Source organism: Nitrincola tibetensis (genome assembly GCF_003284585.1).
GTDB classification, from domain to species: domain Bacteria; phylum Pseudomonadota; class Gammaproteobacteria; order Pseudomonadales; family Balneatricaceae; genus Nitrincola; species Nitrincola tibetensis.
Genome location: NZ_QKRX01000008.1, coordinates 115,343 through 172,751 on the forward strand (window position 1 = coordinate 115,343; position 57,409 = coordinate 172,751).

Annotated in this window: 56 protein-coding genes (2 of these 56 cut by a window edge); 24 read left to right on the forward strand and 32 right to left on the reverse strand. The window is 45.6% G+C overall.

Annotated features, from left to right (window positions below):
• The 3 genes from DN062_RS11830 to fdhA all read left to right on the forward strand — a co-directional run.
• Positions 1 to 713: the final stretch of a hypothetical protein gene (locus tag DN062_RS11830; protein WP_205126719.1), read on the forward strand. 1,501 nt of this gene lie to the left of the window's left edge; 713 of the gene's 2,214 nt are visible here — the last part of the coding sequence; its start codon lies beyond the left edge, outside the window; the stop codon is at positions 711 to 713.
• Positions 714 to 942: 229 nt separating this feature from the next.
• A complete protein-coding gene (locus tag DN062_RS11835) occupies positions 943 to 2,898 on the forward strand; it encodes a methyl-accepting chemotaxis protein (RefSeq protein ID WP_112159531.1) in 1,956 nt (651 codons plus the stop codon).
• Positions 2,899 to 3,229: 331 nt separating this feature from the next.
• Positions 3,230 to 4,429, forward strand: a complete 1,200-nt coding sequence (gene fdhA / locus DN062_RS11840) for a formaldehyde dehydrogenase, glutathione-independent (RefSeq protein WP_112159532.1) — start codon at positions 3,230 to 3,232, stop codon at positions 4,427 to 4,429.
• Positions 4,430 to 4,494: 65 nt separating this feature from the next.
• Here fdhA and DN062_RS11845 read toward each other — a convergent pair whose 3' ends face one another.
• The 3 genes from DN062_RS11845 to DN062_RS11855 all read right to left on the reverse strand — a co-directional run bounded on the left by DN062_RS11845 (position 4,495) and on the right by DN062_RS11855 (position 7,240).
• Positions 4,495 to 5,667 carry a vWA domain-containing protein gene (locus tag DN062_RS11845; protein ID WP_112159533.1) on the reverse strand — a complete coding sequence of 391 codons (1,173 nt, stop codon included), beginning with the start codon at positions 5,665 to 5,667 and terminating at the stop codon, positions 4,495 to 4,497.
• A gap of 15 nt (positions 5,668 to 5,682) precedes the next feature.
• On the reverse strand, positions 5,683 to 6,528 hold the full coding sequence (locus tag DN062_RS11850) for an AAA family ATPase (RefSeq protein WP_112159600.1): 846 nt from the start codon (positions 6,526 to 6,528) through the stop codon (positions 5,683 to 5,685).
• A gap of 91 nt (positions 6,529 to 6,619) precedes the next feature.
• Entirely contained in the window at positions 6,620 to 7,240 is a 621-nt protein-coding gene (locus tag DN062_RS11855; RefSeq protein ID WP_112159534.1) for a LysE family translocator, read from the reverse strand.
• Between the two features lie 73 nt (positions 7,241 to 7,313).
• Here DN062_RS11855 and DN062_RS11860 point away from each other — a divergent pair, with 73 nt between their 5' ends.
• From DN062_RS11860 to DN062_RS11875, 4 genes are all read left to right on the forward strand, one after another.
• Entirely contained in the window at positions 7,314 to 8,663 is a 1,350-nt protein-coding gene (locus DN062_RS11860) for an MFS transporter (protein ID WP_112159535.1), read from the forward strand.
• A 13-nt stretch (positions 8,664 to 8,676) separates the two neighbouring features.
• Positions 8,677 to 9,060 (forward strand): SMU1112c/YaeR family gloxylase I-like metalloprotein, encoded by a 384-nt coding sequence (gene gloA2, locus DN062_RS11865; RefSeq protein ID WP_112159536.1) that lies wholly within the window; start codon positions 8,677 to 8,679, stop codon positions 9,058 to 9,060.
• A 160-nt stretch (positions 9,061 to 9,220) separates the two neighbouring features.
• Positions 9,221 to 11,242 carry a methyl-accepting chemotaxis protein gene (locus tag DN062_RS19085; RefSeq protein ID WP_112159537.1) on the forward strand — a complete coding sequence of 674 codons (2,022 nt, stop codon included), beginning with the start codon at positions 9,221 to 9,223 and terminating at the stop codon, positions 11,240 to 11,242.
• A 76-nt stretch (positions 11,243 to 11,318) separates the two neighbouring features.
• Entirely contained in the window at positions 11,319 to 11,660 is a 342-nt protein-coding gene (locus tag DN062_RS11875) for a zinc ribbon domain-containing protein YjdM (RefSeq protein WP_112159538.1), read from the forward strand.
• A gap of 13 nt (positions 11,661 to 11,673) precedes the next feature.
• On the opposite strand, the gene DN062_RS11880 is transcribed toward DN062_RS11875, so the two are convergent.
• Positions 11,674 to 12,219 carry a YaeQ family protein gene (locus tag DN062_RS11880; protein ID WP_112159539.1) on the reverse strand — a complete coding sequence of 182 codons (546 nt, stop codon included), beginning with the start codon at positions 12,217 to 12,219 and terminating at the stop codon, positions 11,674 to 11,676.
• A 133-nt stretch (positions 12,220 to 12,352) separates the two neighbouring features.
• Between DN062_RS11880 and DN062_RS11885 the strand changes: the two genes are divergently transcribed.
• On the forward strand, positions 12,353 to 12,883 hold the full coding sequence (locus DN062_RS11885; protein WP_112159540.1) for a GNAT family N-acetyltransferase: 531 nt from the start codon (positions 12,353 to 12,355) through the stop codon (positions 12,881 to 12,883).
• A 29-nt stretch (positions 12,884 to 12,912) separates the two neighbouring features.
• Here the strand turns inward: DN062_RS11885 and DN062_RS11890 are convergent, their stop codons facing one another.
• A complete protein-coding gene (locus DN062_RS11890) occupies positions 12,913 to 13,848 on the reverse strand; it encodes a 2-hydroxyacid dehydrogenase (RefSeq protein ID WP_112159541.1) in 936 nt (311 codons plus the stop codon).
• Positions 13,849 to 14,018: 170 nt separating this feature from the next.
• On the opposite strand from DN062_RS11890, the gene DN062_RS11895 reads away from it, so the two are divergent.
• The 5 genes from DN062_RS11895 to mqo all read left to right on the forward strand — a co-directional run bounded on the left by DN062_RS11895 (position 14,019) and on the right by mqo (position 19,660).
• Positions 14,019 to 15,281 (forward strand): DEAD/DEAH box helicase, encoded by a 1,263-nt coding sequence (locus DN062_RS11895; protein ID WP_112159542.1) that lies wholly within the window; start codon positions 14,019 to 14,021, stop codon positions 15,279 to 15,281.
• A gap of 66 nt (positions 15,282 to 15,347) precedes the next feature.
• On the forward strand, positions 15,348 to 15,968 hold the full coding sequence (locus DN062_RS11900; RefSeq protein ID WP_112159543.1) for a LysE family translocator: 621 nt from the start codon (positions 15,348 to 15,350) through the stop codon (positions 15,966 to 15,968).
• 9 nt (positions 15,969 to 15,977) lie between these two features.
• Positions 15,978 to 16,499: a DNA-deoxyinosine glycosylase gene (locus DN062_RS11905; RefSeq protein WP_112159544.1), complete on the forward strand. Its 522-nt coding sequence runs from the start codon at positions 15,978 to 15,980 to the stop codon at positions 16,497 to 16,499.
• Between the two features lie 81 nt (positions 16,500 to 16,580).
• On the forward strand, positions 16,581 to 17,849 hold the full coding sequence (locus DN062_RS11910) for a hypothetical protein (RefSeq protein WP_112159545.1): 1,269 nt from the start codon (positions 16,581 to 16,583) through the stop codon (positions 17,847 to 17,849).
• Positions 17,850 to 18,169: 320 nt separating this feature from the next.
• The gene (gene mqo / locus DN062_RS11915) at positions 18,170 to 19,660 is read left to right on the forward strand and encodes a malate dehydrogenase (quinone) (protein WP_112159546.1); all 1,491 of its coding nucleotides are present in this window, start codon (positions 18,170 to 18,172) and stop codon (positions 19,658 to 19,660) included.
• A gap of 48 nt (positions 19,661 to 19,708) precedes the next feature.
• Here mqo and DN062_RS11920 read toward each other — a convergent pair whose 3' ends face one another.
• The gene (locus DN062_RS11920; protein ID WP_112159547.1) at positions 19,709 to 19,906 is read right to left on the reverse strand and encodes a cation transporter; all 198 of its coding nucleotides are present in this window, start codon (positions 19,904 to 19,906) and stop codon (positions 19,709 to 19,711) included.
• 93 nt (positions 19,907 to 19,999) lie between these two features.
• Between DN062_RS11920 and mtgA the strand changes: the two genes are divergently transcribed.
• The gene (gene mtgA / locus DN062_RS11925; RefSeq protein WP_112159548.1) at positions 20,000 to 20,698 is read left to right on the forward strand and encodes a monofunctional biosynthetic peptidoglycan transglycosylase; all 699 of its coding nucleotides are present in this window, start codon (positions 20,000 to 20,002) and stop codon (positions 20,696 to 20,698) included.
• Positions 20,699 to 20,708: 10 nt separating this feature from the next.
• Here the strand turns inward: mtgA and DN062_RS11930 are convergent, their stop codons facing one another.
• From DN062_RS11930 to arsC, 4 genes are read right to left on the reverse strand one after another with little or no spacing between them, the layout of a single operon-like run.
• Positions 20,709 to 21,689 carry a nucleoid-associated protein gene (locus DN062_RS11930; protein ID WP_112159549.1) on the reverse strand — a complete coding sequence of 327 codons (981 nt, stop codon included), beginning with the start codon at positions 21,687 to 21,689 and terminating at the stop codon, positions 20,709 to 20,711.
• A gap of 42 nt (positions 21,690 to 21,731) precedes the next feature.
• The gene (locus DN062_RS11935) at positions 21,732 to 22,100 is read right to left on the reverse strand and encodes a DUF2069 domain-containing protein (protein WP_112159550.1); all 369 of its coding nucleotides are present in this window, start codon (positions 22,098 to 22,100) and stop codon (positions 21,732 to 21,734) included.
• Positions 22,097 to 22,699, reverse strand: a complete 603-nt coding sequence (gene wrbA, locus DN062_RS11940) for an NAD(P)H:quinone oxidoreductase (RefSeq protein WP_112159551.1) — start codon at positions 22,697 to 22,699, stop codon at positions 22,097 to 22,099. Before wrbA ends, DN062_RS11935 begins: the two co-directional genes overlap by 4 nt.
• Positions 22,696 to 23,049, reverse strand: coding sequence for an arsenate reductase (glutaredoxin) (arsC, locus tag DN062_RS11945; protein WP_112159552.1), 354 nt, complete (start codon positions 23,047 to 23,049; stop codon positions 22,696 to 22,698). Before arsC ends, wrbA begins: the two co-directional genes overlap by 4 nt.
• 82 nt (positions 23,050 to 23,131) lie before the next feature.
• Between arsC and DN062_RS11950 the strand changes: the two genes are divergently transcribed.
• Positions 23,132 to 24,349: a YihY family inner membrane protein gene (locus DN062_RS11950; protein WP_338039977.1), complete on the forward strand. Its 1,218-nt coding sequence runs from the start codon at positions 23,132 to 23,134 to the stop codon at positions 24,347 to 24,349.
• Here DN062_RS11950 and DN062_RS11955 read toward each other — a convergent pair.
• Together DN062_RS11955 and DN062_RS11960 are read right to left on the reverse strand one after the other, a co-directional pair.
• On the reverse strand, positions 24,339 to 27,113 hold the full coding sequence (locus tag DN062_RS11955; RefSeq protein WP_112159554.1) for an EAL domain-containing protein: 2,775 nt from the start codon (positions 27,111 to 27,113) through the stop codon (positions 24,339 to 24,341). The genes DN062_RS11950 and DN062_RS11955 overlap by 11 nt on opposite strands.
• A gap of 10 nt (positions 27,114 to 27,123) precedes the next feature.
• The gene (locus tag DN062_RS11960; RefSeq protein WP_162301297.1) at positions 27,124 to 27,600 is read right to left on the reverse strand and encodes a prepilin-type N-terminal cleavage/methylation domain-containing protein; all 477 of its coding nucleotides are present in this window, start codon (positions 27,598 to 27,600) and stop codon (positions 27,124 to 27,126) included.
• Positions 27,601 to 27,861: 261 nt separating this feature from the next.
• On the opposite strand from DN062_RS11960, the gene DN062_RS11965 reads away from it, so the two are divergent.
• From DN062_RS11965 to DN062_RS11975, 3 genes are all read left to right on the forward strand, one after another.
• A complete protein-coding gene (locus DN062_RS11965) occupies positions 27,862 to 29,280 on the forward strand; it encodes a solute carrier family 23 protein (RefSeq protein WP_112159556.1) in 1,419 nt (472 codons plus the stop codon).
• A gap of 70 nt (positions 29,281 to 29,350) precedes the next feature.
• Positions 29,351 to 29,974 carry a transglycosylase SLT domain-containing protein gene (locus DN062_RS11970; RefSeq protein WP_112159557.1) on the forward strand — a complete coding sequence of 208 codons (624 nt, stop codon included), beginning with the start codon at positions 29,351 to 29,353 and terminating at the stop codon, positions 29,972 to 29,974.
• 71 nt (positions 29,975 to 30,045) lie between these two features.
• Complete coding sequence (locus tag DN062_RS11975) at positions 30,046 to 30,957, forward strand: universal stress protein (RefSeq protein ID WP_112159558.1); 912 nt, start codon at positions 30,046 to 30,048, stop codon at positions 30,955 to 30,957.
• Between the two features lie 53 nt (positions 30,958 to 31,010).
• Here the strand turns inward: DN062_RS11975 and xthA are convergent, their stop codons facing one another.
• On the reverse strand, positions 31,011 to 31,826 hold the full coding sequence (gene xthA, locus DN062_RS11980) for an exodeoxyribonuclease III (RefSeq protein WP_112159559.1): 816 nt from the start codon (positions 31,824 to 31,826) through the stop codon (positions 31,011 to 31,013).
• Positions 31,827 to 32,011: 185 nt separating this feature from the next.
• Here xthA and gorA point away from each other — a divergent pair, with 185 nt between their 5' ends.
• Entirely contained in the window at positions 32,012 to 33,379 is a 1,368-nt protein-coding gene (gene gorA, locus DN062_RS11985) for a glutathione-disulfide reductase (protein ID WP_112159560.1), read from the forward strand.
• 61 nt (positions 33,380 to 33,440) lie between these two features.
• Here gorA and DN062_RS11990 read toward each other — a convergent pair whose 3' ends face one another.
• Positions 33,441 to 34,607 carry a cation diffusion facilitator family transporter gene (locus DN062_RS11990; protein ID WP_112159561.1) on the reverse strand — a complete coding sequence of 389 codons (1,167 nt, stop codon included), beginning with the start codon at positions 34,605 to 34,607 and terminating at the stop codon, positions 33,441 to 33,443.
• A gap of 483 nt (positions 34,608 to 35,090) precedes the next feature.
• Between DN062_RS11990 and DN062_RS11995 the strand changes: the two genes are divergently transcribed.
• On the forward strand, positions 35,091 to 35,963 hold the full coding sequence (locus DN062_RS11995) for a bile acid:sodium symporter family protein (RefSeq protein WP_162301298.1): 873 nt from the start codon (positions 35,091 to 35,093) through the stop codon (positions 35,961 to 35,963).
• On the opposite strand, the gene queE is transcribed toward DN062_RS11995, so the two are convergent.
• The 14 genes from queE to ccoN form a co-directional block, all read right to left on the reverse strand.
• A complete protein-coding gene (gene queE / locus DN062_RS12000; RefSeq protein ID WP_112159563.1) occupies positions 35,960 to 36,589 on the reverse strand; it encodes a 7-carboxy-7-deazaguanine synthase in 630 nt (209 codons plus the stop codon). The two genes, DN062_RS11995 and queE, sit on opposite strands and share 4 nt — an antisense overlap.
• 12 nt (positions 36,590 to 36,601) lie before the next feature.
• On the reverse strand, positions 36,602 to 37,516 hold the full coding sequence (locus DN062_RS12005) for a recombination-associated protein RdgC (protein WP_112159564.1): 915 nt from the start codon (positions 37,514 to 37,516) through the stop codon (positions 36,602 to 36,604).
• A gap of 4 nt (positions 37,517 to 37,520) precedes the next feature.
• Positions 37,521 to 38,063, reverse strand: coding sequence for an adenine phosphoribosyltransferase (locus tag DN062_RS12010; protein WP_112159565.1), 543 nt, complete (start codon positions 38,061 to 38,063; stop codon positions 37,521 to 37,523).
• 31 nt (positions 38,064 to 38,094) lie between these two features.
• On the reverse strand, positions 38,095 to 38,865 hold the full coding sequence (fnr, locus tag DN062_RS12015; RefSeq protein WP_112159566.1) for a fumarate/nitrate reduction transcriptional regulator Fnr: 771 nt from the start codon (positions 38,863 to 38,865) through the stop codon (positions 38,095 to 38,097).
• A 127-nt stretch (positions 38,866 to 38,992) separates the two neighbouring features.
• Complete coding sequence (gene hemN, locus DN062_RS12020; protein WP_112159567.1) at positions 38,993 to 40,384, reverse strand: oxygen-independent coproporphyrinogen III oxidase; 1,392 nt, start codon at positions 40,382 to 40,384, stop codon at positions 38,993 to 38,995.
• 72 nt (positions 40,385 to 40,456) lie between these two features.
• On the reverse strand, positions 40,457 to 41,131 hold the full coding sequence (locus tag DN062_RS12025; RefSeq protein WP_112159568.1) for a sulfite exporter TauE/SafE family protein: 675 nt from the start codon (positions 41,129 to 41,131) through the stop codon (positions 40,457 to 40,459).
• The gene (gene ccoS / locus DN062_RS12030) at positions 41,124 to 41,345 is read right to left on the reverse strand and encodes a cbb3-type cytochrome oxidase assembly protein CcoS (RefSeq protein WP_112159569.1); all 222 of its coding nucleotides are present in this window, start codon (positions 41,343 to 41,345) and stop codon (positions 41,124 to 41,126) included. Before ccoS ends, DN062_RS12025 begins: the two co-directional genes overlap by 8 nt.
• Positions 41,345 to 43,876, reverse strand: a complete 2,532-nt coding sequence (locus DN062_RS12035; protein ID WP_112159570.1) for a heavy metal translocating P-type ATPase — start codon at positions 43,874 to 43,876, stop codon at positions 41,345 to 41,347. The genes ccoS and DN062_RS12035 overlap by 1 nt, the downstream gene beginning before the upstream one ends.
• Before the next feature lie 13 nt (positions 43,877 to 43,889).
• Positions 43,890 to 44,405: a FixH family protein gene (locus DN062_RS12040; protein WP_112159571.1), complete on the reverse strand. Its 516-nt coding sequence runs from the start codon at positions 44,403 to 44,405 to the stop codon at positions 43,890 to 43,892.
• A 72-nt stretch (positions 44,406 to 44,477) separates the two neighbouring features.
• Positions 44,478 to 45,899: a cytochrome c oxidase accessory protein CcoG gene (gene ccoG / locus DN062_RS12045; RefSeq protein ID WP_112159572.1), complete on the reverse strand. Its 1,422-nt coding sequence runs from the start codon at positions 45,897 to 45,899 to the stop codon at positions 44,478 to 44,480.
• Between the two features lie 165 nt (positions 45,900 to 46,064).
• Entirely contained in the window at positions 46,065 to 46,955 is an 891-nt protein-coding gene (gene ccoP, locus DN062_RS12050) for a cytochrome-c oxidase, cbb3-type subunit III (RefSeq protein WP_112159573.1), read from the reverse strand.
• Complete coding sequence (locus DN062_RS12055) at positions 46,952 to 47,149, reverse strand: cbb3-type cytochrome oxidase subunit 3 (RefSeq protein ID WP_193483892.1); 198 nt, start codon at positions 47,147 to 47,149, stop codon at positions 46,952 to 46,954. Before DN062_RS12055 ends, ccoP begins: the two co-directional genes overlap by 4 nt.
• Before the next feature lie 6 nt (positions 47,150 to 47,155).
• Entirely contained in the window at positions 47,156 to 47,773 is a 618-nt protein-coding gene (ccoO, locus tag DN062_RS12060) for a cytochrome-c oxidase, cbb3-type subunit II (protein WP_476703532.1), read from the reverse strand.
• Positions 47,774 to 47,795: 22 nt separating this feature from the next.
• Entirely contained in the window at positions 47,796 to 49,232 is a 1,437-nt protein-coding gene (ccoN, locus tag DN062_RS12065; RefSeq protein WP_112159574.1) for a cytochrome-c oxidase, cbb3-type subunit I, read from the reverse strand.
• A gap of 438 nt (positions 49,233 to 49,670) precedes the next feature.
• On the opposite strand from ccoN, the gene rlmM reads away from it, so the two are divergent.
• The 3 genes from rlmM (at position 49,671) to DN062_RS12080 (ending at position 51,695) form a co-directional block, all read left to right on the forward strand.
• Positions 49,671 to 50,741: a 23S rRNA (cytidine(2498)-2'-O)-methyltransferase RlmM gene (rlmM, locus tag DN062_RS12070; protein ID WP_205126721.1), complete on the forward strand. Its 1,071-nt coding sequence runs from the start codon at positions 49,671 to 49,673 to the stop codon at positions 50,739 to 50,741.
• 134 nt (positions 50,742 to 50,875) lie between these two features.
• The gene (gene tusA, locus DN062_RS12075) at positions 50,876 to 51,118 is read left to right on the forward strand and encodes a sulfurtransferase TusA (RefSeq protein ID WP_112159575.1); all 243 of its coding nucleotides are present in this window, start codon (positions 50,876 to 50,878) and stop codon (positions 51,116 to 51,118) included.
• Positions 51,087 to 51,695, forward strand: coding sequence for a ProQ/FINO family protein (locus tag DN062_RS12080; RefSeq protein ID WP_239995780.1), 609 nt, complete (start codon positions 51,087 to 51,089; stop codon positions 51,693 to 51,695). Before tusA ends, DN062_RS12080 begins: the two co-directional genes overlap by 32 nt.
• On the opposite strand, the gene DN062_RS12085 is transcribed toward DN062_RS12080, so the two are convergent.
• From DN062_RS12085 to DN062_RS12095, 3 genes are all read right to left on the reverse strand, one after another.
• Positions 51,670 to 52,758 carry a DUF3080 family protein gene (locus tag DN062_RS12085; RefSeq protein WP_112159576.1) on the reverse strand — a complete coding sequence of 363 codons (1,089 nt, stop codon included), beginning with the start codon at positions 52,756 to 52,758 and terminating at the stop codon, positions 51,670 to 51,672. The two genes, DN062_RS12080 and DN062_RS12085, sit on opposite strands and share 26 nt — an antisense overlap.
• Complete coding sequence (locus DN062_RS12090; protein ID WP_112159577.1) at positions 52,739 to 54,112, reverse strand: MATE family efflux transporter; 1,374 nt, start codon at positions 54,110 to 54,112, stop codon at positions 52,739 to 52,741. Before DN062_RS12090 ends, DN062_RS12085 begins: the two co-directional genes overlap by 20 nt.
• A gap of 92 nt (positions 54,113 to 54,204) precedes the next feature.
• Entirely contained in the window at positions 54,205 to 55,941 is a 1,737-nt protein-coding gene (locus tag DN062_RS12095) for a PHA/PHB synthase family protein (protein WP_112159578.1), read from the reverse strand.
• A 181-nt stretch (positions 55,942 to 56,122) separates the two neighbouring features.
• On the opposite strand from DN062_RS12095, the gene DN062_RS12100 reads away from it, so the two are divergent.
• Entirely contained in the window at positions 56,123 to 56,374 is a 252-nt protein-coding gene (locus tag DN062_RS12100; protein ID WP_112159579.1) for a glutaredoxin family protein, read from the forward strand.
• Positions 56,375 to 56,415: 41 nt separating this feature from the next.
• Here DN062_RS12100 and DN062_RS12105 read toward each other — a convergent pair whose 3' ends face one another.
• A protein-coding gene (locus DN062_RS12105; RefSeq protein WP_112159580.1) for a transglycosylase SLT domain-containing protein crosses the window boundary here: on the reverse strand, positions 56,416 to 57,409 show its 3' portion. Its footprint extends 950 nt past the window's final position; 994 of the gene's 1,944 nt are visible here — the last part of the coding sequence; its start codon lies beyond the right edge, outside the window — the gene reads right to left on this strand; it ends in the stop codon at positions 56,416 to 56,418.

Below are 57,409 nucleotides of genomic sequence, written 5' to 3' on the forward strand. Positions count from 1 at the left end.
ATGGTTATGACTGGCACGCATCGGTGGTTAAGGTTATTGAAAATCCTATCAGTGTTCGGCAGGCCTTTTGGTCCCCTTACAAGCGTATCGCGAGGATGATGGGTGAACAAATACAAAAATTTGCCGCAGCTAAAGATAAAGCCGTAGAGGACAAATCATCTGCCAGTTTAGCCGAAGGCGTTAAGCCAGCTGTATCGGCACAGGCATTTGATATTGCAAAGTTTGCGGGTATCTTTGCCGCAATAGGTCTGGCCTTTGGAGCATTGGGTACTGCCTTGGCAGCTATCGTGTCCTCTTTAATACAACTCCCATTGTGGAAAGTCCCTTTGGTTTTCGTCGTTATTCTGCTGTTAATATCAGGTCCATCCATGTTGTTGGCTTCTTTAAAATTACGCAAGCGTAACCTTGGTCCCTTGTTGGATGCAAATGGCTGGGCGGTCAACACTCGCGCTAGAATTAACATACCCTTTGGTGGTTCTCTCACTGGAGTTGCGAGCTTGCCTAAAGGAGCCAAACGCACTCATTATGACCCGTTCGCTGATCAAAAATCACCTTGGCGTACTTGGCTTTTATTGGTCTTGTTATTTGTTTTCGTTGGAGTTGCAGGCTACTCTATGGGATGGTTTGATCCCTATTTTGCACCTCAAGCAACTGAGGTCAGTGGTGTTGAGAGTGTGCCCGCTGATGCGGTGGTGAATGAAGTTTCTGAGTAGTGTAAATACTAATATTGCTTCTGCATGATTTTGAAAGCTTGGCTTCTGGCCAAGCTTTTTTATTCAGTTTAGCTGGCCAATAATCGTTAAAGGGTAATCGGTTGTAGAGAATGATGGAATAAATGCAATACGTCGTAAATTATTGACTTAATGGCGTTTATAGCCATTCATTTTTCAGAAACCCTTCTATACTGCCATTGGTAACAATACTAGGGTAAGGATTTAGCCAGTGAAAATACGAACAAAATTGATTCTGGCATTTATTGCTTTAGCAGTGTTGCCTATCGTCATTATCTCCGCAGTCGTGGTCACCCATCTTCGGCAGCAAGCGGAAGAATCTTTTCAAGCAAGTACAACCCGAGAAATCCGTCAAATAGACAACGCGATGCAGGTCTATTTTGATGCAATTGATAAAAGTGTTCATTTTCTTGCCAGTCATCCACTGATGATTCAGGTTGATTCGGGTATCAGCAATTATTTAACAAGCCCTGAGGTGGTGATGACCCCGGATAAGGCCGGAGGAATTGAACAGCAGGTTTTTGAGCTTTTCGACCACTTTGCGGCTACTCATTCGGGCTTAGCCTATGTGTACATGGGTACGGCGGAGGGAGCTTATATTCAGTGGCCTCTCGGAAGTGTGTCCGAACGGTATGATCCACGTCAGCGTCCATGGTTTCAGGCCGCGATGGCGCAGCCCAATACACCTGTTAGAACATCTGCTTATTACTGGGAGCCTGACGATGCTGTGATTGTTAGTACCGTTATGAGCACAGTCAATAAGCTTGGTCGGCAGGGCGGAGCCATCGGTCTGGATGTATCACTAGGTCAGCTGACAGAAATGGTTCGTGAAATCAAACTGGGTGAAACGGGTTATCTCATGCTCCTCGAAGCCAGTGGTAATATTTTGGTCGATGCAGCCAATCCGGAACACAACTTCAAGAATATTAAGGATCTTTCAGCAGACTATCGGTTATTGTCCGATGCGGCTGAAGGCGGAAAACCTATTCGTTTGTCGGGCACTGATTATATGTTGGCAGTCTATGAGTCTCCCGGTCTTGGCTGGCGCTACATCGGCTTGATTGAGTATGACGAAGTGATGCGTCCGGCAAATCGAATGATAGGACTCTTGTCATTGGTCGTGCTGGTGATGGTGTTGCTTTTCTCTTTGATTGGTAAGTTGACGGCAGATGTCATTGTCAGACCAATCCGAGCGGTGTCTGCGAGTCTCAAAGAAATAGCTCAGGGCGAGGGTGATCTAACTCGAGAGTTGTCGGTCAAGGGTAAGGATGAATTGTCTGAGTTGTCCAACTGGTTTAACCACTTTCTGAAGACTATCCGAAAGTTAGTGTCTGAAATTACGCAAAGTGCGGAGGGTTTGAAATTATCTTCAGCGGAATCAACCAAATTATCGCAGGATATGACGGATACTGCAGGGCGCCAAGGCCACTCCGTCGATATGGTTTCAACCGCTTTTCACGAAATGGTGGCTACGGCAAATGAGGTCGCTAAGTCTTGCAGTAATGCAGCACAAGCTGCTGACAATGGCTATCAAGAAGCTCAAGCAGGCCAGACCAGCATTAATGTGGCCGTTGCAGAAGTGGATCGTCTTAATTCCGAAATAGAGGACTCTGTCAGTGCAATTGTGCAACTAGAGGAGGACTCACGCAATATCAACCTGATTCTTGATACAATACGAGGTGTGGCTGAGCAGACCAATCTGCTGGCACTCAATGCGGCTATTGAAGCGGCTCGAGCAGGTGACCATGGTCGAGGTTTTGCCGTGGTAGCAGATGAGGTGCGTGGGTTGGCGCAGCGGACGGCGGATTCTACCGAAGAGATCAACTCTCTGCTGAACAAACTTAATACACGCACTGCATTGGTGAGTCAGCGCATGTCGGCTAGTCAACAAGCAACTGGAAAGACAGTCGCGAGTATTCGTGCAGTCACTGAAAGCTTTGATCGCGTTAGAGCGTCAGTGGATATGATTCGTGATATGAATACACAAATCGCGGCTGCAGCGGAAGAACAGCATCAGGTCGCTGAGGAGATTAATCGCCATATTGCAGAGGTGAATGGTGATGCTCAACGAGTAAATGACATGTCGGAACAGGTCAGAGATACTTCATCTTCACTTGCAAAACTTTCTCAACAGTTGGATAGCTTGGTCAAAGCATTTAAAACCTGATGAGCTCATCAGTGTTAGTGAATGCTTCTAACCACATTGTATCCTTATACTCAGGAAGGTTGAATGTTCGACTTTCCTGAGTTATTCAAGATTCAACCTCATGCAAGAAAGGTTGTTTCTGTTAATCTGCACTGATACACATTCGCGCAGCTGTATTCACTCAGAATAAGTACAGCAAGGGAGGTCAACACTATCCCTCTCTTTTCTCAAGTGTCGTAACCATCACGTATAACGCCGTATTTAAATAATTCCCACCGCTTTTTCATCCTTACACTGTATCGGTGTTCAGTAAGTTATTGACCGCTAAAATAATCATAAATGGAGAAAAGCCATGGCTATTTCTACCGGAAATCGCGGTGTTGTGTACACTGGCCCTGGAGAGGTTGAAGTTCGTTCTATTGCCTTTCCAGAACTGTCTATCGGCAAGCGCCAATGTCAACACGGTGTTATCCTCAAAGTCCTCACAACCAATATTTGTGGCAGTGACCAACACATGGTCCGCGGCCGCACTACTGCGCCTTCAGGTCTCGTCTTAGGGCATGAGATCACAGGTGAAATCATTGAATGTGGCCGAGATGTCGAGTTTCTTAAGGTCGGTGACATTGTCTCTGTTCCTTTTAATATCGCCTGCGGTCGTTGCCGTAACTGTAAGGAAGGTCGGACAGGTATCTGTCTTAATGTGAACCCCGCACGTCCAGGCGCAGCCTATGGCTATGTCGATATGGGGGGGTGGGTTGGTGGCCAGGCCGAGTATGTTATGGTGCCTTATGCCGACTTTAATCTACTCAAATTCCCTGACTCAGACCAAGCACGGGAAAAAATTCGTGATTTGACTTTATTATCCGATATATTCCCAACGGGTTTTCATGGCTGCGTAACCGCAGGTGTTGGGCCGGGTTCAACGGTATACATTGCAGGAGCGGGGCCAGTTGGGCTTGCGGCTGCAGTATCTGCGCAGTTGCTGGGTGCAGCCTGTGTTATTGTGGGGGATATGATTCCTGATCGTTTAGCACAAGCAAAAAGCTTTGGCTGCGAAACGATTGATCTGCGTCAGGATGCTGAGTTACCGGAGCTACTGGAGCAAATTCTGGGTGTTCCTGAGGTTGATGCAGCGGTTGACTGTGTTGGATTTGAAGCCCGTTGTCATGGTCATTGTCACCATGAAGAAAAGCCTGCAACCGTTTTAAATTCAATGATGAATATTACCCGAGCAGGTGGTCAGATCGGCATACCTGGCTTATATGTCACAGAAGATCCAGGCGCGCATGATGATGCTGCCAAACAGGGTAGTTTGAGTATGCGCTTTGGCTTGGGTTGGGCAAAATCTCACTCCTTTCATACAGGTCAGTGTCCTGTCATGAAATACCACCGGCAGTTGATGCAGGCCATTTTGTTCGACAAGGTTCAGATTGCAAAAGCGGTTAACGTTCAGGTTATTTCACTGGATGATGCACCAAAAGGCTATGCTGATTTTGATGGAGGTGCTGCGAAAAAATTTGTCATCGATCCTCACAGGCTCTTTGCTGCTTAGTCGGTATTATGTATCACTTATCGAGAGGCCTTTACAGGCCTTTCTTGCGTGCTCAGTCACTACTACTACTTAGACAAGCACTTCATTGCTCGCTCAAGTCCTTCAAGCGTCATAGGAAACATACGGTCCTCTATCTGTTGTTGAACCATTTGGATGGATTGAGTGTACTTCCATGCATGGTCTGGAACAGGGTTAAGCCAAACCAAGGAAGGCCATTGGTTGATAATACGGCTTAACCACGCTTGGCCAGTTTCTTCATTGAAGTGTTCCACGCTGCCACCCGGTACCGCAATTTCATAAGGAGACATGGATGCATCACCCACTAAGATCACCTTGTAGTCCTGCCCATATTTATGAATTAAATCGTAAGTATTGATGCGTTGATCAAAACGCCTTGAATTGTCCTTCCAGACAGACTCATAAACACAGTTATGAAAATAAAAGTGCTCCAGATGCTTAAACTCATTTCGACAAGCGGTAAACAGGGCTTCAATTCGTTGAATATGATCGTCCATAGACCCACCGATATCCAAGAGTAGCAAAACTTTAACGGCGTTGTGTTTTTCTCTGACGGTTTGAATATCAAGGTAGCCTTTTTGAGCTGTGGCCTGAATGGTTCCGTCTAAATCCAGCTCCTCATGAGCTCCAGTGCGGGCAAACTTACGCAAACGCTTAAGTGCAACTTGCAAGTTACGCTCTGCAAGCACTTGACGATCATCGAGGTTACGGAATTCGCGCTTTTCCCACACCTTTACCGCTTTTCGATGGCGGGATTCGCCACCCACACGTATGCCTTCAGGATGATAGCCGCCGTGTCCAAATGCGGAGGTTCCACCTGTGCCTATCCACTTGTTCCCACCTGCGTGGCGTTCCGTTTGCTCATCAAGACGCTGCTTAAAGGCCTCCATGAGTTCATCTAAGCTTTCATAGCCTTTGAGTTTGGACTTTTCTTCATCGGATAGATAACGCTCAAACGTCTTCTGTAGCCAGTCATCGGGCACTAGGGTCGATAAAGTGGCGTCCGCCGCTTCGACGCCCTCAAAAAACTGTGCAAATGCCAGATCAAAGCGGTCATAGAGTTTTTCATCTTTTACCAAACAGGTGCGTGCCAAAAGATAGAAGTCATCCATATTGGCAAAGGCAAGGTCGGCTTGTAAAGCACGCACCAAATCTAGCAGCTCTCTTGGTGTTGCTGGGATTCCATTCGAGCGCAGTGTTTGAAAAAAATCAATTAGCATGCTGTTGTCCGAGTATTAACGATTCTGGCGGCGAATCATGAATGCAAGCCGCTCCAGTAGAGACGCATCTTGTTCATTTTTGATGAGTGCACCGCAAAGAGGAGGAACAGCATTCAGTGCGTTTTTCTCTAACAACAGGGAACGTGAAATCTCATCAGACATTAAAAGCTTCAACCAGTCGATCAGCTCAGAGGTGCTGGGCTTTTTCTTTAAACCTGACATTTCGCGTAAATCGTAAAAAACGGCCAAGGCTTTCTGTACCAGCTCTTCTTGAATACGAGGGAAATGTACCTGGATAATTTGCTCCATTGTGCTTTTATCAGGAAAGCGGATGTAATGAAAAAAGCAGCGACGCAGGAAGGCATCCGGTAGTTCTTTTTCATTGTTTGATGTAATGATAACGAGCGGACGATGGACGGCTTTTATTTGCTGTTTTGTTTCATAAACGTAGAACTCCATGCGATCGAGTTCTAATAAAAGATCATTGGGAAACTCTATGTCAGCTTTGTCAATCTCATCGATCAGGAGCACACAGGGTTCTTCATGGCTAAAGGCTTCCCACAGTTTACCCGGAACAATGTAGTGACTGATGTCTTCTACTCGCTCTCGGCCCAGCTGTGAGTCACGCAGGCGTGAAACAGCATCATACTCGTATAGGCCTTGTTGCGCCTTAGTGGTTGACTTTATATGCCAGCTGATCAGAGGGCGATTCAAAACACTGGCGACCTCTTCAGCCAGAAGCGTTTTACCTGTGCCAGGCTCCCCTTTAATTAATAGGGGCTTTTCTAAAATCAGAGCGGCATTCACCGCCACTTGTAGTTCGGGTGTGGCGACGTATTTTTCAGAACCTTTGAACTGCATGACAGGGACACTCATCAATATAAACGAATAATACGAGTTTACCCTTACTCTTGTCAGAGCTCAAATGGCCATACAACCTAGCGAGGCTTCCTTAAAAAAGAAGCCGCGATGCAACAAAGAGTAAAAGTAGCCCAAAAATAAAATCTATTGCCTGGCGCATTTTCATAAAGAAATGGCGACTTTGAGGGTTGGATAAGATAAACGCGACCAGTAAATACCAAAATGTATCAATCCCCATGGCCATGCTTGCGACGAGCACTTTAGTGAGCGGTGATTGCTCAGGGCTTAAAAATTGACTGAACAGCGCGACAAAAAATAAGGGCACCTTAGGGTTCAAAAAAGCGATTAAAAAACCTTCACGCCATGCCAACGCGTGATTAGAAGACGTCTGCTCGACAGGCAAGGTCTCAGAGGACTTTCCGAGAGCGCTGCGCAAAGACAAAAAAGCGAGATACAGTAAAAAACCAGCACCAGCCAATTGCAATAGGGTGATGAGCCAAGGAGCGGCCACCATTATACTGGCAATTCCAAGCATGCTGAGGGCTGCATAGAGTCCGATGCCGAGCCCGTGAGACAAGGCGGCAATCATCCCCTGAGCACGTCCGCCGTAAAGACTGTGTTTAATGATGATGGCCAAACTAGGCCCTGGCGACATAGCGCCTAAAATAAAAACTCCCGCTAGCGCGAGCCAGTCACTCCATTGCAATATCATACGTAGAAGATCGCTCTTAGTTAAAAATAATAATAGTATAAGGCATTGAATCTTAAATCAGAGTAGGTAAGCCATGGAAAATACTCAATTGGCTGCGAAACGGGAGATTTTTGGTTGGTCGATGTTTGATTTTGCTAACCAAGCCTATACGCTCCTGATCATTACCGTCGTGTATGGTGATCTTTTCACGCGGATAATTGTCGGTGATGCACCGGATTATCGTTTGGGTAACCTGCTATGGAGTGGTGCGTTGGCGTTGAGTTATGCCATGGTAGTCGTTGCGAATCCAGTGTGTGGTGCCGTGATGGATTACTCTAAGCGCCGGAAGCAATTTTTGTTTGCAAGCTACTTGCTGACGGTCATTACCACCTCATTACTCTATTTCATTGAACCGGGTTGGATACTGCCTGCCATTGTGCTGATTGTGCTTTCAAACTTTGCTTACGCAATGGGCGAGGGCTTTATTGCCAGCTTTTTAACGGATTTAGGGCCGAGAAAGTCCTTGGGTTGGATTTCAGGGCTGGGTTGGTCGGTGGGCTACTTGGGTGGGATGGTGGCCACGATTGTCGCCTTGCTTTTTTTGGGCGAAGTGTCTGAAGAAAATTTTGAAAATGTTCGGTGGGTTGGCCCCTTCGCGGGTATTTTCTTTTTAGTCGCCGCGATACCTACCTTTATTTGGCTGACTGAAAAAGCACCGAAGCGTGCCAAACCTCAACATGAGTCCTGGAGTAATATTGCAAAAGTTCGACTCATGGATACGCTTTCTCAGATGCACCGATTCAATGACTTGCGTTGGTTGTTGGTGTCTATCTTTTTCTCAATGGCGGGTATCTACATCATTATCGCCTTCTCCTTTATCTATGGTGCTCAAGTCATCGGCTGGGAAGATCATGTTCGAGTGCTGATGTTTGTTACCGTACAAGTGACGGCCGCTATCGGTGCGTTAGGTTTTGGTGTCTTACAAACGCTCAAAGGTGCCCGATACATTTATATGTTGACCTTATGGTTATGGATATTGGCAATTCTGGCTATCTGGCAAACCCCCTCACTCACTCAACTTTTAAATGCTAGCCTGGGCGTGGAATGGCAAGCTCAGTATGTTTTTTTGGTTGCGGGTGTTCTCTCTGGATTAAGTCTTGGTGCTTCCCAGTCCTCTGCACGTGCTCTGGTTGGTACCTTATCACCGCGTACAAAGGCCGCTGAGTTTTTTGGCTTTTGGGGGATGGCGTCAAAATTAGCAGCTGTGTTCGGCATACTAGGTCTGGGGCTGATGCAGTTGGCATTTGGCTTGGCGGATGCAATTGTGTTTTGCTTGGTTTTATTTATCTTCGCAATCCTAACCATACTTCCTGTCAATGAAACGCGTGGAATTGACACAGCCGTGAGTTGGCAAGAGCCATCCACTCGGGCGGATGCCCCCTAGTTAAGGATGAAACATGTTATTAGGTATACATCATGCTGCCATTATTTGCTCAAATTATGAGGTGTCGAAATCGTTTTACACTCATACACTAGGGCTTAAGATACTCGCTGAGCACTACCGTGCTGAGAGAGGCTCTTGGAAGCTGGATTTGGTGTTGCCAGATGGTGGGCAGTTAGAGCTCTTCTCCTTTCCAAACCCTCCAAAGCGCGCATCCTATCCAGAGGCCTGTGGATTACGTCATTTAGCATTTAAAGTGGCGGATATTGAGCAGTATCAAGGTTATTTAGTTAAACATGAGGTAAAAACTGAAGCCATACGTATTGATGATTATACAGGCAAACGCTTTTTATTTTTTTCAGATCCCGACGGTCTTCCGATTGAACTTTATGAAATCTAAGACTAAATAAAGGTTTTGTCGGCTGAATGTGTTATTGAAAATTTGCTTTTTTACGTCATCCTTATAGGGAGAGCACACCTTTAGTTATGGACTGAGTAGTTTTCGAAGAGTGATTTGACTTCGAGGTGTGGTATTACGAGTGTTCACTCTTGGAGCTAATATGGCTTTTTCATGGTTTGGAAGGGATCGCAAGTCCCAGAAATCTGTTCATGCAGTTGATGTTGAGTCCATTAAAGTTGAACAATTGAGCAGTCGAGATATTTCAGCTGATCGTTTGCGTCAACTCCAGTTTGATGGCGCAAATGTTGCCTTAGTCTTAGCGTTTATTTCGCCACATTTAGATTTTGATGCAACCGTTCGCTCACTCAAAAACGCAATGCCCTTTGCCAAAAATTTGGTTGGCGTGATGACAGCGGGAGAGCTTAGTTCCTGCGGAGGTCAGTTATACCATTCGGCCGATAAACACTGGGATAATATTGTTCTGCAGAGTTACAGTGACGAGGTGTTTGCGCAGGTGCATGTAGCATCTGTTCCGCTTCATTGCGAAGATATACGCGCCGGGCGTTCTGGGTTGAGTCGCCAGCAACGCGTGAAAGCCATCGAAAGTGAAATAAAGAAAATTAAACTTCCATTTGATGTTAATTTTCAGAACACACTGGCTTTAACCTTTATTGATGGATTAACGAGCAGTGAAAACTTCTTTATGCAAGCGCTCTACGAAAGTGAGCGTTTCCCTTGCTATTTTATCGGTGGTTCTGCAGGCGGGAAGTTGGACTTTCGCCAAGCCTTGGTTCACGACGGCCAAAAAGTTGTGCATAACCATGCGGTGGTGATTTTTGTTCGACTTGCAGCCGATATTCGTTACAGTATTTTAAAAACCCATAATTTCCAAAAAACCAACGTGTCGTTTATCGTGGCCGATTCCGACGAGACGGCACGTGTAGTGAACACAGTTATGCCAGAGGGCAGCACGCGAATCGTGAGCATTGTCTCATTCCTGTGCAATCATTTTAAATGCAAACCCAGTCAGCTAGGCTCTATGCTTGCGGGTTATTCGTTTGCGGTTGAAATTGGAGGAGAGCTGTTTATCCGCTCGGTTTCAGCCATTAATGAGCAGACAGAGTCAATCAACTTTTTTTGTGATTTGACCTTTGGCGACCGCTTGCTCTTGGTTAAAGCCAAGGATTTTGCATCAAGCACTACGCAAGCGTTTAGACAGGTCATGCAGTCGAAGCCCGTGCCTCCTTTTGCCATGCTGGCCAATGACTGCATTCTTAGACGTTTGAATAACGCTAATCAGTTGAACCAGATTAAAGACTTTGATCAGATGAAGGTGGCGGGTTTTTCAACCTTTGGTGAAATTCTCGGTGTTCACATGAATCAGACACTCACGGCCTTACTGTTCTTTAAAATCAAGCCGGGTGAAGTCTTCCGCGATGAGTATGTGGATCAGTTCCCTATACAGTATAGCAATTTTCGAATGTATTTTATGGCCTCGAAAATTCAAAGTTTAGAGCAAATTAATCGAGTGCAAGCTACCTTGGTTGAGCATCTTACCGAGTATCGTCCTTTATTAAGGGAGATGGTAGAAAGCTTTAATAATGTTGCCAATTACGCGCAGAGTACCGGTCATTCCCTTCACTCAATGCAGTCTCAGTTTAATGTGTTCTCCGATGTGATTGAAAAACAGACATCGCAGCGACATCAGCTTCAGGCCCGAGTGTCAGGCCTGCAAAAAAATTCTGAAGAGGTGCTTTCGATACTGCAAGTGATTTCCGGGATTGCGGATCAAACCAATTTGCTGGCATTAAATGCGGCAATTGAAGCTGCAAGAGCGGGGGAGGCGGGCCGAGGATTTGCAGTTGTTGCGGATGAGGTAAGACAGTTGTCGCAAAATACGCAAAAAAGCCTAGACCAAACCGGTGCAACGATTAAATCTGTGACGACGGCGATTGTGGCAATTAGGGATACGCTTGAACACACTGAAACGGCTATGAATAGCATCACGGACAGTGCTCAGCAACTGAGCTTAGAAATGGTGAAGCTGTCTGAAGCGTCTCAAGTAGCGGAAGGGGAGGTTGAAAACAACATCCATACTATTGCTAAAATGACACAAACCATGGATCACATAGATCATGAAGTTGCCGCCATTGATCAGCTAAAAGCCTTGCATAATCAGTAGCCACAACTCAGTCTATTTTAGAGGTATAATAAGCCTTGCAGAACGCAAGGCTTATTAATTTTTACAAGGTAGAAAAATGTCAGATTTACCCAATTGTCCAAGCTGTGGTTCAGAATACACCTACGAAGATGCATCGATGTTTGTTTGTCCTGAGTGTGCGCATGAGTGGTCGGCGACAGCGGCGCTTGATCAAAATGAAACGGCTAAGGTGTATCGTGATGCCAATGGTAATACGTTGGTTGATGGTGACTCGGTAACCGTCATTAAGGATTTGAAAGTAAAAGGATCCTCTTTAGTGGTAAAAGTTGGCACTAAAGTTAAAAGTATTCGCCTCGTTGATGAGGATCATGACATCGATTGTAAAATTGACGGAATAGGTCCAATGAAGCTCAAATCAGAGTTTGTCAAAAAAATCTGATTTGAACAGAGCATCAAGAAAAGTCTTTTAGTAACACCGGCTCAATCATCAAACTGTCGCTTGAGTTTGATAGCCAAATTTGTTTATCACTTATATTGCATTGCAACTGCAGATTTCGAGCGGCCAGAAGAGCCAGTGCTTTTACTTGTTCTTCTGGTATTTCCCACACTTGTAAGTTGCTGTATCTTGCTAAGGATGACTGAATTTGTTTCCACCAGTTAGGTACACTGCGTCCTCCATAGGCATAAAGCTTTACTTGCTTCGCACGACCACTCGCTTTGCGCAGCCACTTTTCGTCGCTCTGACCGAACTCAACCCAGAGATTAATGTCTCCGTTTAGGTTTTTATCCCAAAGTTCGGGTTCCCCTTCATCACTTAAACCTTTTGAAAAACTTAAGGTATCGGATGCATTCAGAATAAACGCTAAGACGCGAACCATTAAGCGCTCTTCAGTTTCAGACGGGTGCTGAGCAAGTGTTAACGAATGATCTTGATAATAATGCCTGTCCATATCTGCAATCTGGAGTTGCACTTTGTAAACGGTTGCTTTGGTCGCCATACATAACCTGAATGCTGAATAATGCACCTAGTCTACCTGAGCCTTTTCTGGACGCAAGTTTTGATATTTACAGGCTTGGTTTATGATAGGCTTTTGCAAAATTATTCGCTTAAATTGATCGGAAGCCTTGGTGATGCAGTTAGTCGATTGTCAATATGAAACACACGGAGCCGCTATTCTGGCCATTTTTAATCATGCTATCTTGAACACCACGGCGCTGTATGAATATAAACCAAGAACTGAAAAGCAGTTAGAGGACTGGTTCGCGGCTAAACAACGTGGAGATTTCCCAGTTATTGGCGTGATGACGGACGATGGTGAGTTAGCCGGATTTGCCTCCTATGGATCTTTCAGGGCCTTTCCTGCCTTTAAGTACACACTTGAGCATTCAGTCTATGTGAGTCAAAACTACCAACGACAAGGGGTGGCTAAACGCCTGTTGACTGAGATTATCGAGCGTGCGCAACAGAACAAGTATCATACCTTGATTGGTGCAATTGATGCGACCAATCATGCTAGCATTCACCTTCACGAAACGCTGGGCTTCCAATTATCCGGATGCCTTCGTCAAACTGGCTTTAAATTTGGCCAATGGTTGGATTTGGTCTTTTATCAACGAATCCTAGAAACGCCGCTCAAGCCTGAAGATGATCCAGTCCATTAAATACCTGATACTTGAGCGGTGTTAGGGAGTTAGTAGCCTCGATTTCGATCCACTCGTCCTGAAATCGCGTGGCCAGCATTGAGTTTAATGATTTTTTCGGCAATTTGAGCAACTGTGCTTTCTCTGAGTGTTCTCGCCGAAACATGGGGAGTAATGGTAATCTTTGGATGCCCCCAGAAGGGATGTTGCGTGGGTAAGGGTTCTTGGCGAAAAACATCCAAGACTGCATGCTGAATGTGGCCTTCTTGAAGCGCGAAGATTAAGTCTTCATCAACTAAATGCTCACCGCGTCCTACATTGATTAGGATCGCGTGCTCCTTAAGTTGGGCCAGAGTCGTGAAATTGAGTAGGTCTTCGGTCGAATCCGTTAAGGGCAGAGTGTTGATCAGAATGCGTGATCGATTTAAAAAAGAGTTTAGATTGTCACTTCCACAAAACATCTCAATTGAGTTGAAGTTAGGTTCTCTCGGTTGTCTGATCCAAGTCGCGACAGGGTATTCTAAGCTTGAAAGAACCTGCGCAACGGCTGAGCCAATTTTGCCATAACCCAGTATTCCGATTGGCCATTGCTCTTTGCGGATTGGCGGCAGGGTTTTCCAGATTTGATTTTCTGACTGTTGACGGTAAGTACCCATGTCTCGACTAAATTCTGTAACAAAATGGACCGCATACTCGGCCATTTGTGAGGACATTCCCGCATCTTCGAGTCTAAAAATCGGTAGTTCAGCTGGCAATGAAGGCGATTTTAATAAAGCATCGACACCTGCACCTAAGTTAAACAGCGCTCTAAGATTGGGTTCGAGCTTAAAGAGTGCATCAGGTGGTTGCCATACAACAGCGTAGTCAGCATCTCCCTTCGCAGTATCCATTGACCATGCTTCTATTTTTGCCGTTGGAATCAGTGCACTTAATAATAAGGTCCAACGTTCGGGTTTCGGGTCTTGTGAGACAAAAATAATCTTCATTGGTTACCTGGCTTTTTCTTTGAGTTTTACAGAGACGTCAGCTTGAAAATCATTCTGAACCAATTCCCAACCGGAATAAAGAGTGCGCTTATTGGGGGATTCCTGTAAGCTTCACTGCCGTCGATTTGGCGGCCCTAATCTATCCGATGTGATAAAAAAGAGATGATTGAATGAGTTTTGCCTCCTTGGGGTTGTCCGCCCCTATTCTGACTGCTGTGGCGGAGCAGGGTTACGATACGCCTTCACCGATTCAAATCCAAGCCATACCTCAAGTACTTGCCGGTAGAGATCTAATGGCTGCCGCCCAAACGGGCACAGGTAAAACAGCTGGATTTACCTTACCTATTTTAGAAAGACTGCTCAATGGAGAGTCTGCAAAGCCGAATCATGCGCGAGTTTTGATTCTGACGCCCACACGAGAGCTGGCTGCCCAAGTAGGCGAAAGTGTGTCACTTTACAGTAAGCATCTCCGTTTGAGATCTGCTGTTGTTTTTGGGGGAGTAAAAATCAACCCTCAAATGATTGCTCTGCGTAGAGGGGTCGATGTGTTGGTGGCAACTCCAGGCCGCCTGTTAGATCTTTATAAACAAAATGCAATACGTTTCAATGGTTTAGAGACCTTGGTCTTGGATGAAGCGGATCGTATGTTGGATATGGGGTTTATCAACGACATTAAAAAGATCATGGCGGTGTTACCGAAACAGCGTCAAACCTTAATGTTTTCTGCAACCTTCTCGACAGAGATTCGCGCGTTAGCAAAGCAGTTTCTTAATGATCCAGTCGAGGTGTCTGTTACGCCGAACAATGCAACGGCACCGACAGTCACTCAATGGATCTCGCCTGTCGATAAAAAGAGAAAACCTGCGTTGTTAACCCGACTTATTCAGGAAGGTGATTGGCAGCAAGTGTTGGTTTTTACCAAAACCAAGCATGGAGCTAACAAGTTAACCGCCCACTTGAATGCTGAAGGGATATCGGCGTCTGCTATTCATGGCAATAAAAGCCAAGGTGCACGTACAAAAGCCTTAGCTGATTTCAAATCCGGCAGTATACGTGCTTTGGTGGCAACCGATATTGCAGCACGGGGTTTGGATATTGATCAATTGCCGCAAGTGGTTAATTTTGAATTACCACATGTACCTGAAGATTATGTCCACCGTATCGGCCGCACAGGGAGAGCGGGTGCGTCTGGTTATGCAGTTTCATTGGTCTGCGCTGATGATTTAAAACTTCTACAGGCAATTGAAAGAGTCACCCGTCAAACCATCGAGAGAAGACAGGTGCCGGGTTTCGAGCCAGTTAATCTGGTTCCTGAAGAGACAACAGTCGCTAAGCCTAAGCATAATCGCCGTCCTAAAAAGCCTTTTAAAGGACACGCAGACGGTCAGCGTTCAGGGTTCGTGGCATCAGGGCATAAACCTAAGGCAAGATAATATTGAAGTCGAGAGGGGCTAAGACTATAGTGGTGCCTCTCGAAATTTTGATCATTTAGGTGTCTTATGAGCCTGGCTCTTTTGTCAGTGTTTGTTCCAACATTTTTCTTTGTTTCTATTACCCCCGGTATGTGTATGACCTTGGCTATGACCCTGGGTATCACGCTTGGGGTTCGCCGCACTTTATGGATGATGTGGGGGGAAATGCTCGGCGTTGCGTTGGTTGCGTTTTTAGCCGTCATGGGCGTGGCAACGCTTATGTTGGCGTATCCGGGGTTCTTTCAAGTCTTTAAATGGATCGGTGGTGCTTACTTAGGTTATGTCGGCATCCAGATGTGGCGCTCCAAAGGTCGCATGGCGATTCCGGAATCGGCAGGCGTTCGTCAAACAGTTTCAGCTGCTCAGCTATTTAGTCAAGGCTTTGTCACGGCCGTCGCCAATCCTAAAGGATGGGCGTTTCATGCGGCACTCTTACCACCCTTTATTCTGGCTTCTCAACCGCTGGCACCTCAATTAGTTGTGTTACTGAGCATAATTGTCTTATTAGAACTGCTTTGTATGTTAATTTATGCAAGTGGTGGCAAAGCCATGCGTGTTTTTCTACAGCAAACCCATAATGTGCGTTTAATGAATCGTATTGCGGGCTCACTCATGGTGGGTGTGGGTATTTGGCTAGCATTTTTTTAGGGGATAGGTTTGGTTGAGGCGAGAGTTTCGAGTTTTGCCCCTGTCGTGGATGAGCGTGCCAGGGTTTTAATACTGGGAAGTATGCCAGGCATCGCGTCATTAAGTGCGCAGGAATATTACGCCCATCCAAGAAATGCGTTTTGGCCGATTATGGGCACTTTGTTTCAGTTTGATGTAACCTTAGGGTATTCAGCGCGACTGGAAAAACTAAAGGCATCGGGTGTCGCACTCTGGGACGTATTGCAGCAGTGCGAACGTGACGGCAGTCTTGATTCTTCGATTGTAACGTCCTCTCAGCAGCTCAATAGCTTCGCTGCTTTTTTCCAAGCCTATCCGGGGATTCAAGCAGTCTTTTGCAATGGCAATAAGGCTTACCAAGAATTTACTCGAGAAGCGCAAAGGTTAAAAACAGAGGACAGTCGGTTTGAGGCACTTCACATTCAGAGTCTACCCTCTACCAGTCCAGCTCATGCGTCTATGACGTTCGAGAAAAAGCTAATCGAATGGCGAAGTCTATTGCTGTTTTTATAAAAGTGGTCGTTGCGATTAAAAGATCGGGTTTAGACGACCAATGTCTTAGATTAAAAGTGAATAAACAGGATCGATATCTGCATGAAGGAAGCAAGTTTGATAATTAAGCATAGGGTGTTTGTCTTGGTAGCGGGTATCGGGATGCTAATGGCCACACAGCCGGTCGTTGCCAATATACAGAGTTTTTTGCCACAACCCCCAATACTGATCATTGAGAACATTCTGAGCAAGCAGGTCGACTTAGCACCTGTCGACCTTCCTTCCGATGTACGGCGTCTCTATCAAGAAGAGTATCAGGAATCGAAAGTCTATGAAGGCTATTTTGATTCAAAGAAATGCTATATCTATGCCGACGGCATCGAGGAAAGTGATGCGTATTTTTACCCTGATTTTCACTCCAGAACGCATCTATGTCCCGGGCCTTTTTGGAGCGGTAATTTTTTAAACTGGGCGACAACCTCGAGTCTAGACCCTTTTCGAAAAACTTTAACAGGTGGATTGCGGGTAAAAGATACCCCAACGGAAACTTGGCTGGAATCTGCGCGTTTAGATCGTGAGACATTTTTTCAAGTATTACGCTTTCCGAGTGAAGGGTTGTCACCTGAGCGAGTCAATAACGCAACCCCTTTCAGCGTCAACTGGATTGGTATGCGCAGCCAAGGAAATCAATTGCGGCTAAGGTTGCTCAGTGAAGACTTGGTGCAACCTACTTCGTCTCTTGTCATGTCAGAGCCTTACAGTTTGGACAAAACCTACGAGCTACCAGTTCGTGTCGCCGTGTGTGTGAACGGTTTAAGAGAAGACAACTGTAAGGCCTATGGCAACTATGCAAAACCTGAAGGTTTGATTCAGGGAGGAGCGCAAAACATGCGCTTTACTGTACTGGGATTTTTGAATGATTTGTTTTTGGCTGACGAAGGCTGCGTGATGAGGGCACCTTTAAAGTTTGTAGGGCCTATGCGCTTAAATGCTCAGGGGGAGTGGGAGGATAATCCGAGTAAGGAATGGAACGAGACAACAGGTGTTTTAATCCGTAACCCTGATAAAGAAGAAGCGCTTCAAACCAATCGTGTTGCGGGATTACGAGGTGATTATGCGATTATCGATAGTGGGGTCATTAATTACATCAATAAGTTTGGTCATATGACGTCTAAAAATCACAAAGGATCCGATCCAGTCAGTGAACTTTTTTACCAATCGTTAGCGTATTTACGAAATCTTGCCCCAATTGATCAATACCTGGCTTTAAGAGGGACGCAGTTGGACAATTATCAACTAGTTGATGGCTTTCCTGTTATTAATTGGATCAGTGAGCCACCCATCAATCTCAATGCTTGGTGCAAGCCGTAAGTGGCTAGCATGCTAAAGTGTGTGTTTGACTGAGTTGTAAACAACTTGCTTGAGAAGTGCAGATTTTATCTTGCCGAGTATTTATCAAGAGAGTCGGGCTTTACCAAAGGCTAATCCCTATTAATCCACCGAAAATACAGGGTTTTTGATCATCGCTGAAATCAGGTTGCGATAGTCAATTACCCTAATTATTTTCGTCTTATTTAATCATTTATGTCCTGAAATCGAAATATTGTCGACATATTCCACTATTGGTGGATTGAATGCTGCAGTTGCGGCCGTATAATTCTAACTTTCATTTTCTTAGGGTGAGGATCAAGATGACCGCAAGAACAGCCGATGTGTTGCTAGTTGGGGCAGGTGCCATGAGCTCAACGTTGGGGGTGCTGTTAAAGCAGCTAGACCCATCCTTGAAAATCATCATGGTTGAACGTCTTGACCACGTTGCACAAGAAAGTACAGATGGTTGGAATAATGCGGGCACTGGGCATGCGGCCTATTGCGAGTTGAACTACACGCCTAAAAAAGCGGATGGTTCGATTGATACGACAAAAGCCTTTACCATTAACTCTGCTTTTGAAGTCAGTCTCCAGTTCTGGTCATATTTGGTTGAACAGCAGGCTTTACCTGAGCCATCCAACTTTATTAACACCGCTCCGCATTGCAGCTTTGTGTGGGGTCAGGAAAATGTCGATTTCTTGCGTAAGCGTTACGAAACACTGTCATCCCATGTGATGTTTAAAGACATGGAGTACAGCGAAGATGCTGAGGTAATTCGATGTTGGATGCCTTTGGTTATGCAAAATCGTCCGGCGTCGCAGCCATTTGCTGCAACGCGTGTTCGTTATGGATCGGATGTTAACTTTGGCGCTTTAACCCGTTTTATGGTTGAGCATTTAGGCAAACAACCTGACTTCGACTTACTGGTCAGTCATGATGTTCAGTCCTTAACGAAGCAGCCCGATGGGCGTTGGTTAGTCAATGTTAAGAATAAAGCCGATAAGCACTTAACCCCCATTACTGCCAAGTTTGTCTTTCTGGGTGCAGGTGGCGGCGCACTGCCTTTGCTTCAGAAGTCTGGAATCGCGGAAGGTAAGGGCTATGGTGGTTTTCCAGTTAGTGGACAGTGGCTGGTGTGCACCAAGCCGGAAATTGTTGAACAACATGCGGCGAAGGTATACGGAAAGGCGCCCATTGGTGCGCCTCCGATGTCGGTTCCGCACTTAGACACGCGTATTATGAACGGTCAAAAATCGCTGTTGTTCGGACCCTTTGCAGGTTTTACGACCAAATTCTTAAAAAATGGCTCGTACTTGGATCTGATCAAGTCAGTCAATCCTAGTAATATTGGCCCAATGATGTCTGTCGGTGCCAATAATATGGACCTGACTCGCTATTTGATTTCAGAGTCTTTGCAGTCTCATGAATCGCGTGTCAAAGCTTTGCGTAACTTCTTTCCAGATGTGCAAGAGGACGACTGGGAGTTGTCGATTGCGGGGCAGCGTGTTCAAATTATTAAAAAGAACCCTGCAGGAGGGGGCAAACTGGAGTTTGGTACAGAGGTGATTATCTCTGCCGATGGCTCTCTTGCTGCGCTTTTAGGAGCGTCTCCTGGCGCCTCTACGGCGGTTCAAGCGATGCTTAGCATCGTTGAGCGTTGCTACAAGGATCAATTGGCGACGGATGCCTGGCAACAAACCTTAAAAGCCATGATCCCATCCTATGGCAAGGTACTCAGCAATGAGCCGGAGCTGCTTAGTGAAGTGAGAGCGCGCACTTTGTCTGTATTAAAACTCGATCCAACACTGTAAACCCATGACGAGTGATCTGGGCCAGTTCGGCACAGATCACTCGTCATGTTATTTGATCTGTGCTTCAAAGCCTGACATTTCGATTGCCTCGATGAGGTCTTCCGTTGACGCTGTTCCGTTAATTTCAGCACTGTCTAATTCCACAAGTACCGTCTCAACGCCATCGACCTGTTCAAGCGCTTCTTTGACCTTCTTGACGCAACCTCCACAGGTCAGTCCTAATAAAGCGAGTTGGATAGTGGCCACTAAAGTTGTCTCCTTTCTATTGGGTTACGTTGAATTTAAGGTAAACTGGGAACTACCTTAGCGCGATCTACGCCACTTGTATAGGATGATCATTTGAAAAAAGCCTTAAAAATACTGTGTTTACTGCCTGTCATTTTCTTGTGTTTTTTTTTGACAATTGTTGTACTACTGAAGTGGCTCCCTGTCCCGACAACGGCTTTTATGCTCCATCACAACTGGAAGGCATTATGGAGTGAAGAGATTGAGTTTGCCCGATATCAATGGGTTCCCTATGAGGAAATTCCTTGGACACTGAAAATGGCGGTCATCGCTTCCGAGGATCAAAAATTTCCAGACCATTGGGGGATTGATGTGGCCGCGACCCAAGCCGCGATTCGGGCTTACCGTGAGGGGCGTCCAGCCGGAGGTGGCAGTACTATCACTCAGCAAGTGGCTAAAAATTTGTTTTTATGGGGTGACCGCAGTCAAGTGCGTAAGGTCTTGGAGTGGGGCATTGCCATAATACTTGAGCAGTTCTGGGGAAAAGAGCGCATTCTAGAGGTCTATTTAAATATTGCGCAATTTGGTAAACAGGAGTTTGGTGTGTGGGCGGCTACCGAGTATTTGCTTGTGAAGCCACTGGCACAAGTTTCGGTACAGGATGCAGCGTTAATGGCCGCAGTGCTTCCTTCACCTGCCCGTTACGATATTAAACGCCCATCCGCTTACATGCGCAGCCGACAGGCATTTATTCAACGACAGATTAATAACCTAGGTGGACTAGCTTACTTAAGGCGTTTTGAGACAGAGTAAGTCTGATTACTTAATTCCCGTGTAGCTTTTTTAGCTGCTGTAACAAGGATTTAGGCAGGTTTTTGATCATAAGAACTTCTTGGTTTGGATCAAACTCAACAATGTTCCCTAAGCTGCTGCTCGCAAAACTAATTGAGATATCACTGTTTTTACCCGCAAAGCGTAGATATTGTTTGAGCTGCTTCCGATCAGGGATAAGCTCCTTCTTGGGTGTTTCTTGATGTTTAGTCAAAAACTCGTCTATACCAGGACTGACTTCCTCTGACAGGTTGCTAAATACCACAGCCTCTCCCGCTTTATCCTGTTCCAAACAGTACTCAACAACACGCTCACGTATCGGCTCGCTTTCATCTTCGGGTAGGGCATTGCAGTATTGCTCGATAATCGATAAAAATTGCTCAGTTTCAACTTTTTTATCGACGGTATCTGTATAGCCTAACCATTCACACACAACCGCTTTTACGCCTTTTTCGCTGCGACCAAAACTGATGGTCAGATATTTATCTTCATTGTTTTCGAGTGCGGAAAGGTCCAAGCAAACGCCAAAACCTGTCTCACTGAACTCAATGTAGTCGGTTTCTTGCAGCGAAAGGTCTTGCGAAAGTTGCAAAGCGGAAGATGGACGCAGGTGAAAAATGAAAAGGCGATCACCACGCTCGAGTGTTTCACTTACAAAAACAACATATCCCTGAAGTAATTCATTCCCTTTATCCAGTTGTAAGCCTAAATGCTTCGTCAGTTGGGCGGTTAAAGACGAAAATCCTAAACTGCCTTCTCGCCACTGTGTAATCAGAGGCCTAATCCCCATGATTTCCTGACTGAAACAGCCGTATTGTCGCCCCGATCGACTGCCCTGAATGCGTTTTAATTCACTTAAGATAGAAGGAGCGAAGCGTTCCAAGGCCAGTTCTGTCTCGGCTAAATGGCAGTTGGCTGCAGTTTGATCATCCGTTTTCTGAATCGAATGGATGATAAAGTGTGTCACAGGCATAGATGAATCCTAGTCAGGAGGCTGGATCAAAAAAATAAATGGCTATACGAGTCCGCGGTCAATCTGACTTTGCCAACGCGCGAACATCATGGAGCTGGTAAATAGAATGCACAGCAATATAGACTCAATTAAACCCAGCCAACGTGTTAAGGGCATCAGTGTCGCAAGCACAGAGCCTAAAAAATAAAAAAGTAAAATAAAGCAAAACCAAGCATGTCCACGGGCATGTCCACGAAATATTTTAGGTGAAAAGGCGAGCAGAGGCAGAACGTGGACAAGCCAGATAACCCAAGGGTGATCGCTTTTTGCCGGGGCCAGCCATAAGTACCATAGGGTGAACAACAGCAATAAGCTTATATAAGCGATAATAGTGATTTTATGGCTAATATTCGCTTTTTGTGCGAGTGTCATGATGGATTCCTTAATTGAAGAGCCAGTTGGCCTAAGCGTAGGCCTAGAGCTTGGCAGAGTGCGCGTTCATCTTTGTCGAGTGGTCGTTGACTATCGGTGCTGGCAAGATGACTGGCCCCATAGGGACTGCCGCCTGATTGTGTCGTTGATAATTCAGATACACTGTATGGAATACCTGTCAGTATCATGCCATGGTGCAAGAGCGGCAACATCATACTTAGCAGTGTGGACTCATGTCCACCGTGCAGTGTTGATGCTGATGTGAATACCCCCGCAGGCTTGTTAATTAAGGCACCGGACAGCCACAGGCTACTGGTTGTGTCTAAAAAGTATTTTAAAGGGGCAGCCATGTTGCCAAAGCGTGTCGGGCTGCCCAAGGCCAAACCTGAGCAGTGTTTGAGCTCGTCAAGCGTACAATAAGGCGCACCCTCTGTAGGTATGTCCGGCGCTGTTTGCTCTGACACTGCTGATACACTTGGAACCGTGCGAATGATGGCTTCAATCCCGGCTTGTTCTGCACCACGAGCGATCTGTTGTGCCATGGTTTTGGTTGCACCATGACGGCTGTAATACAAAACAAGTAAATAAGGATTGGTCACGGTAAAATCTCCAAAATTGTCTCAGGTGGCCTACCAATACGTGCCTGATCTCCTACGACAACAATAGGGCGTTCGATCAGTTTTGGCAGGTCGACCATGGCTTGGATTCGTTCTTCGTCTGTCACATCGGCTCGATCAAGTCCTGCACTTTTGAACTCAGTCTCTTTGCTACGCAACAGATCTTTAACCTGAATACCAAGCTTGTCTACTAGGTCACGAATTTGCTCAGCATTTAACGGGGTTTTCTGGTAGTCACACACTGTAGGAGCAATATTTCGACTTTCAAGCAGGCTAAGTGCTTCTCGAGATTTTGAGCAGCGTGGGTTATGGTAGATTATAATGTCTGGCATAGTGTCTCTTTTCTAACATTCAATAAAAGCTATGGCTATTGTATATGGCTCTGTTTCAGTTACCAACTCACAGGTGAATTTAGTGAACGTAAACGTGATGACTCCAATGACCATTTTTTTCTTTTTTAGAGATATGATTCGGCAGTTTTTTGTTAATCAAGGCGTGTTAAACGCATCGGCTTTGACCTATACAACCTTGTTTGCAGTGGTTCCTTTGGTAACGGTTTCCTATTCAATGTTGGCAGCGGTACCGTCTTTTCAAGGGGCGGGGGAGCAAGTTCAGCAATGGATTTTTGAAAATTTTGTGCCCGCGACAGGTGAGGTTGTTCACGAGTACTTAAAAGACTTCACCGATCAGGCTAGGCGCTTAACGGCCGTTGGTATCGTGTTTCTTGTTATCACCTCGATCATGATGATGAAAAATATCGAAGCGGCACTCAATCGCATTTGGCGAGTTACCGAGCCGCGTAAGGGCGTTTCTAGCTTTCTGTTGTATTGGGCGGTGTTAAGTTTAGGACCATTGTTAATTGGATTTGGCTTACTGCTCACGTCCTATATTACCGCTTTGCCTCTATACACCAGTGCTACGGAGGTGGTGGGGAGTGCGCGTTTTCTTTCAATTATCCCCATCGTATTTTCAGCTATTGCCTTTATGTTGCTTTATGCAGCGGTTCCAAATTGCCGAGTGCCCATTCGCCATGCGTTTTTAGGAGGTGTGGCTGCCGCCTTAATGTTTGAGGTTGCTAAACGAGGTTTTGCTTTTTTTGTGACGCAGTTTCCATCCTATGAGCTGATTTATGGTGCTTTCGCGGCTGTTCCTATGTTTCTAGCTTGGATCTTTATCAGTTGGGTAATCATTTTGTTGGGCGCTGAATTGAGCCGAGCATTGACGATTTACCATATCACTCAGCGCAATCGACGTGAGCCTCATTTATACACGGTGTTGGGTGTATTACATCAGCTTTGGTTGGCGCAGAGGTTAGGTCAAACGCGCTCTGATACTTGGTTATTGCAACAGACACCTGGATTAACGCAAGAGCGATGGGATCAATATATCCCGATTTTGCTAGACACAGGTATCATTCAGAGAACACTTAGTGGCGATTATGTGTTGGCAAGAGATTTAAGCCACTTTACGCTGGACCAGTTGCAGTCACTCCTTCCTTGGCCATTGCCTGATGCCCTGTCTCAAAGCAGTGAAGTTCAGTGGGAAAAGGCGTTTGGTGAGCGCTTGAAAACCTTATCGGATGCACGTCATGATGTATTGGATGTGCCGATAGGTGAATTATTTAATGCTTAAAAAATGTGTCTAAATTGGGTGTTATGAGGAGAGCCTCGGCATCTTGTGCACTTAGAGGCTTGCTGTACAGGTACCCCTGAATATCATGGCAACCGTGTTGGATTAAGAAGTTGAGCTCTTCCGGTGTCTCGACACCTTCAGCCGTTACATTGAGGCCTAGGTTCTGACCTATCTGAATCATGCTCTTAATAATCCCCACATGTTTATTGCCTTCCTTGATGCTGCTGATGAAGGCTTTATCAATTTTAAGGTTATCCAATGGCAGCTGGGTAATGTACGCCATGGATGAATAGCCCGTGCCAAAATCGTCCATCGCAATGGTCATGCCGAGCGCCTGAAAGTGTTTCAAGCGCTCTTTTGCTTCATTATTATTCTCAATAAAGACGCCTTCAGTAATTTCTAATTCGATCAACTCAGGTTTAACGCCCGTTTCTTTCATTAACGACTCCACCTGAGAAATAAATTCAGGTGATGAGAGTTGTAGTGGCGATACGTTAATGGCCATTCGTCCAGTCCAAAGAGTAAGCACTTGCCATTTTTTGAGCTGCTCAAAGGCTTGACGCATAACCTCGAGGCCTAAACTATGGACCTGTCCCGACTCTTCTGCAATTTGAAATAAAAGGTCAGGGCGGATAAATCCTTCTTCTGGATGATGAAAACGCGCCAAGGCTTCAAATCCAGACAAGCGATGATTTTGAATGTTGACTTTGGGTTGATAATGCACAGATAAATATCCTTCGCTGACCGCCTCGCGTAAAAAGGTTTCAAGTTGTGTGCGGCGGGCCAGTTCGTTATGCAGTGTTTCACTGTACATACAATAGCGATTACGACCCTGACTTTTTGCTTCGTACATGGCCATATCTGCACAGGTTAAAAGCGCTTCATACTCGCGAGTGTTATCGGGTGCAATCGCAATCCCTATACTGGCGCCTATGTTGATGGTTCGTCCTCGGAGTTGAAAATGATCCGAGAGGATTTTAAGCCATTGTTGAGCGATGATTTCTGCATCTGAGGAGTGAGAAATGGGCAATAGTAGAATAAACTCATCTCCGCCAAAGCGTGATAAAAATGAGTGGGGGGGGAGGTGCTCCATTAAACGTTTGGCGACTGCTTTGAGCAGTTCATCGCCAAAAGAGTGGCCTAAGGTATCATTAATGTTTTTAAATCGATCTAAATCCACAAATAAAAGAGCGAAGGATTGCGTCTCTGTTAAGGCCAGTGACTTTTGAGCGTGTTCTTGTAGAAAACTCCGATTGTAAACGCCAGTGAGTCGGTCAAAATATGCCTGATAGCTTAAAAGTTTACCCCGTTGCAGAGCGTTAAATGCAACCGTGCAATGGGATAAAAAATCACTAAAGCGTAAGTCTAACTGTGCTTTAGGAAGATTGATTATTAAAAATGCAATGGGCTGACCATCTTGGTGTAAAGGATAGCAGTGATAAAAGCCGTTTTTCGAAATAAGAAGGTCTGGAGCGAGTTGATTAAGTTCATCTTTCGAACAGATACTTGCTTCTGTCTGTAAAACAGGTGAAAACTGAATCAGAATCTCGGAAGAGGATTGTTTTACTTGCGTAAATTTCTGGCTCGGGTATTCATAGGTGTAGTATCGATCCACGATGGGATTGTGCTTGTTGAGTATATAAAGTATTGAATACGAAGGTGTGGTGAAGCGGGCGATTTCGGTTAGGATACTATGTGCACAGGATGATAGATTCTCATTCAGAAGTATTTTTTGATTTATATTAAATAAAGCAGAGTTGTACTCAAACTCATAGGTTAAGTTCTGAGTCATTTGATTAAATGAATGAGCGAGGTCTTCGTATTCATCATCAGTGTCAACTTGGACCTTGTAGTCTAATTTATTCTCCGATAAGGATTTCGTTCCCTTAATGAGCTCTTCAACTGGTTTCAAATGCCGACGTACCATATATAGGCTAACGAAAACTACTAGCAAGAAAATCAAAAGGATAGCGGGTAGGAATGAATGCTTAAAATCATTCACACTTTGCATAAAAACTTTTTCAGGTTTGCTGATAATAATGCGCCAGTCATCCTGTGCAAACTGATAGCGCATAAATAAAGACCAAGATGCCGAAATCATGTTTTCAGACTGAGTACTCAGCCAATGGGAGGGCGTTTGTGGTGATGTATTAAGTAGCAGATCAATCGTTTCTTGCGTTAGGGGGGCGGAGCAAAAGATGACAACAGAGTCTGCACCAATCACACAAAGCTCTTCAAATGCACTTAATTCCGTTTCTGGCCACAAGTAGGTTGAATCTAACTCAGCTAACCACCGTGATTCTTGGGCTGTTAACGTCATAAACACACGTTTGATATTGGTGTTTTCACTTTGCAAAGTAAAAACACCGCTGCTTGGTGCATGTTCCAGTATACTGAGCCATTTATTGGCGTTGTCATTTGCAGTGTATTGCCAAATAATGCTTTCACCCTGAGCGACAGCGTAGTCCGTAAAATACGTTTGCAGTAGATGCAGGTACTCAGGTTGAATTTGGTTTAGGTCCTGCGTATGTTGGCTGGCATTGAGTAACAGGTCGTGAGCATAGCTCAAGCGCCTAAAAATGCCGAGGCCATATTCTTTCGTGGCTCGTTGCAGATGATGGTGGTGGTCAGTGAAGATAAGGCCGCTGACTTTATAAAAAGAACCCACCGCAATCAAAGCAATGGGCACCAGAATAATAAAGAAAAACATTCTAAAAAGGCGACGAGCAACCCGGCTTTTTAAAGATGAAAGCTCAATTCTCATAGGCTAATTATCAATAGTCACTCGCCAAACCATAAAAATTCCCATTATTAGCTCTGATAATATCATCACGGCTAAGGGCAGATGTTAAAGGAGATACGGAGCGACCGTCTCTACCCTTGCTATATAAATCAAAATCATTATTGATTGGCACTAGGTTTTTATCTTTTCTCACTTTGCCTTTGTTGGTTTGAATGGTCACATCAAGGTATTCGTAGGGGATGCCCCAGGGATCTTGTAATTGGTCAGCACTTAAATTGAGTTGATTCAAAGACGCAGGAAATTGACGGTTTAAAATATAGAAACGCTCAATCGCGGCGCTGATGACTTGTAGGTCAGTGATGGCAGTATGGTTATCCACTCGTTCCTTATATCGTTGATAGCCTGGGATGGTAATGGTTGCTAACACCCCAATAATCGCGATGGCCATGAGTAGCTCAATTAGACTAAATCCTTTTAACTTTTGTAGAAAACCGACGTAAAGCTTCATGAATACTCTCATCGAAATCAGATTAGTAACAATCTTTTTAGACCAGTATAGCACTCTGTCTATTGGCTGTCTCAAAGAGAATTCTTGAGAAGGTTTCGGCACAGATTCAATGGAAGGTCCTTAATACTTTGGTATTGAAACGCGACTAAAGTCTTTGAATAAACCCTCGACTCAGTAAAGGGTAAGGGTATACCTTTACGCCCAATCACAGGGATTAGGAAATTCCCTAATTGAGCGTTTAACAATTAAAGAGAGAAGACTATGTTATATCAGCGTAAGCATGGAGAGGAACATCCTTACTGGCCTGCCGGACCCTTCAAGATTCGGTTACCTTTTATTCATTATCGTTGGGAAGTGGCTGAAACCATCCAGGCCTTAGTGATGTTCGTTGTGGCGATGGGGATGATTCCATTACTTGAGCGTTATTTAGGCTTGCCTTATGACGTTGCGTTGGCCTACGTTGTTGTGTGTGGCATAGGGTTTATGCTGCCTAACCTGTTGGGTGTTCCGTTCGTACCCGGTTGGATTACACCCGCAATTCCAGTTGTTCTACTCTTCGTCGGTGGTTTTGAGCCGGGTCCTGATGCAATAAGGGCCTTAGTTGCCTTACAGCTCGTTGTGACATTTATTTTCTTGTTTATGGGAATTACGCGGCTGGGATCTAAGTTGGTAAATAATATTCCCAATTCAATTAAAGCCGGTATTCTTCTAGGAGCGGGGATTGCAGCGATTAGTGGTGAGATCAGTGAAGGTGGGCGCTTATTTAACACACCTATCTCACTGGGTATTGGTGGTTTGATTACGGCGTATGTTCTCTTCTCGCTGTCGTTTCGCGATTGGGTTGAAAAACACCGTTGGGCTAAGATTATAGCTGGGTATGGAATGGTACCTGGTATGTTGATCACCATGGTGATTGGTTGGTCAGTTGCTGAATATCCACTGCCAGCGGTTCAGTGGGGTATTGAATTGCCTGCTTTCAATAAAATCTGGGATTATTTACCCTTTACGGTCGGATTCCCGACTTTCCAATTGCTCTTGGCTGCAATTCCAACGGCCGTGATTGCGTATATTATTGCATTTGGAGACATTATTGTTGGCCAAAGTTTGATTAAGCGTGTCGACCATTTACGTCCCGATGAAAAAATCGAAATCAATGTTGACCGTGTGCATTTGGTGACGGGTATCCGTAACCTGTTGCATTCATTTTTTGCACCTTATCCTGGTTTAGCTGGCCCACTTTTCACCGGTGTTATGGCAACCATTGCAGAGCGCTATCGTTATGGTCGCGGTGCAATGGACACAATTTATTCAGGCGCTGGGGTATTCTGGATTGTCGGTTTCTTTGCACTCTTTTTGTTGCCTCTCGTGACTGTTTTCAAACCAGTATTGCCGATCGCATTATCGATCACACTTCTGATTACTGGGTATCTCTGTATTGCCGTTGCTGTTGAGCAAATCGATAATGCAACCTCAATGGGTGTTGCAGGCATCATGGGCGTTGTGCTGGCGACTCATGGTGCGGCATGGGGACTCGGTGCCGGTCTGGTTTTATGGTTCATGATTGAGTTGCGCAGTAAAAAAGCGCTTAAAGAGCATGAAGGGGAGCAGCCCGAGGAGCCGATTCATATAGAAGAGAATCCTGATCCAGCAGTGGTTGCCGAAGCTAAGAAAATGGGTTAATTCGATAAAGTCTTTCAAAAGCAGCGGACTACCCGCTGCTTTTTTGTTTTAAAAAGGCTATATTCGATCCATGAAATTGAACTCTTGTCTGCCTACATGTGTTGTTGTCGGTCTTTTCACTGTATTAAGTGGGTGTGCAACTTCACCACCACCGTCGCGTGCTCAGAATAATATCTGTGACATTATTCAACATGAGCCTGCTTGGTATTTTGCTGCAAAAGCATCAGAAGATAAGTGGGGAACCTCGGTTGCGATACAAAAAGCCTTTGTGCAACGCGAGTCCTCTTTTGTTCACAACGCGAGACCTCCGCGTCCTTACTTGCTGGGCTTCATTCCTATGCCACGCAAGTCCTCTGCTTATGGTTACGCACAAGCTCAAGATGCGGCTTGGAGTGATTATAAGCAAGCGACTGGTAAACGTATGGCCCAGCGCACATCTATGGCAGATGCACTGGATTTTATTGGTTGGTACAACCACATGTCCCGTCAACGCAATGGTGTTCCGTTAAATGACTCTTATAATTTGTATTTAAATTATCACGAGGGACATACGGGATTTCGTAATCGTACTTACGAGCAAAAAGCGTGGCTTATGTCTGTTGCCAGGCAGGTTGAGTCGCAATCCAGACGCTACGAGCAGCAATTGCCAAGTTGTAAAATCCCTTCTCGCTTGTGTGTTTGGCCTTTTTGCTGAGCTAGGTCAGCACTTTGTTCTCAAAACCATCTAAACTATTGGCAAGATGAGTGAAGAGAAGGAGTTTTGACATGAACAACTTATCAAAAATACTGGTCAACATTACTCAAGAGCAAGATCAGTACTTGTTACCAGAAAAAGCGATTCGCTTGGCCCAAGCAGAGTCGGCAAAGATTGAGTTTTTTAAATGTGGTTATCAGCCGCATTACAGCTCAATGAATTTATTGGGCAATGATATTCTCGAAAAGCTTCAACACAATCGTTTGCGTGACTTAGAGGCCACTTTAAACGAGCTCTTAGCCACGCTGAAGAAAGACTATGCAAATCTATCTGTCGATGTTGCTTGGGGTAGAGGCATTGCTGAAGGCCTATTGACTAAAATTGAAAGAAGTAATCCCGACCTTGTTCTTCATGAGGTTGCCGAGCACCCCCATTTATTGCATCGATTATTGGTTCCTCATGATTGGCAAATACTCAGAGAGTGCATGGCACCTTTGATGCTTTGTAAATCCAAACCTTGGCCTGAGCGTATTCGGATTGTTGCAGCGGTAGATCCTTTTCATGCCCATGATCATGCGGCGCTAATGGATCAGAAAATCCTGAATGAAGCGAGCTTACTTGCCCGGGCATTGGGGGCAGAGTTGCACATATTCCACAGCTATGTGGTGTTTCCGCAGTCAGCGATTTTTGACGATAGCCTAATGTCAAATTTCAAAACCCTTCAGTATCAAGTGACAAGTGAACATCAGGCAGGGGTTGAGCGCTTGGTGAACAGCTTTGATCCTTCTATTGATGCATCCTGCATTCATGTGGTTGAAGGTGAGGTTCATGACGTATTGCCAGAGTTTATTAAGAAACAACAAGTCAATATTTTAGTGATGGGCTCTTTAGCACGAGGAATGCTGGATCGATTGCTGTTAGGAAGCAGTGCAGAACGTCTATTAGATGCGGTGGCATGTGATGTATTGGTACTTAAAGCCTAAGGCGTGAGATTCAACTGATCTCTTGTTGAGGTCAGTTGAATCTCATGGGTAATTTAAAAGTCGAATGAAGACCAAACGGGCGCATGGTCAGACGGTTTGTCCATGCCACGGATGTTGTATTCGATATCACTGCCGGTACAGACGTCAATTAAGGACTGTGTTGCCAGAAGAGTGTCGATTCGTAGACCTCGTTTGGGTTCATCTTCAAAGCCTTTGCTCCGATAATCAAACCAGCTGAACTTGTCGTTCTTAGTTGGGTGGATTGCACGGTAACTGTCTTTGAGTCCCCAGCCTTTTAAACGCTCAAACCATTCGCGCTCTTCTGGTTGGAAGCTGGTTTTGCCTGTTTTTAGCCAACGAACACGATTGGGCTCACCTATGCCTATATCGATGTCTTCTGGCGAAATATTAAAGTCACCCATAACGATAATAGCTTGATCAGCGCTGTAGCTGGTTTCTAGCAGGGTTTGTAAATCGGCATAGAATTTACGTTTTGCTGGAAATTTTATTTCGTGATGAATGCTCTCGCCTTGCGGAAAATAGCCATTGATCACAGTGAAGGTTTGTCCTTTATCGCTGACGAACTCACCAATGATCAAGCGCTTTTGAGCCGTTTCATCATCGCTAGGGAAACCTTTGTTCACAGAAATAGGCGGAACCTTAGACAATAAGCACACACCATAATGGGTTTTTTGTCCGTGGAAGTGTGCGTGATAGCCGAGTGCTTCGATTTCTGCAAGTGGAAAGGCTTCATCAGTGACTTTAGTCTCTTGAATGCCGATGACGTCGGGTTGATGCGCAGCAATCAGTGCTTCTAACTGATGAAAGCGCATACGGATGCTGTTGGTATTAAAAGAAACCAGTTTCATGCTTAAGCCTTGTCGTATTAAATCGTAAAGATGCTGTATTCTAAGCACCTAACCACCAGACATCAAATTTCATTAAAGGATGTTCGATTAAGATTTGTGATAGGGCGAGTTAAGATTTTTCATTGGTCCGATCGGAATAAAGACGATAGAGTTTTAACCAATATCCAAAACACTAGGGGTAATCCGTGAGTCAATTTGATTTTGATTTGTTTGTAATAGGGGCCGGTTCTGGCGGTGTGAGAGCTGCACGTATGGCCGCAGGCATGGGCGTAAGAGTGGCTATTGCTGAAGATCGTTACATGGGAGGAACCTGCGTTAACGTAGGCTGTGTGCCTAAAAAACTCTATGTATATGCATCGCATTATGCTGAAAGCTTCCATGAAGCGGCAGGATTTGGCTTTACGGGAGCATCTGCTCAATTCGACTGGCCAACACTTCGCGACAACAAAAAACAGGAAATCAGCCGTCTCAACGGTATTTATGCCAATCTTTTAAAAAACTCTGGGTGTACGCTAATAGACGGTCGGGCAACGCTTGAAGGCCCGAATGAAGTTCGCGTGGGCGATCAGGTGTTTACGGCTGAACGCATCTTGATCGCAACGGGTGGTTGGCCCTTTGTGCCGGATGTTCCGGGCAAAGAGCACATAGTGACTTCAAACGAGGTATTTGACCTAGAGACCTTTCCAACACGTGTTTTGGTGGTTGGCGGTGGCTATATTGCGGTCGAGTTCGCCGGTATTTTTGCTGGCCTTGGTGCTCAAACGGATTTGGTGCATCGCGGGGATTTGTTCTTGCGCGGGTTCGATCAAGAGGTGAGGACGTTTACGGCACAAGAGGTGGCTAAAAAAGGCGTCAATCTGCGCTTTAATACAGATATTAAGTCAGTTACGCAGAATGCAGATGGACGTTTAGACGTTGTGTTTAAGGATGATAGCCAAGAAACGGTTGATACTGTCATGTACGCAACGGGTCGCGTACCCAATACTCAAGGGCTTGGCTTAGAGGCCTTGGGCGTGAATTTGAGCAGCAATGGAGCGATTCAGGTTGATGATCTTTTTCAAACCAATCTCCCTTCTATTTATGCGGTGGGCGATGTCATCGACAGAGTTCAGTTAACGCCTGTCGCGTTGGCTGAGGGCATGGCCTTGGTTAAGCGCTTATATGGCGATGCTGACACGAATGTTGATTATAATTTGATTCCAACGGCTGTGTTTTGTCAGCCCAATATTGGCACAGTCGGGCTTTCGGAAGAGGACGCGTGTAAGGTCTATCCAAACCTTGATGTCTATCGCTCTGAGTTTCGTGCCATGAAGCACACTCTAAGTGGCAGCCAAGAACGCACACTGATGAAGCTGCTGGTGGATCGAGACAGTGATCGAGTGGTTGGGGCACATATGGTGGGTGCGGAAGCGGGTGAAATTATTCAGGGAATCGCAATCGCGATGAAAGCGGGCGCAACCAAGGCGATGTTTGATGCAACGATCGGCATTCACCCAACGGCGGCTGAAGAGTTTGTGACGATGCGAGAACCTAGCCGACGTTATAATGTGTAAGATGTTTTAGCCATGCTTTATTATGTGTGAGCCCAGACGCTTGGGCTCCGCGTTATCGACACTACCGAGCCGGTAACCAGATCTGAATTCCCTTGAACCACTCTAAGGTTCGCAGTTCGTCATTTAAGCGTGCCTCAAGCTCTGCAGCCGTCACCCCTTGTTGCTCTAAAAGTGCAAAGATCGCCATTGGACACTTGATATCCAACTCAATAAAGCGGGGAGTGTAGTAAATAATCAATTCATAATCTGGGGCTTCACCTAAAATTCTCGCTAGAGCGGCATCAAGATGCTGATGAATCTCTGTTCGAGCGGGTAATGCGGATCGAGTTGGTAAAGAGATCGCATGGTCATCATAGGTGTCAATGTGGTAGATAATATGGGCAATGTCATCAAAACGCTCTTGCAGTAAACGCGTTGCATAGTCGCCAATGTAGTGGCCCTCGGCGGCACTTAAATGAGGGGCAACTTGAACGTGCATCTCTAACAGGCTTTGTCCGCCCATAGAGCGGGTTTTAAAACTATGGACGCCTATGACGCCATCTACGGACATCACGGTCTCTCGAAGCGTTGTAAGGCGCTCAGGTGGTAAGGCTGTGTCGACCAGCTCCGCCAAACTTTTGCTTAACAACTCCCAACCAATTTTTGCGATCAATAGCGCCACTAAAACAGCGGCCAACGCATCTAACCACCAAACCCCTAGAATAGCGCCTGCTATTGCAATCAAGACCACGACTGAGGATAGAGAGTCACTTCGGTGATGCCATGCATTTGCAATTAAAAGTCGTGATTGGATTTTTTCTCCGACTCTTAAGGTATAAAAGAACAGAACTTCATTCGCTAAAATTGAGATGCCTGCAATAAACAGAGCCACGACACCTGGCGGAGAGGGGATCTCGCCTGCAAATAAAAGGCGCAAGCTATCCCACGCCATGAATCCAGCAACGGACAATAACACGAAGGCCAGTGCCACGGTTCCGAGCGTTTCAAAACGACCGTGGCCATATGGGTGATTGGTGTCCGCTTTTTTATGGGACACACCTAACAAAAAAACGACCATTAGGTCGGTAATGACATCCGATAAGGAATGAAAGCCATCTGCAACTAAAGCCGCTGATCCAGAAAACAAGCCGCCAATTATTTTCAGTAAACTCATTACTGTATTGACAAGCGCTCCAATCAGGCTAACTTTTTGTCCGGCGCGCTTGCGCTCATCTAAGGATGGGTTCACACGGAATTCCTACTCAAAAAGATGAGTGTACTGACTTACTCGTAAGGACTCCAGTGTTGCAATTTAATACGGACTGTCAATAGTGAACATGAATAAAAAGTTACAAAAATTGTGAGTAACCTTGTAATTTATGCTTGACACCTGTGAGTGTTTTTTTAATGGTCGAAAAATGATCAGAAAAAAGCGGAAAAACTGATAATTAAGCTATTGATTTATTTAAGTTGTTGAAATTTAATGAATTTATCTATTGGTTAAAAAATGATCAATCTGTCTGAAGCCGTGAATTTATGGGGCAGGATAGGGGTTATGTGCATTTTTTTCACAGGCTTATCCACAGATAATGTGGGTAGCCTTGCTAATCCTATGCAGGGGGCATTTTCATACACACAGGTGTTAATAGATTTTTTTGCAATGCACAATCAAGATTTGAGATACTTTACCTAATTCAACACTAGGTGGCGATTTTCATTCATGCAGGCTTCTATGATAACGCAACTGTTTTTACCGATTGCTTTGTTTATTATCATGCTCAGTGTCGGTTTAGCGCTGACGCTCTCAGACTTTAAGCGTGTCTTGAAGTATCCTAGGGCCATCTTTTTTGGCATTACAGCTCAGTTTTTTCTTTTACCACTTCTGGGTATTTGGGTTGTCTGGATCTTTGATCTTCCACTCATGCTTGCGTTAGGTTTGATCATCTTGACCTTGGCGCCAGGTGGAGCAACATCCAATGCCATTACCTTGCTGGCAAGAGGCGATGCAGCCTTGTCGGTCTCTTTAACTGCGCTATTGAGTGTGGTCACCCCCTTTACATTACCTTTGATGACGGCCTTGTTGTTGAAGGTTACTTTGGACGATGATGTGTCGATTGCTTTTCCCGTTGGCCAAGCCTTAATGCAGATGTTATTGATTACTCTGGTACCTGTCTTGTTAGGAATGGTGCTTAGGCATCATTATCTGGCGATCACACAACGCATAGAAAAAAGCATAAGACGCCTAGCATTTTTGTTGATGGTAGCAACGGTTATTATGTTGGTCGTCAGCCGGTGGCCCATGTTAATGCAGGTCTTGCCGGTTTTGTATCTGCCTGTCTTTACGTTGGTGCTCTTGGCGATGCTGATGGGGTATGCAGTGGCTGTGATGGGAAGGTTAGATGACCCGCAGCGTGTCTCTTTAACGATTGAGGTGGGTTTGCAGAATGCGGGAACAGCACTGTTAGTGACGGGTGCCTTGTTGCAAAATGCCGAAATGTCGGCCAGTGCGTTGACCTATGGCGTGTTAATGCAACTGCCTGCATTTGCGTTAATCGCTTGGCGAAACCGAGATGTGTTTATTCGCCAAGCGAGGGTGATGACCTAGTCGATGCCTAGGATCTTGTGAGTTTGTAAGCTTAATCGCCACTTAGGGTGACGCAGACAATAACTGAGAGTCGCTTTTAGATTCTCTTGAGCATCCTCTGAATCCATGGGCTGTAAGTAAAAATTGTCAAATTGATAAGAGACAAACCGCTCTGGCATGGCTTGCGATTGAGGGTACACCAGTTTGAGCTCGTTCCCTTTGCGAATGATGATATCTGTGTCTGCTTTTGGGCTAACACAAATCCAGTCAATCCCATTCGGGAGCGGTTTAGTGCCATTGGTTTCGATGGCAATAATAAAGCCCGCCTTGTGCAAAGCGTCGACCAGTGGTTGATCGAGCTGCAAGGCAGGCTCTCCGCCCGTACACACAACGTAAGGAGGTTCTGAACTTAAGGGCCAAAAGTGTTGCAGGTGTGTTACTAACGCTTCTGGGCAGTTAAATTTGCCGCCATTTTGGCCGTCACTACCAATAAAATCTGTATCGCAAAATTGACAGATGGCGTTTGACCGATCAACTTCACGCCCTGACCACAAATTGCAGCCAGTAAACCGACAAAAAATAGCGGGGCGCCCTGCGTGCGCTCCTTCACCTTGCAGGGTGTAAAACACTTCTTTTACGCTGTACATACAAAGTCAGGCCTAAGGGGATTCAGGTTCGCCACCAAAGCTGGCGATCAACGAGGGCATTAGATTCGACAATTCAAGACCCATTTGGTTGAGTTGAGCATCAAAAAATGCCTTTTCGTCCTCTGGGCTGTCTTGCTGAAGTTGTTCGTGATATTGATCCGTTAGCTTAAGACGATGCAAGCTTAAGTCGGAGTAAATCATAAAGCTCAGCTGATCTTGCCAAGTTAAGGCTAAACGCGTGACTTGCATATCTGTGGCTAAATGAGCGCGTATTTCATCGGAAAACAAATTCTGTCCTTTAACGCGAATAACGCCACCCTCTGCAGAGGTGTCCCTGAGCTCACACTCATCTTCCACGGCAAACCCAGTGCTAATTTGATCTTCGTCCTGAACCCATAGACTTAAAACGCTTGCTGGCGCTTGATTGACGGTTAAGGGTTTGACTTTTAATGTGCCTAAGACTTCCCTTAAGCTATTGAGCAAGTCTTCAGCACGTTTGAAGCTTCCCGCATCAACAAAAATCCATCCCAGTTGCGGCATGATCAAGGCGCGGGTGGCCGAGCGTTTTGAAAAGGCTCTTGGAAGAAGTTCTAGAATAATTTCGTCTTTTAGCTGATCTTTTTCTTTGCGGTAGACCTTTCTGGCTTCATCCTGCTCAATTTTACTGACTTTAACCTGCAGCTCATCTTTGATGACGCTGGCGGGCAAAATGCGCTCTTCCTGCAGCAAGCTGACAAGATACATTCCGTTGCTAACAAATACGGGGCTATCACTAAATGAACTGGGGGAAACCCAGCCCTGACGCTTAAGTTCTTGACGACCACAAGGCACAAAGGGTTTTGTCAGAAGTGCGTTTTCCAAGTGTTGCTCTGAGAAATCTGCATCAGGGGTGAATCTGTAAATCAAGATGTTCTTAAACCAATTCATTCAGTTAAAGTCCTTCGTAGGCGAGTAAAGCAAAGACTGGTACACCACTGTCTTGAATGCGTTGTGAGCCCTGTAGATCCGGCAGGTCAATCAAGGCTGCAACTTCCACCACCTGTCCACCTAAGCGTTTGATGAGAGAGGCGGCCGCAAGAACCGTTCCGCCTGTTGCAATCAGGTCATCAAAAATCAAGACCTTGTCGCCTTCTTGTATGGCATCTTTTTGAAGTTCGACTGTCGCCGAGCCATATTCCAGCGAGTATTCCTCTGCGATGGTTTCGCCAGGTAGTTTGCCTTTTTTACGGATGAGCACCAAAGGTAAATTCAGTTGATACGCGACCACTGAGCCTAGGATAAAACCTCTAGCATCAATACAAGCGATATGGGTAATCGGACTGTCGATATAGCGCTGAATAAACGCATCGCATGTGATACGCATGGCCTTAGGGTCTTTAAAAACAGGGGTGACATCACGAAAAATAACACCGGGTTCTGGCCAATCTGAGATAGAGCGGACCACGGATTTGACATAAAACTCATCGTAAGACATTTAAAACTCCAGCGAGACCCGGGTGTAGGGTTTAAAGAGAGGTTTTGCAAGCAGATATAGGCTTGTCAATTGCTTCACCTGATAGTTCGAAAAGCGCATCATAGTTCAGAATTTCGACTTGTTTGCCATCGACAAGAATCATGTTTTGCGTTTGGAAACGTGTAAAAATACGGCTAATGGTTTCAACGGCTAAACCAAGATAGTTGCCTATTTCATTGCGTGACATAGATAAGCGCAAATAGTTTTGGGAGTAGCCACGTTCATGAAAACGTTGGGTCAGCTTGATCAGGAAGGTTGCTACGCGCTGTTCTGCTGTCTTTTTCGATAGCAGTGTCATCATCTGTTGATCATTGCTGATTTCACGGCTCATGGTTCGAAGAATCTGGCGGCGCAGTTCAGGCATGTGGCCAGAAAGGTCATCCAAGCGCTCAAACGGTATTTCACAGACGGTGGTGGTTTCTAGAATTTTGGCTGAAACAGGGTAGGCGGTATCATTAAAGCCACTGAGTCCCACCAGCTCGCCCGGGAAAAAGAAGCCTGTGATTTGTTCTTCGCCGTCATTGGTAATGCAGTAGCTTTTTACAGAGCCTGCACGAATGGCAAAGATGCTTGTAAAGGTGTCACCTTGTCTAAATAGATGCTCACCTTTCTTTAATGGACGGCTTTTATCGATGATATTATCAAGGCGCTCCATCTCCGTCATGTTCAAAGATACGGGTAGACACAAAGAGCTTAAACTGCAGGTGCTGCAGTGCACTTGGTTGAGACTGTGGAGTTTGCCTGTTGAGCGTTTTTCTTCCATTCGTACACCTATCACCTTACCGGAATGAACATTGGATGCTCTCGATTGGGTATTATGTAACATTTAGGCGGCGGGGTGAAGAAATATCCGGCAGTCGACTACTCGTAACTGCCGGATGCGAGGGCGGTTAAATAATTTTGGAATATCCGCGAACAGGTGTTTGTTTTGGGATATACGCATCGAAAGTCATGCAAATGCGCCTAATCAATAGACGTCCTGCAGGGGTGACTTGAATAAACCCCTTGTCTAGCGTGATCAAGCCGTCGGCTTCGAATTGTGCCAGTTCTGTCAGCTCTTCCGCAAAGTAAGTCGCAACATTAATGTTGAAGCGTTGTTCAATATCCGCAGGATTCAACGAAAAATGACAAATGAGTTGGTTAATAACGGCTGACCGAATTCGATCATCTTCATTTAAACTAATGCCACGCTTAATCGCGTGTTGCTTTTGATCTATCGCATCGGTGTACAGACTTAAGTCGTGCTCATTTTGGTAGAAGACGGAGCCTATCTGGCTAATAGATGACACACCGATCGCGACCAAATCACAATCAGAATGGGTGGTGTAGCCTTGGAAGTTCCGATGCAGCTGGCCATTTTGCTGGGCAATGGCAAGGCTGTCATTCGGTTTTGCAAAATGATCCATGCCGATATAGACGTAGCCCGCACCCAGTAGTTTATTAATGGTGTGTTGCAGGATATCCAGTTTTACATCGGCGGAAGGCAGAGTGTCTGATTGAATGTGTTTTTGTGAGCGAAAGCGATCCGGTAGATGAGCGTAGTTAAAGACAGACAGGCGATCAGGGCTCATCCGAATGATTTCATCTAGGGTTGCATCAAAGCTCGAAAGGGTTTGATGCGGAAGGCCATAAATAAGATCCATGTTAATGGATTGAAAACCAAGGGCTCGGGCAGTGTTTAGAACGCGTTCTGTTTGCTCAAGAGGTTGTACGCGGTTGACAGCTTCTTGTACCCTGATATCCAAGTCCTGCACACCTAGGCTTATGCGGTTAAACCCACACTCTCGCAGAACTCTAAGGGTGTCATCACTGGCTTCACGAGGGTCAATTTCAATTGAATAATCGCCTTGGTCATCATCTCGTAAGTTGAAATTTTTACGCAGATGGTCCATAAGCTCACGCATTTGGCTATCACTGATAAAGGTAGGGGTACCACCGCCCCAATGAAGTTGATTAACGATGCGGTTGTTATCGTATAGGCTTGATAGGTACTCCATTTCGCGATAGACACGGTCCAAGTAGGGCTGAGCTCGATCACGGTTTCGAGTAATGACTTTGTTACAGGCGCAGTAATAACAAACGTGCGCACAAAAGGGAATATGGACGTATAAGGACAAGGGAGCTTGTTTATCCGTTGTGCTTAGGGCGGCTTGCACAAGGGCGTCGGGCTGCAAGTTAGGGTCAAACTGTACGGCAGTGGGATAAGATGTATAACGAGGCCCCGATAAGTCATAACGCTTAATGAGGTCTAGATCCCATTGAATAGGGTTTTGGAAGTTCACAGTTACCTTTCCTTAACAGCTAAAATACAACGGACAGTATAGTTGAAAAAAACAAAAATACGTTGATAAGGGTCAATGGCTTATTGAAATTAACTCAGATAGAGGGAGTGTAAAAATGCCAAAGGTTATAATGACGAGTGCCGACAGCTTCCGAGTCCATTTTTGTTGCAGCAGGGTCTTTACTTGCTGAGCCAGTAACCCCGTGGTGAACATGGCCGGTAGTGTACCTAGCCCAAATCCTGCCATAAGCAGTGCACCTTGCTGCCAACTGCCTGCAGAAGAAGACCAGAGTAATGTACTGTAGACCAGCCCACAGGGTAGCCAACCCCATGCGACACCCAGCAATAAAGCCTGGGGTAAAGTTTTAACAGGCATTAAACGGCTGGCACTTGGGCCAATTAATTTCCAGAGTTTACTGCCTACTTTTTCCAGATGCGTAATGCCTAGCCACCATTGGCCGATGTAGAGACCCATGGCGATTAGCATGAGTCCGGCAAAGCTGCGAAGAATAAGTCCTGATATCCCCGTTGCGACGAGCGCTCCAACCGACCCCAATAAGGCTCCAGCAATGGCATAACTACAAATGCGGCCTAGATTGTAACTCATAAGAAAGGACGCATTCGACAGTGTTGATCGATGGCGCTGTAAACCGATGCTGGCGGCAATTCCCCCACACATACCAATACAGTGCGTGCTCCCAAGCAAGCCAATCATGATGGCGGTGGAAATCAGAAGGGGTTCAGTCATTGCGCTTAGCGTTGTCAGCTTTATTTGAGTCAGTTTGATCCGTGTCGACTTTGGCGTCGTCAGGGATCAAATGATCATCGTCGTCATATAGAATGCTATGTGCTGGGGATTCGAGATCATCAAATTGACCACTGTTAACGCTCCAAAAAAAAGCCCAAAAAGCGATGCCTGTTAGAATCAGGGCGATCGGGATTAGAATGATGATAATTTCCATTACATACCTGCTTTGGGTTGAGGCGCATTTTTTGTACTGACAGCCGTGCTGTTTTTTGCACTGTTATTTGCATTAATAGGTGCCAAGCGTTTAAAGCGACGCGTCAGGCGTAAGGCATTCCCTACGACAACGAGAGAGCTTGCTGTCATACCAATTGAGGCAATATAGGGAGGAATCATGCCCATTGAGGCAGCGGGTAACGCGATCACGTTGTAGGCTAAGGATAACGCAAGGTTTTCTTTGATAATGTGCTCAGTCTTACGAGATAAGCGCACGCCCTGTGCTAAGGTCATTAATTGATTATTGATCAGCACTGCATCCGAGTTAGTTTTTGCTAAATCGGTTGCGGCTCCCATTGATACTGATGTTTGTGCACCAACCAGAACCGGTATGTCATTAATGCCATCACCGACCATAATGACACGTGCCCCTTGAGCTTGTAACTCACTGATACGCTCCAGTTTATTTTCGGGCGTCATGCCTGAGTAAACCTGCGTAATTCCCAGTTGTTCTGCAATGCGCTGCACAGCAGGGGATGCGTCACCTGTTAGCATTTCAACTTGTAGACCAAGACGCTTAAGTTGCGAAATAGTATTCAGGGCATCTTTACGTATTTGGTCGTCTAGGGCAAACCATGCAATAGCGCCTTGTTGATCCCCCAGTAGAACCCATTGACGTTTGTTGTCGGGCATTTCTGGGATATCGAGCCCGCTTAATTGCATCACAAAGCTTGGTTTACCAATTCGATACACTTCATTCTTGAAACCGCCCTCAATGCCCGATCCTAATGTATTGGTTGTATCCTCTGCTGCTTGATCAAACCAAGGAGTGAAAGCGCGTGCGATGGGGTGTTCAGAATGGCATTCCAGTGCAGCGGCTATACGTAAAGCACCTTGTTCAGAAAACTCACGCAGCAAATGAGTCGATTGTAGCGCTAGACGACCCTCTGTCAGGGTGCCTGTTTTATCAAACAAAACATGAGTTGCTTTGCTAAAGGACTCCAGAACATGTCCGCGTGTGATTAATAAGCCTTCTTGGCGCAAGGTGCCAGTCGCCGCTGTTAACGCCGTTGGCGTCGCCAGTGAAAGCGCGCAAGGGCAGGTGATGACAAGCACGGCTAAGGTAATCCAAAAGGCGTTTGCTGGCTCAATGAAATACCAAGTCGTAAACACGCATACGGCTACAATTAAGCTAGCCCCTACAAAGTAACTGGCGACTTTGTCCGCAATATGGGCAATACGGGGTTTTTCACTTTGCGCACGATCTAAAAGTTTTACAATTGCAGAGATTCGGCTATGTTCACCAACGGCAGTTACACAGACTTCAATTGGGTTTTCGACATTGATGGTACCACCAACGACTGTATCTCCAACTGATTTGCGAAGGGGAAGGTACTCGCCTGTTAATGCAGATTCGTCGATAGAACTGATGCCTTTAGCGATAATACCATCAGCGGGCAGGGTGTGGCCTGGTTTCACTATAACGATGTCGTCAGGTTGCAACTCGGTCGCTGGAACGAGTTCTTCGCTGCCGTCAGGATTAATTCGAGTGGCACTGGTTGGAATCAGATCCATTAAGGCATTACCTGCTTTTCCTGTTCGTTGGCGTGCTTTCATCTCAAGGAAGCGGCCAATTAATAGGAAAAATGTGAACATAGTCACTGATTCAAAGTAAATTTCACCTGTATCGAAAACGGTTGCCCAAATACTGGCTAAAAAGCCTCCCCAAATAGCAATGGAGACGGGAATGTCCATTGTTAAATGTCGGGCTCTGATATCCCTGAAGGCATTTTTCAAAAAGGGATAGGCGGCATAAATAATAACGGGAGTCGATACAACTAAACTGGCCCAGCGCATCAGTTGAATATAGATGTCTTCCATACCCGCTGTAGACATCTCTGCTGCGTAAAGCGCTGCGGCAAACATCATTGCTTGCATGGAGCCTATCCCTGCAACGCCCATGCGAATGATGGAGCGCTTGTGCTCTTTGGCAAGGAGTTGTTCTTCTTTATCGGGGTGGTAAGGGTGAGCGCGATAGCCAACATGCGCAATGGTTGCCAGGAGGTGACTGAGCTTAACCTCCTTAGGGTTCCACAACAGGTGAGCTCGGTGGCTAGATAAGTTGACATTGAACTTAATCACCCCCGGTTGCTTTGAAACGTGATTTTCAAGTAGCCAAATACAGGCGGCACAGCTGATGCCTTCAATCACAAGCATCGCATCATGTTGGTCTGTACCGAGTCCCGTTACAAACGCACTTTGAACCTCTTTCCGGTCATAGAGCGTAAACTCTAGTGTTAACTCTTCAATACGAGACAAGTCTGCTGTTGCAGAAAGCGCTTCTTGACCGCGGTGTTGGTAAAACGTGTCCAAACCTCCATCAACGATGGTTTGGGCAACGGCCTGACAACCTGGACAGCACATCCTTTGTTGCTCACCGTTGATTTCAGTATAAAAATTGCTGTCCTGAGGTATATCAGATCCACAATGAAAACATTCAGTTTGCTGCAAAGGTGTCAGTAACGCATTCATTCAAACTACCGAGTTAGGGTTGGAAAACGATCGTTTTTTCATCAAAAGGTGGGTAGGCATCTTGTCTTAAGTGCCAGTCACCCAACTCTGGGATGAGGATGAAGGTCGAGCGTGTCGCAATTAAGCTATCCATATTGCCGTTAAACGAATTTAAGGTGCCGACACGGTTTAATTTGATGACATGGTCGCGCTGTTGATTTGCGCCAACCTTAACATGCAGTTCAATCATAGATAATTCTTCTTCAATATCGCCCTCAACATTGACCAGTGCTTGCCCTGTTAGGCTGTCTAGCACCAGTGTTGCCGAGATGCCTCGTGCTTCTGCATTTTCAAGATGAGACGTATCTAACACATAGCCTCGGCCGTCACGTTTAGACTCACGATCTAAGGGGGGGTCGATCCTTTGTTGTCCAATTGCAACTGACAGCATAATAAAGCCAACGGTCATTGCGGCAATAATAGGGGACAGTACGAACCACAGCCAAGGCTGTTTGTACCAAGGGGCAGTTGGGGTGGATTGTTGACTCATTCAAAACCTCAAATTAAAGCGGCAGACTGTATCTGCCGCGAATTATACTGTATTTCACTTCAACATTTCTTGTTATCGACGAGGAGCTGGGCCCATAAAACGGCTTTCAATCGTTGCTTTGACATCCTTCGCGTCCAAGGCTTCGACACTGAACTGGATGGCAGAGTTCGATGAAAGTAAATTATTTTTAGGTGCCTGCACCCGTACAGGGTAATTGAGCAGTTCGCCGGAGCTTACAGTGACGACTGGGTCGTTGATGAGTGTTAGCCCGTCAATGCCAGTGACACTGAGGCGGTAACTGCGATCAATCTGTTCTTTATTCGCAATCTTTAAGGTGAATACGTTTTGGATTAGATCGCTGCTGACCTCTGAGTAAAGCTCCCCACGGTCACGAATGGCTTCAAATTCAACCGGTATGCGATTGCTTAAAACATAGACAAATGCCGCTAACATGATCAGCATCGCCGCGAAATAACCAATCAATCTCGGCCTTAAAATTTTGGTTTGCTTGCCTTCCAGTGAGTGTTCAGTGGTGTAGCGAACAAGCCCTCTGTCGTATCCCATTTTGTCCATGATTTCATCACAGGCATCAATACAGGCGCCACAGGCGACACATTCATACTGCAAGCCATCGCGGATATCAATACCAACAGGGCATACATGGACACAGGCATGGCAATCAATACAATCACCTAGGCCCTCAGCTTTAGGATCGCTGTCTTTTTTGCGTTTTCCACGTGCTTCACCACGTTTTTCATCGTATGAAATTACCAAGGTGTCTTGGTCAAACATAACGCTTTGGAAGCGCGCATAGGGGCACATGTAAATGCACACCTGCTCACGTAGCCAGCCAGCGTTACCGTAAGTTGCCAGAGTAAAGAAGCCAAGCCACCAGAGTTCCCAAGTGCCCAGATTTCCACTTGAAATGTTAGGAATGAGTTCACGAATAGGTGAAAAATAACCGACAAAGGCTATCGCAGTGAGAATCGCTAAGAGCATCCAAAGGCTGTGCTTTGCTGTCTTGCGAATAAATTTTTCACTGGTCATTGGGCCTTTATCGCGACGCATACGTTTATTGCGATCACCCTCGGTGATGCGCTCTGCCCAAATATAAAACCAAGTCCATACAAATTGCGGGCAAGAGTATCCACACCAGAGTCGTCCGGCAAAAACAGTTACAAAAAATAGTATAAAGGCAAGAATAATCAGTAACCAGGATAGAAGCATGAAATCCTGCGGCCAAAATGTCATGCCGAAGACATGAAACTGTCTATTGGGCAAATCGAATAAGACAGCCTGACGGCCATCCCATTGCAGCCAAGAGACTCCAAAAAACAAGGCTAAAAGTACAAAGCCCGTAAAGGTACGAAGGTTTTTAAAAAAGCCTTTATAGTACTTTACATAGATATGTTCGCGCTTGGCATACATATCAAATGTTTGCGCACTGTCTTTGCTGCTTTTGGGCGTGACGTCTTTAACCGGAATCTGATTCATGGTCGTGCCTGTGAGTTGCTACAAGTTAGTAAGGCAGGTTTTCTAATCGTTATAATATTATGCCAAAAAAATGAACGATATGACGTAAGTCATATCTTTATTTAAAAAAAAACTTAAAAAAAAGGGAGATGAGTTGCTCATCTCCCTTATGCTAGGACAAGTATTTTACTGGCCTAAGCTTTTCACATACGCAGTAATCAAGTGGATTTGATCTTCTGACAATTGGCCGCCGAAAGCAGGCATGACGCCGAAACGTCCATGACGCAGGGTGTGAGCGATTTGCTCGAAGCTGCCGCCATACAACCAAATGTCATTGGTCAAATTAGGTGCACCTAAGGCGTGCATACCTGTGCCATCAGGCATATGGCAAGCTGCGCAAAGAGCTGCAAACTGAGGTTGGGCTCTCGCCGCTGACTCAGTATCATGCTCACGGTTAGCAAGGCTTAGAACATAGTGAGACATGTCACGAATGCCGTCTTCACCTAATACATCACCCCAAGCTGGCATTGCGCCGTTACGGCCTTGTACCAGAGTTGTTTTGATGTTTTCTTCAGTACCACCGTACAGCCAGTCATTATTGGTCAGGTTCGGGAACCCGTAAGCACCGACGCCCCCAACACCATGGCACACTGAGCAGTTGTTAGCAAACAGGCGTTGACCAATGCGTAAGCCTTCAGAGTTCTCAGGCTGGTGCAGTTCTTCAATGCTCAATTGTGCAAAGCGCTCAAATACCGGTGCATAATGCTTTTCAGCATACTGCATCTCTTCTTCCCATTGACCCGTAGACGTCCAACCCAACAGGCCTTTGAAATTACCAAGACCAGGGTAGAGTAACAGGTAAACTAAGCCGAAAATGACAGTGGCCACGAACATTTGGAACCACCATTTTGGTAATGGATTGTCCAACTCTTCTATACCATCAAACGAATGACCAACGGTTTCTTCCGTCGTTTCGTTGTATTTTTGGCCTTTACGAGTTGCAAACAGCAACCATGTGCAGCCAAAGATTACACCGAGGGTGATAACACTAATCCACGCGCTCCAGAAAGCACTCATTTTTTATCTCTCCCGTTATGGGCCGGTTTATCCTGATCGTTTCGCCCTTCATCGTTCTCATCATCCGCGAAGGGTAGGTTGGCGGCGTCATCGAATCGTTTTTTGTTTTGTGGCAATAAGACCCAAACAAACAAACCGATAAACGTGATCAACATAATCACAGGGATAAACGGGCCATACACTTCATAACTCACAGCGGATCACCGTGTACTATAGTTAGAGTGGGTTTTTCCGAGTGCTTGCAGGTAGGCCACCAATGCATCAATCTCGTATTTACCCTGCACATCTGAGCGTGCATTTGCTACTTGCTCGTCCGTAAACGGAACACCTAAGGTTCTGAGTGTTTCCATTTTCTGGCTGGTTTGAGCACCACTTAATTGACGCTCAAATAACCAAGGATACGATGGCATTTTTGAGGTTGGTACCACGTCTCTTGGGTTATACAAGTGAGCGCGTTGCCAGTCATCAGAGTAGCGGCCGCCGACACGAGCTAAGTCAGGTCCTGTACGCTTAGAGCCCCACAAGAAAGGATGCTCCCATACATGCTCATTTGCAGTAGAGAAGTGACCATAACGCTCGGTTTCCGCACGGAAAGGACGAACCATTTGCGTGTGGCACACGTGACAACCTTCACGAATGTAGATATCACGACCTTCAAGCTCAAGTGCTGTGTAAGTCCGCATACCTTCAATCGGTTTAGTGGTTGAATCTTTAAAAAATAATGGGACGATCTCAGCAAGACCACCGCCACTGATCACGAGTATGATCAGAACAGCCATTAACCCAACATTTTTTTCAATTGTTTCATGTTTAATCATGTCTTAATGCTCCTCGTCTGACTCACGCAGTCTGAACTTCAGCTTCAGGATCTGCCGCTTTTACGGAGCTGCCACTGCGCACAGTCTGCCATACGTTGTATGCCATCACTAGCATACCTGTCAGGAAGAGTGCTCCACCTAAAACGCGAACGAAGTAACCGTGATGGCTGGCTTCCATAGCTTCAACGAAGCTGTAAGTCAGGGTTCCATCTTGGTTAACTGCACGCCACATCAAGCCTTGTAAAATACCGTTAACCCACATCGAAACGATGTAAAGAACAGTACCCACTGTTGCAAGCCAGAAATGGACATTAATCAAGTTAGTGCTGTACACCTGTGCTTTACCAAACAGTTTTGGCAGCATGTGATAAACAGCGCCAATCGAGATCATGGCAACCCAGCCCAACGCACCTGAGTGAACGTGGCCTACCGTCCAATCTGTGTTATGAGATAGGGCGTTAACGGTCTTAATCGACATCATTGGGCCTTCAAAGGTTGACATGCCGTAAAACGACAGAGAAACAACTAAGAAGCGCAAGATTGGGTCGGTACGAAGCTTATGCCACGCGCCAGACAGCGTCATCATACCGTTGATCATACCACCCCAAGATGGAGCCAGTAGGATTAACGACATCACCATGCCAACAGATTGTGTCCAGTCTGGAAGGGCAGAGTAATGTAAGTGATGTCCGCCAGCCCACATGTAGGTCGCAATCAATGCCCAGAAGTGAACAATTGAAAGACGGTATGAGTAGACAGGGCGATTCGCTTGCTTAGGAACGAAGTAGTACATCATGCCAAGGAAGCCCGCGGTCAAGAAGAAGCCTACTGCGTTATGTCCGTACCACCACTGAACCATCGCATCGATGGTGCCAGAATAGGCAGAATAAGATTTCCACATGGAGACTGGCATTGCCGCGCTGTTAACAACGTGCAGTACCGCGATAACCAAGATGAAAGCCATATAGAACCAGTTTGCAACATAGATGTGTGCAGTCTTACGCTTGAATACCGTACCTATGAAGACAATGGCATACACAACCCAGACCAAAGTGATCAGAATGTCGATAGGCCACTCAAGTTCGGCATACTCTTTCGCAGACGTTAATCCAAGCGGCAATGTAATTGCGGCCAGCACAATCACTGCCTGCCATCCCCAGAAGGTAAACGCGGCTAATCCATCAGAAATTAGACGTGTTTGACAGGTACGCTGCACAACATAGTAGGACGTTGCAAAAAGAGCACATCCACCAAATGCGAAAATAACAGCATTGGTGTGTAACGGACGTAAACGTCCATAGGTCAAGTAAGGTATATCAAAGTTAAGCGCCGGCCAGACAAGTTGGGCTGCTATAAGTACGCCTACGGCCATACCTACAATACCCCAGACTACAGTCATGATGGCGAATTGACGTATTACTTTGTAGTTGTACGTCGGGTGATCAGTTGCAATGCTCATATCAGGCTCTCATCAACAAGCTGTTAGTAGTAAGAAGAGTTCCACCGCGGATTATCAGGGAATTACCCCATCATTTCAACGTAATGCTCAGGCATGCTGTGACATGATGTCGCAGTGAAAAGAGAAAAAAGTCGAAGGTCTCTTTCGTTCAATGAACTTTACTTAATAATATAATGTATTGATATATATATGGAATATTATTTTTATTCCAGTTTTTGATGATTGTAGCGTGCGTTGGAATACGCACTTTTACAGGGTGTTACTGCAACTTTGGACTAAGACTAATGACAGAATATTTTCATTTTAATTGATGTAAGTCAATTCATGACTTGCTCAATCAACCTGAAGGTTAGGTAAATATTAATCGATTGCAGAAAATCCTGTTAAGATAGCGGCAAATTGCATCCTGATTCATTTGATATCTATAGGTTTTACTCCATGTTACCCTTGAAACTTCTCTTACTTTACTGCCGAGCTGGATTTGAAGCCGAATGCGCAGCTGAAATATCCAATCGTGCCACAGAAGTTGGAATTGCGGGCTATCCTGTGTTCACGAAAGACCAAGGATACGTTGAGTATCATCTTTTTGGTGATGCATTGGAGTTGATGTCTCAAATAAAGTTCCGTTCTTTAATTTTCATTCGCCAGTGGGTTGCATGCTTGCCTGTTTGTTCTGAGCTGCCGACTCAGGATCGGATATCACCCCTTTCTGCTCTTGTGCAGGACTTGCCGCAAACGGCTGAGTTGATTGCAGAAACGCCTGATACAACAGAAGGTCGAGAGTTGCAGGGATTTGTTACTAAGTTTGCGTCTGCTTTTTCACAAAGTCTGCGTAAAAATGGATTGATGCTTTCACGCAAGCAAGCCTCTTTATGGCGTCTGCACTTGTTTGCCTTGTCGGGGCGAGAAATGTTCCTTGGGGTCAGTCCTGTAAAAAACAGCTCCCGTCATGCAATGGGCATTCAGCGTCTTAAGTTTCCAAGTCATGCACCGAGTCGCTCAACCTTGAAGCTTGAAGAGGCTTGGCACTGGTTTATACCTAAGTCAGAGTTTGATGAGGCACTAGGTGGTGGGTTGACGGCTGTGGATTTGGGTGCTGCGCCAGGTGGTTGGACGTGGCAGTTGGTCCAAAAAGGAATGTTTGTTACCGCTGTCGATAATGGGCCCATGAACGAATCCTTGATGGAAACCGGACAGGTGACTCATTTACGTGAAGATGCATTTAGGTTCGAGCCAGTTCGCCCCGTTAATTGGATGGTCTGTGATGTGGTTGAAAAACCGATCCAAGTGACTGAGTTGATGTTGGATTGGGCAACTCACGGATGGGCTGAGCAAATGGTCTTCAATTTGAAGTTGCCTATGAAGCAGCGTTATAAGGAAACTCTTCAGTGCTTAGATAGGCTAAAAGATGGATTGAATGAACATTCGATAGACTTTAAGCTTTCAGCTAGGCATCTTTATCATGATCGTGAAGAAATTACCTGTTATTTAGATTTGCGTAAGGCCTGATTGGTATTTTTTGTTAAAGATTTTCTGTTTTAATGTGTTATTAAGGCATTAAAGTTAAAAAAAGATCTGAGTATCGGTTTATATGGCTTAGGATATTTGAGAGAATGTGCCAAGTAATCCCAATGAGATAGGTTATGGAAACGATTACTGTTGATCAGTTTTTAGATGCAACGGGCCTGCTATGCCCTGAACCTGTAATGATGCTTCATGCACAGGTCAGAAAAATGCAGATAGGAGATGTGCTGCATGTTAAGGCAACAGACCCATCTACAGAGCGAGATATTCCCAAGTTTTGTACATTTTTGGGACACGAATTAATTGGTCAGAGTCATCAGGGTCAAGTGTATGAATACTATATCCGAAAAGGTTCTGTCTGAAATTGAACAAATGCAATTGAAAATGGACGTTTTGCTTAACGAATGTGAGCAGCGTCTGAATAGTCTTGAGCAGAGCTTGTCTCAGCAGGAATCAACAGTCGAGAGAAAAATAGTGAGTGATTCAGCGTTAATTGAAACCAATAATGGTCAGCGTAAGCCAGTATCTAAAAATCGTGCGGCGAACTTGGCAGCGTTGCAAGCGTTAATGGAGCAGTACCCGACAGTTTTCTCTCGTGAGTCAGTAAGACCTCTGAAAATTGGCATTCAAGAAGACTTGGTTGCCGATGACAAGGTATCTAAGAGTAAAATCAAGCGAGCACTTGCGTCATATGTACGTTCTCCCCAGTATTTGAAAAGTTTACAAGAAGGGGTTGATCGTATTGGTATTGATGCTTCGCCTGCTGGAAAAGTGACGGCAGAAGAAGCAGAGCATGCTAAAGGGAAACTCAAAGAGTTTCATCAAATGCGTAAGCAGCGTAAAGCTGATCAGGAAAAGGAAGCGCGCCGTAAAGAAAAAGAAGAGCGATTAAGCTCAAAGCTTGATCAGTTGCTTACTCTGAATCGTCAAGCACGATAGGGGCACTGGGAAGCATCCCGCACTGATCCAGCAGTCTTTGCCAAGCTAGAGTATGTCGATCTCTGGCTTGGGTGTATGTTTGCCACAGTCCATCGGGATGTGTCTTGCTCAACACCTTTTGCTGATATTCTAGCATTGAATCAGGAAGTGTTAGGTTGGTAAGGATCAGCTCATGGCTGCTTAGCCAGCGTTCACCGAATTGATGCACTTGGCTTAAATAGGGTTGTAACTCGCCTGCGTAAAAATTCAGAAACACATTTCTAACAATGGCCGATTGATTGTTGGGTTGTTGGTTGAAGCATATGGCCCTGCGGTCTAAGCGGGCTTCGATACCCTCTGCAACTTGACTAAGTGTGTAGGTGAGCCAATCTATGCTTGTTAACCACTCACCTCCCGATGCATTTCGATACAAAACTTCGTAATATTTTTCTATATCCTGAATCATTCTTGGCTCTGGCCATTCACTTAATTGAGTCAGTTCGCTGATCCGAATGAAAGCACCTAACGCAGTTTCTATGTCGCTAATACGGCCTTGGCTTTCGAGAGGAAGAGCCGTCTTTGCTAACGAAAACTGTTGCTCCATTTCTGAGCTGGTGTAAATACTGTTCCAGATCAGCTTGGGCAATTCTCGCTCTTTGTGAGCAATGATTTCATTGACTCTGTTGACAAAAGTCGATGAATTTTCGTGTGGATCTGCCATTAACTGTCTTCTGCAATCATAGAGTGCTGGTAGGAAGCGTAACTCGTAGCGCAATTGTTGAGATGGTTGCATCACACGGCCTAGATTGCTGTTACGTTCAGAGATGAGTGGCAGCAAGTTACATTGTCTGAACTCCAGTACATCCAGTAAGCCTTCCCGTATAGGAGCAATTTCAAGAAGTCGCTCTCTGCGCAGGGGGAAGGCGGGAAGTCTTGCGGCTGTGTTGGGTTTAAACTCGATAGGCTGATCTAGCGCGTTGCTGACACGGGATACGTAGTTTTCCAGCATTTTCTCAGCGCTAGGTTCTGCGCATCCTATCAGGGATAGGCAAGCGGTCAGTAGGCTAGCGGCTCTGATATTCATGTTTGGATACTCGGTGTAGTCGGCTTAGTAGCATTACGGCACCAAAGCTCAGTCCGATCAACAATCCATACCAGAACCCAGCAGCACCTTGAGCGGGCAAGATAATATCGGTTAATCCTAAAATATAACCGGACGGCAGCCCAATGATCCAGAAGGATACAAAGACCAATAGTAAAGGGACGGCGGTGTCTTTATATCCGCGAAGTGCGCCCGCTGCGCTGACTTGAATGGCGTCTGAAAATTGAAAAAGAGCGGCTATGAGCAGTAGTTGTGAGGCCAGTGAGACGATATTCGTTTCTGAAGTGTAAAGACCAACAATTGAGTGAACAAATAGAAAGATAAACAAGCAGGTGAAAAATGCGATAACCAGTGTTAAATAAATGCCGGTAAAGGCGGCTTTGCGCGCCTCGAGTATTTGATTGGCACCAGCAAGCTGCCCCACTCGAATCGTTAGGGCCATTGCGATACTCAGTGGAATCATAAAAATTAGCCCCGTAAAACTGATTGTAATTTGGTTAGCAGCAATCACTGTTTCGCCATGAGGGGCAATGAGCAATGCGATGACACTAAACATGCTTGACTCAATGAGTAATGCAAAGCCGATAGGTGTGCCAAGTTTTAAAAAGGTGATGAGTTGAGATGGGATAGGAGTCTGCCATTTAAAGCTTAGACTTAAATGTGCGAAAAATTTGCTTTTGTTTAAGTAAATAATGCCTGCAAATAGCATGATCCACATCACTATAGCGCTGGCAATGCCACAGCCCACGCCACCTAAAGCGGGTAATCCTAGTTTTCCAAAAATGAAAATATAGTTAAGGGGTATGTTACACAGGAGGCCGAGCAGTGCAATTTTCATGACGGCTTTTGTTCTTCCATGGCCTTCACTAAAGCCACGAATGACTTGTAAGAGCAGTAACGCTGGAAATCCCCATGAAATAGCAGCTAAATAGCCTTCGGTTTTGGCTTGTAGGCTGGGTTCGAGAGAGAGTCTCGACAATATAAATGAGGTGTTCTGCAATAGAATGACTGAAACAGCGCCTAAAAAAAGTGCGACCCATATGCCTTGGTAAAAAGTCGAACGGATTTGTTTGTTATTTTGCGCACCAACATGGTGAGCCACGATAGGGGTGGTCGCCATGAGAATCCCAGCCAAGGCTAAGAAAATAGGAAGCCATAGACTGCTGCCAAGCGCGATTGCCGCGAGGTCTTCGCTGCCAGCTCGTGCAGACATCAGAGTGTCGACGAAGCCCATAGTGTTCTGGGCGAGTTGGGCTATCATGATTGGCCAGGCCAGCATTAAAAGGCTTTTGCTTTCATGCAATATGGACTTTGTTTGATTGGGGCTGGATCGCATGGTCTGAACTTATACTTGGTAAAAATGGGGGGAGTGCCAATAAAAAAGGGCACTTTCAGTGCCCTATAGTATGCCATAAGTTAAAACGGATATCAGTCGAGTCGTGCCTTGACGTAGCTACCTGGTGCAGCTTCAATCACAGTGTGATTGGTGTTGCCGTATTCCGCTGGAGCATCAATTTTCTTGCCAGCGCGTCGTTTTACCCATTCCGCCCAGTTAGGCCACCAAGAGCCCTCTTGCTTTTCGGAGGTTTCGAGCCAGTGATCAGGCCCTTTTCCGAGTTCGCCTTTGGTCCAGTAATGTCTGCGGTTTTTGGATGCTGGGTTAATAACGCCAGCAACGTGGCCACTGGCGCCTAATACGAACTCCATGGGCCCTTTAAACAGCTCGGTGGCGGCAAAGGTGCTCTTCCAGGGAGCGATATGATCTTCAATGGTGGATAAGAAGTAGCAAGGGACTTTGATTTTGCTTAAATCAATGGGTTCGCCACAAATAGACACACCATTAGGCTCAACAAGCTTGTTCTCTAAGTACATTTTTGTAATGTAAAAAGTGTACATGCGAGCGGGTAAGTTGGTTGGGTCGCTGTTCCAGTAAAGGATATCGAAAGGCGCGGGTGTTTGGCCTTTGAGATAGTTGTTAACAACATAGGACCAAATCAAGTCGTTTGAGCGAAGCATATTAAATGAAGTTGCCAGCTCACGACCGTGCAAAATTCCTTCTTTATTGACTTTTTCTTTCAACTGTTTGACTTGGTAGTCATCAATAAAGACCTTAAGATCGCCCGGATCACGGAAATCTGTCAGGGTTGTTAAGAAGGTTGCTGACAAAACACTGTTGTCTTTCCGGTTAGCCATAACAGCAAGCGCTGTTGCTAACAAGGTTCCGCCAACGCACCAAGCAACTGCATTTACTTTTTCAGATTGGCTGATTTCTTTGGTAACTTCGATTGATTTTAGTACGCCGCGCTCAACGTAGTCGTCCCAGCTTAGTGTTCTCATTTCTTTACTTGGGTTGACCCAGGCGACTAAGAAAACGTTATGTCCCTGTTCAACACAGTATTTGACATATGAGTTGTGCGGCTGTAAATCGAGAATGTAAAACTTGTTGATGCTAGGCGGTACAATCAAGAGAGGCTTTTCAAAAACCTGTTCACCTTCCGGTTTGTATTGAATCAACTGGAAAATATCGTTTTGGAAAACCACAGCACCTTCAGTGGTAGCGATGTTTTTGCCTAGCTCAAATGCAGACTCGTCCGTCATGGTGATATGACCTTTGTCGATATCGCCAAGCAGGTTCTTTAAGCCATCAACTAAGCTTTGTCCATTGGTTTCAATAGCTTGATTGATAACTTCTGGATTGGTGAACGCAAAGTTAGTTGGAGACATAGCATCCAAATATTGCTGAGTGTAAAACTCTAGCTTTTGTTGCTCTGCATCAGAAAGCTTTGCATTGGCTGCCATTTCTGTCAACATTTTTGATGACAACAAATACGATTGTTTGATGTAATCAAACACGGGGTTTTTAGACCACTCGTCGCTCTGGAAGCGGCGGTCGCCCGGAGAAGGTGCTGCAACCGTCTCAGTCGTACCTGTAAACAAGTTGCGCCAAAGATTAAGTTGAGCTTGCTGGTAATCAGCAATGGCTTTAATCCATACGGTTGGGTCTTTCAGTGAACGGGTAGCAAGATCGGTCCAAGTCTGGGTGAAGTTGCGGAAAATATCATCCCCCCCCGTTGCCGAATACATCTCAAGTATTTTGCTGGTTTCTTGGCTAACATACTCGATAAACTCGTGAGGATCAGAAACTTTACTGTTCTTTTGTTCCATAATATACGCCTATCTGTCCGGAGGGTTGTCTGATCAGGGTGTGATCACCATACACCTTATAGCATGCGATGTTTGAATGACATTATCATTAAGGTGAAAGTGCGTAAACCCCGAGTGTCGTGTTAATGTTATTTAAGCGCGACTCGTAATCCTCTATTTTACAAATATGTTGGAAGGTTAGATGTTGAAACTTGAGTTAATGAGTACAGAAGGATGTCACCTGTGCGATGAAGCTGAAGCCGTTTTGCTGCTGTCTTTACCTGCTACGGAGGTTGAGATTGACTGGGTTGATATCGCATATGATGATGCGCTTATGGATCAATTTGCGACGCGTATTCCCGTGCTTTATTGCCCAGCAACAAATCACGCGTTGGATTGGCCGTTTGCTCAAGAGGATGTCCACGCCTTTCTGACGTCCTTGTCAGAAACCTAAGCATTATTCCTAAATCTTGCTTAGGTCAGTGGGATGCTGTTTTAGCGATTTGAGTACCAAGCCAGTTGTCTTTGCTCTTCTTGGCTGAGTACGCTGGCCGTGTAGTTATGCATTTCCGCGTAGATGACACCAAATGTCAGAACATTTTGCACGTACTGGCGTGTTTCATCAAAGGGGATAGTTTCTACCCAAATATCCAAGGGTAAATGTCCGCGAGCCGATAACCATTGGCGAACACGGCCAGGGCCAGCATTGTATGCGGCGGTAGCATGTACGCGGTTCCCATTAAAAAAACCGAGCATCTGGGAAAGATACGCTGAGCCTAAGCGAATATTCGTGTTAGGTTCGTTTAAGCGCTCCAGATCGTCTAATGGAATCTCAAAACGTCTTGCCGTTTCGCGTGCCGTGGCAGGCATGAGTTGCATGAGTCCTCTGGCGCCAGCACCTGAGCGTGCGACATTTTGAAATGCGCTTTCTTGGCGGGTAACGGCCAGAGCCCAAGCGGGGTGAATATTAAACTCACGTGTTGCCTCAGCGAAGAGGCGTGCGTGTGGAGCAGGGAAACGTAGCTCTAAATCATCCCAGCGATCACTCGCAATCGCACCGCGGATGCCTTGGAAATACCAGCCCCAAGATTTAAAAAGATGTGCTGCGATATGCAGCTCGTGATCAGAAAGATGTGCCGTAACATGATTCCATTCTGAGCGTGCCAGATCTTCAAAGCCTAATTGATAAAGCTCATGAATGCGTTGCATTGCAGGAAGGTTCCGAATGCGCTCAATTTCAGCTGCTGAGGCTTGTTTGGGTTGGTGATTGATTGAGAAAGGCTTGCCCTGCATTTCTGCGGCTATAAATCCGTAAAAGCTTCGATCTGCAACCAATGTTTGTATGAGTTCAGGTGTTGGGCGCTGATTCAAACGCACTTGACTCACCATTTGCCAGTATTGCCAGCGTGGTGTGTCTTTAAGGTGCTCTGGGAGGCGTTGAATCAATTGGCTAACAGTCGTCCAGTTTTGTTCGGTTAAGGCTAAGCGT

Excerpts from the sequence above, each read along its gene's own strand:
- DN062_RS11855 (WP_112159534.1), bottom strand. The coding sequence starts at position 7,240 with ATGATATTGCAATGGAGTGACTGGCTCGCGCTAGCGGGAGTTTTTATT.
- DN062_RS11910 (WP_112159545.1), top strand. The coding sequence starts at position 16,581 with ATGAAGGAAGCAAGTTTGATAATTAAGCATAGGGTGTTTGTCTTGGTA.
- fdhA (WP_112159532.1), top strand. The coding sequence starts at position 3,230 with ATGGCTATTTCTACCGGAAATCGCGGTGTTGTGTACACTGGCCCTGGA.
- DN062_RS12010 (WP_112159565.1), bottom strand. The coding sequence starts at position 38,063 with ATGTCTTACGATGAGTTTTATGTCAAATCCGTGGTCCGCTCTATCTCA.
- DN062_RS11845 (WP_112159533.1), bottom strand. The coding sequence starts at position 5,667 with ATGCTAATTGATTTTTTTCAAACACTGCGCTCGAATGGAATCCCAGCA.
- ccoP (WP_112159573.1), bottom strand. The coding sequence starts at position 46,955 with ATGAGTGCTTTCTGGAGCGCGTGGATTAGTGTTATCACCCTCGGTGTA.
- DN062_RS11860 (WP_112159535.1), top strand. The coding sequence starts at position 7,314 with ATGGAAAATACTCAATTGGCTGCGAAACGGGAGATTTTTGGTTGGTCG.
- ccoN (WP_112159574.1), bottom strand. The coding sequence starts at position 49,232 with ATGAGCATTGCAACTGATCACCCGACGTACAACTACAAAGTAATACGT.
- DN062_RS11885 (WP_112159540.1), top strand. The coding sequence starts at position 12,353 with ATGCAGTTAGTCGATTGTCAATATGAAACACACGGAGCCGCTATTCTG.
- DN062_RS11895 (WP_112159542.1), top strand. The coding sequence starts at position 14,019 with ATGAGTTTTGCCTCCTTGGGGTTGTCCGCCCCTATTCTGACTGCTGTG.
- DN062_RS11960 (WP_162301297.1), bottom strand. The coding sequence starts at position 27,600 with ATGAAGCTTTACGTCGGTTTTCTACAAAAGTTAAAAGGATTTAGTCTA.
- DN062_RS12095 (WP_112159578.1), bottom strand. The coding sequence starts at position 55,941 with ATGGAACAAAAGAACAGTAAAGTTTCTGATCCTCACGAGTTTATCGAG.
- DN062_RS11875 (WP_112159538.1), top strand. The coding sequence starts at position 11,319 with ATGTCAGATTTACCCAATTGTCCAAGCTGTGGTTCAGAATACACCTAC.
- DN062_RS11955 (WP_112159554.1), bottom strand. The coding sequence starts at position 27,113 with ATGAGAATTGAGCTTTCATCTTTAAAAAGCCGGGTTGCTCGTCGCCTT.
- tusA (WP_112159575.1), top strand. The coding sequence starts at position 50,876 with ATGGAAACGATTACTGTTGATCAGTTTTTAGATGCAACGGGCCTGCTA.
- DN062_RS11850 (WP_112159600.1), bottom strand. The coding sequence starts at position 6,528 with ATGCAGTTCAAAGGTTCTGAAAAATACGTCGCCACACCCGAACTACAA.
- queE (WP_112159563.1), bottom strand. The coding sequence starts at position 36,589 with ATGTACAGCGTAAAAGAAGTGTTTTACACCCTGCAAGGTGAAGGAGCG.
- fnr (WP_112159566.1), bottom strand. The coding sequence starts at position 38,865 with ATGGAAGAAAAACGCTCAACAGGCAAACTCCACAGTCTCAACCAAGTG.
- ccoO (WP_476703532.1), bottom strand. The coding sequence starts at position 47,773 with ATGATTAAACATGAAACAATTGAAAAAAATGTTGGGTTAATGGCTGTT.
- xthA (WP_112159559.1), bottom strand. The coding sequence starts at position 31,826 with ATGAAACTGGTTTCTTTTAATACCAACAGCATCCGTATGCGCTTTCAT.
- DN062_RS12035 (WP_112159570.1), bottom strand. The coding sequence starts at position 43,876 with ATGAATGCGTTACTGACACCTTTGCAGCAAACTGAATGTTTTCATTGT.
- DN062_RS12025 (WP_112159568.1), bottom strand. The coding sequence starts at position 41,131 with ATGACTGAACCCCTTCTGATTTCCACCGCCATCATGATTGGCTTGCTT.
- DN062_RS12080 (WP_239995780.1), top strand. The coding sequence starts at position 51,087 with ATGAATACTATATCCGAAAAGGTTCTGTCTGAAATTGAACAAATGCAA.
- gloA2 (WP_112159536.1), top strand. The coding sequence starts at position 8,677 with ATGTTATTAGGTATACATCATGCTGCCATTATTTGCTCAAATTATGAG.
- ccoS (WP_112159569.1), bottom strand. The coding sequence starts at position 41,345 with ATGGAAATTATCATCATTCTAATCCCGATCGCCCTGATTCTAACAGGC.
- DN062_RS11970 (WP_112159557.1), top strand. The coding sequence starts at position 29,351 with ATGAAATTGAACTCTTGTCTGCCTACATGTGTTGTTGTCGGTCTTTTC.
- mqo (WP_112159546.1), top strand. The coding sequence starts at position 18,170 with ATGACCGCAAGAACAGCCGATGTGTTGCTAGTTGGGGCAGGTGCCATG.
- DN062_RS11965 (WP_112159556.1), top strand. The coding sequence starts at position 27,862 with ATGTTATATCAGCGTAAGCATGGAGAGGAACATCCTTACTGGCCTGCC.
- arsC (WP_112159552.1), bottom strand. The coding sequence starts at position 23,049 with ATGCCAGACATTATAATCTACCATAACCCACGCTGCTCAAAATCTCGA.
- rlmM (WP_205126721.1), top strand. The coding sequence starts at position 49,671 with ATGTTACCCTTGAAACTTCTCTTACTTTACTGCCGAGCTGGATTTGAA.
- DN062_RS12040 (WP_112159571.1), bottom strand. The coding sequence starts at position 44,405 with ATGAGTCAACAATCCACCCCAACTGCCCCTTGGTACAAACAGCCTTGG.
- DN062_RS12090 (WP_112159577.1), bottom strand. The coding sequence starts at position 54,112 with ATGCGATCCAGCCCCAATCAAACAAAGTCCATATTGCATGAAAGCAAA.
- DN062_RS12085 (WP_112159576.1), bottom strand. The coding sequence starts at position 52,758 with ATGAATATCAGAGCCGCTAGCCTACTGACCGCTTGCCTATCCCTGATA.
- DN062_RS12100 (WP_112159579.1), top strand. The coding sequence starts at position 56,123 with ATGTTGAAACTTGAGTTAATGAGTACAGAAGGATGTCACCTGTGCGAT.
- DN062_RS11890 (WP_112159541.1), bottom strand. The coding sequence starts at position 13,848 with ATGAAGATTATTTTTGTCTCACAAGACCCGAAACCCGAACGTTGGACC.
- DN062_RS11930 (WP_112159549.1), bottom strand. The coding sequence starts at position 21,689 with ATGCCTGTGACACACTTTATCATCCATTCGATTCAGAAAACGGATGAT.
- DN062_RS11935 (WP_112159550.1), bottom strand. The coding sequence starts at position 22,100 with ATGACACTCGCACAAAAAGCGAATATTAGCCATAAAATCACTATTATC.
- DN062_RS11880 (WP_112159539.1), bottom strand. The coding sequence starts at position 12,219 with ATGGCGACCAAAGCAACCGTTTACAAAGTGCAACTCCAGATTGCAGAT.
- DN062_RS12005 (WP_112159564.1), bottom strand. The coding sequence starts at position 37,516 with ATGAATTGGTTTAAGAACATCTTGATTTACAGATTCACCCCTGATGCA.
- DN062_RS19085 (WP_112159537.1), top strand. The coding sequence starts at position 9,221 with ATGGCTTTTTCATGGTTTGGAAGGGATCGCAAGTCCCAGAAATCTGTT.
- DN062_RS11995 (WP_162301298.1), top strand. The coding sequence starts at position 35,091 with ATGATAACGCAACTGTTTTTACCGATTGCTTTGTTTATTATCATGCTC.
- DN062_RS11975 (WP_112159558.1), top strand. The coding sequence starts at position 30,046 with ATGAACAACTTATCAAAAATACTGGTCAACATTACTCAAGAGCAAGAT.
- DN062_RS11900 (WP_112159543.1), top strand. The coding sequence starts at position 15,348 with ATGAGCCTGGCTCTTTTGTCAGTGTTTGTTCCAACATTTTTCTTTGTT.
- ccoG (WP_112159572.1), bottom strand. The coding sequence starts at position 45,899 with ATGAATCAGATTCCGGTTAAAGACGTCACGCCCAAAAGCAGCAAAGAC.